Genomic DNA, 56,267 nt, shown 5'->3' with positions numbered 1-56,267 from the left:
TGCTGCCGACCAGGCCGCCGCCGAGCGCTGGGCCGCCGAGCAGGCTGCTGCCGACCAGGCCGCCGCCGAGCGCTGGGCCGCCGAGCAGGCTGCTGCCGAGCAGGCCGCCGCCGACAAGGCCGCTGCCCAGCGTGCCGCCGCCGCGGAGAAGGCTGCCGCTCAGAAGGCTGCCGCCGCGGAGAAGGCCGCCGCTCAGAAGGCTGCCGCCGCTGAGCAGGCCGCTGCCGCGGAGCAGGCCGTCGTCGCCGAGGCCGAGACCATCGTCGTCAAGTCCGGTGACTCCCTCTGGAAGCTCGCCAACGAGTACGAGGTGGAGGGTGGCTGGACCGCCCTCTACGAGGCCAACAAGGGCGCCGTCTCCGACGCCGCCGTGATCTACGTCGGCCAGGAGCTCGTCCTGCCGCAGGCCTGAGACGCCTGACCGGTCCCCCGGACCGGTACCACACGAGGAAGGCCCCCGCCGTCGGCGGGGGCCTTCCTCGTGCCTGGTGCCCGTCACCCGCGCGGGCGGGGCCGGACGGGTCGGTTAGCCCGCCAGACCCAGCAGGTGGGCCGCGACGGCCGGGGCGGACGTGGTCCCCGTGGTGATGAGGAGGATGGTGTCGTCGCCGGCGATCGTGCCCATCACGTGCTCCACGCGCGCCTGGTCGATCACGCTGGCCAGGAACTGCGCCGCGCCCGGGGGCGTGCGCAGGACCACGAGGTTCGCGGTGGGCTCGGCGGAGACGAGCAGCTCGCGGGCCATGCTCGCCAGGCGATTCAGCTGCGCGTCCGAGCCGCGGCCCGGCACGGCGGCGTCGTCGCCCTCCGCCGGAAGGGCGTAGACCATGCCGGCCGGCCCGCGCGTCCGCACCGCGCCGAGGTCCACCAGGTCCCGCGAGAGCGTGCCCTGGGTGACGGACAGCCCGCGATCGCCCAGGGCGTCCGAGAGTTCGGCCTGGGAGCGGATGCCCCGGGTGGCCAGGATCTCCCGGATCGCGGCCTGACGGGCGATCTTCGTCGTGGGGGCGGCCATCAGCGCGGCTCCTCGGCCAGGCCGGAGCGGTACAGCAGCCAGGCGATGAGCGCCTTCTGCGCGTGCAGCCGGTTCTCGGCCTCGTCGAACACCACGGACCGCGGCCCGTCGATCACCTCGGCCGTGACCTCGTAGCCCCGGTACGCGGGCAGGCAGTGCAGGAAGATCGCGTCGTCGGCCGCCCGCGCCATCGCGGCGGCGTCCACCTGGTAGTCCCGGAACAGCGCCAGGCGGGCCTCCTTCTCCTCCTCCTGGCCCATGGACACCCACGTGTCGGTCACGACGACGTCCGCGCCCGCCAGGGCCTCGGCCGCGTCCGTCGTGACGAGGACGGAACCGCCCGTCTCCGCCGCCCGCCGTCGGGCGGCGGCCACGACGTCCTCGGCAGGCAGGTGCCCCTCGGGGCCGGCGACCCGCACGTGCATGCCGGCCGTCGCGCAGCCGAGCAGATACGAGTGGGCCATGTTGTTCGCCGCGTCCCCCAGATACGTCAGAGTGCGGCCCGCCGTGCCGCCGAGGTGCTCGCGCACCGTCAGCAGGTCGGCGAGGATCTGACAGGGGTGGTAGTCGTCGCTGAGCGCATTGACCACGGGCACCGAGGAATGGGCGGCCATCTCCTCGAGACCGGCCTGCGCGAACGTGCGCCAGACGATGACGCCGACCATCCGCTCCAGCACGCGGGCCGTGTCCGCCACGGACTCCTTGTGGCCCAGCTGCGACTCCCCCGGGTTCACGATCAAGGGCGTCCCGCCGAGCTCGGCGATGCCGGCCGCGAACGAGACGCGGGTGCGCGTGGAGGTCTTGTCGAAGAACACGATGCCGGTCCGGGGCCCGGCCAGCGGGCGGTGCCGGAACCGGTCGGCCTTCATCTGCGCGGCGAGGTCGAGCACCTCGGCCTGCTCGGCCGGGGTGAGGTCCGTGTCCACCAGGAAGTGGCGGACGGCGGTGGCGGGGGTCATGGGCGGTCTCCTTCGGCGGGGGTCAGGGCGGCGGCCACGAGCCCGGGCAGGGCGGCGGCGAAGCGCTCGAGCTCGGCCACGGGCACGGTGAGCGGCGGGGCCAGGCGCAGGGTGGACGGGCCGGTGGCGTTGAGGATCCAGCCCGCCTCGAGGCCGGCGGCGACGACGGCGGGGGCCAGCCCGCCGGCCGGGACCGGTCCCGCGGGGTCGGCCAGGTCGACGCCGATCCACAGGCCGTGACCGCGCACCGCGGCCACCTCGGGCAGGTCCTCCAGCAGGGCGGCCACGGCCTCGCCCGCGGCGCGGACGTGGCCGAGCAGGCCCTCGTCCTCGACGGTCTGGAGCACGGCCAGGCCCGCGGCGGTGGCCAGGGGGTTGCCGCCGAACGTGGTGCCGTGCTGGCCGGCGGTGAGCAGCCCGGAGACGGCGGGGCCGACGCACACGAGCGCCCCGATCGGCACGCCGCCGCCCAGTCCCTTCGCCAGGGTGAAGGCGTCGGGCACCACCGGCTCTGCCGCACCGGTGACGGCCGGGTTCTGGAAGCCGAACCACGTGCCGGTGCGGCCCACGCCGGACTGCACCTCGTCGAGGATCATCAGGGCGCCGGCCTCGCGGGTCGCGGCCCGCACCTCGGCCAGGTAGCCGGCCGGCCAGCCGTGCACGCCGGCCTCGCCCTGGACCGGCTCGAGGATGACGGCGGCGACGGTGGCGCCGTCGTCGTCCGGGGCCAGGGCCGCCCGCAGGGCTGCGGCGTCCCCGCCCGGCACGTGCTCCACGCCGCCGGGCAGCGGCTCGAAGGGCGCCCGGTAGGCCTCCTTGTGCGTGAGCGCGAGGGCGCCCATCGTGCGGCCGTGGAAGGCCCGCTCGAGCGCGATCACCCGCGTCCGGCGGCCGGACGGGTCGTCCGCACCGTGGCGGCGGGCGAGCTTGAACGCGGCCTCGTTGGCCTCCGTGCCGGAGTTCGCGAAGAACACGGTGGAGCCCGCGGGCACGCCGGCCAGTTCCAGCAGGCGCTCGGCCAGGCGGATCTGCGGCTCGGACGTGAAGAGGTTGGACACGTGGCCGAGCGTGGCGATCTGCTCGGACACGGCCCGCACCAGCGCCGGGTGGCCGTGGCCGAGCGCATTCACGGCGATGCCGGCCAGCAGGTCCGTGTAGCGCCGGCCGTCGGCGTCCCACACGTGGACCCCCTCGCCGCGCACGAGCACGCGGGTGGGGCGGCCGAAGACGCCGGTCAGGGCGGCGTGGTAGCGCTCCAGCAGCGCGGACTGGTCGGTGCTCATGCGTCCTCCTCGGGGGTGGTCGGGGCGGTGGGTTCGGCGTCGGGCACCACCTGGGTGCCGACGCCCGCGGAGGTGAAGACCTCCAGCAGCATCGAGTGGGGGCGGCGGCCGTCCACGACGTGGGCGCGCTGCACGCCGGCGTCGACGGCCGCCAGGCACGCGGCCATCTTCGGGATCATCCCGGAGGCCAGGGAGGGCAGCAGCGCACGCAGCTGGGCGGCGGTGAGCGAGCTGATGAGGGAGTCCCGGTCCGGCCAGTCCGCGTAGAGGCCCTCGACGTCGGTGAGCAGCACGAGCTTCGCGGCGCCGAGGGCGGCGGCCAGGGCCGCGGCGGCGGTGTCCGCATTGACGTTGAGGACCTGCCCGGTGGGCTGGCCGTCGTCGTCGATCTCGGGGGCGACCGACGAGACCACGGGGATCCGCCCGGACTCGATCACGTCGAGGATCGCGGTCGGGTCGACGCCGGTGACCTCGCCCACGAGGCCGAGGTCCACCTCCTGCCCGTCCACGACGGCGCCCGTGCGGCGGGCGCGCAGCAGCCCCGCGTCCTCGCCGGAGAAGCCGACGGCGTACGGGCCGTGGGAGTTCACGAGGCCGACCAGCTCGCGGCCCACCTGTCCCGTGAGCACCATGCGGACCACGTCCATGGCCTCCTCGGTGGTCACGCGCAGGCCGCCGCGGAACTCGGACGCGATGCCGAGGCGGTCGAGCATCGCGTTGATCTGCGGGCCGCCGCCGTGCACCACCACGGGGTGGACCCCCACGTGGTGCAGGAACACGATGTCCTCGGCGAACGCCCGGCGCAGCTCCTCCGACACCATGGCGTTGCCGCCGTACTTGACGACCATGACGGTGCCGGCGAACCGCCGGATCCAGGGCAGGGCCTCGACGAGGACCTCCGCCTTGGACTCGGCGCGGTCGAGCCGGTCCGCGGTGGACAGGACGGGTGCGGCCGCCGTGGCCGGGTCGGTGTGCGGGCTCATGCTGGGGGTCCTCACGTGGAGTAGGCGGAGTTCTCGTGGACGTAGTCGTGCGTCAGGTCGTTGGTCCAGACCGTGGCCTCGGCGTCGCCGGCGTGCAGGTCGACCTCGACGAGCACCTCGCGGGCCGTCAGGTCCACGCGGGAGCGGTCCTCCCCCACACCGGAGGCGCGGCACACCTGGACGCCGTTGAAGCGCACGTCGAGGGCGTACGGGTCGAAGGCGGCGACCGACTCCGGGACCGTGCCGACGGCGGCGATCACGCGTCCCCAGTTCGGGTCCTGGCCGAAGATCGCGGTCTTGAACAGGTTGGAGCGGCCGACGGCGCGGGCGACGGCCTCGGCCGCTTCCTCGGTCTCGGCGTGGACCACGCGCACGGCGATGTCGTGCCGGGCGCCCTCGGCGTCGGCGACGAGCTGGCGGGACAGGTCCGCGCAGACCTCGTGGAGGGCCGCGGCGAACGCCTCGGGCTCGGGCGCGGTCCCGGACGCGCCCGAGGCCAGCAGGATCACGGTGTCGTTGGTGGACATGCACCCGTCCGAGTCGACCCGGTTGAAGGTGGCGCGCACGGCCTCGCGCAGGGCCGCGTCGAGGGCGGGGGCGGGGACGTCGGCGTCCGTGGTGATGACGCTGAGCATGGTGGCCATGCCGGGTGCCAGCATGCCCGCCCCCTTGGCCATGCCGCCCACGGTGAAGCCCGCGCCGCGGGCCACGGCGGTCTTGGCCACGGTGTCCGTGGTCTTGATCGCGACGGCGGCGTCCTCGCCGCCGTCCGGACTGAGGGCGGCGACCGCCTCGGACACGCCCGCGGTGAGGGTGTCCATCGGCAGGCGTTCGCCGATGAGGCCGGTCGAGCAGACGAGCACGTCGTCGGCGGCGGTCGCGAGGGCCGCGGCCGCGTGCTCGGCGGTGCGACGGGCGTCCGCGAGGCCCTCGGCGCCGGTGGCCGCGTTCGCCCCGCCGGAGTTCAGGACGACCGCGGTCGCGCGGCCGTCCCGCACGGCGCGGCGGGTCCAGACCACGGGGGCGGCCGCCACCCGGTTCTCGGTGAGGACGGCGGCCGCCGCGCGGCGCGGGCCCTCGTTGACGACGACGGCGACGTCGGGCGTGCCCGAGGCCTTCAGCCCCGCGGTGACGCCGGCCGCCCGGAACCCCTGTGCCGCGGTGACGCTCACGGTGCGACCCCCTGCTGTTCGAGCCCCGCCTGCTCCGGCAGGCCCAGGGCGATGTTCATGGACTGCACGGCGCCGCCGGCCGTGCCCTTGGTGAGGTTGTCGAGCGCCGCGCAGACGATCACGCGGCCGGCCCGCTCGTCCACGGCGAGCTGCAGCTGCACGTGGTTGGAGCCGAGGACCGCCTTCGTGGTGGGCCACTGGCCCTCGGGCAGCAGGTGCACGAAGCGTTCGCCGCCGTAGGCCTCGGCCCATGCGTCGCGCACGTCCGCGGCGGCGACGCCGGGGCGCAGCCGCGCCGTGGCCGTCGCGAGGATGCCGCGCGACATCGGCGCGAGCGTGGGCGTGAAGGAGACGCGGACCGGCTCGCCGGCCGCCTGGGCCAGGCCCTGCTCGATCTCCGGGGTGTGCCGGTGCCCGCCGCCGACGCCGTACGGGCTCATCCCTCCCATGACCTCGGCGCCGAGCAGGTGCGGCTTGAGCGCCTTGCCCGCCCCGGAGGTGCCCGAGGCGGCGACGATCACCACGTCCTGCGGCTCGAGCAGCCCCGCGGCGAAGCCGGGCGCGAGGGCGAGGATCGAGGTGGTCGGGTAGCACCCGGGGACGGCGATGCGGCGGGTGCCGGCGAGTCGCTCACGCTGACCGGGCAGCTCGGGCAGGCCGTAGGGCCAGGTCCCGGCGTGCGCGGTGCCGTAGAAGGCCTCCCAGTCTGCGGCGGACTCGAGGCGGTGGTCGGCGCCCGCGTCGATCACCAGGGTGTCCGGGGATCGCTCTGCGATCTCGGCCGCCAGCGCCCCGGAGGCCCCGTGGGGCAGCGCGAGGATCACGACGTCGTGGCCGGCGAGGACCTCCGCGGTGGTCTCGGCGAGGACGCGGTCCGCCAGGGCGTGCAGGTGCGGCTGGAGAGCGCCGAGGCGCTCCCCCGCGTTCGAGTGGGCCGTGATGGCTCCGACGGTGACGGACGGGTGGCCGGCGAGCAGGCGCAGGGCCTCTCCCCCGGCGTAGCCGCTGGCTCCGGAGACGGCGACGGTGTGGGTCATGGCTTCATCCTAGCGCAGATATGCGTTGCACCGAATATCTATGCGGCGCCTCGGGTCCCTCGGGCCGGGCCGGATGGCCCGGCCCGCTCCTAGAGTGGGGCCATGACCACTGCGAACACCCCCGCCGTCCCCCGCACCCACCACGCCGTCGTCGTGTCCGCCACGGGCGGCCCCGAGGTCCTGCAGTGGACCGAGACGGAGGTGCCCTCCCCCGCGCCGGGGCACGTGCTGGTGCGCACCGCCGCGGCGGGCCTGAACTTCATCGAGACGTACCAGCGCTCCGGGGTCTACACGATGGACCTGCCCTTCACCCCCGGTACGGAGGGCTCCGGCGAGGTCGTCGCGCTCGGCGAGGGCGTGGACGCCGGGCTCCTGGGGGCCCGTGTCGCCACCGCGACGGCCACCGGTGCGTACGCCGAGCACTTCACCGCCCCCGCGGATCGTCTCCTCACCGTCCCGGAGGGCATCGACCTGGCCGAGGCCGCCGCCCTTCCGCTGCAGGGCATGACGGCCCACTACCTCTGCCGGTCCACCTTCCCGGTGGAGGAGGGCCACACGGTGGTCGTGACGGCCGGTGCCGGCGGGGTGGGGCTCCTGCTCACCCAGCTCGCGACGGCCCGCGGCGCCCGCGTGGTCACCACGGCGTCCACGGAGGAGAAGCGGGAGCTGTCCCGGGGCGCGGGCGCCGTCGCCGCGGTGGACTATCCGGACCTCGCCGCCACGGTGGCGGAGCTGACCGACGGCGAGGGCGCGCACGCCGTGTACGACGGCGTGGGGAAGGACACCTTCGACACCTCGCTCGAGGTGCTGCGCGTGCGCGGCACACTCGTGCTCTTCGGCGGGGCCTCCGGGCAGGTGCCCCCCTTCGACCTGCAGCGGCTCAACGCGGCCGGCTCGCTGTACGTCACCCGGCCCTCGCTGGTGCACTACACGCGCACGGGCGAGGAGACCCGCTGGCGTGGTGGAGAGGTGTTCGGGGCGTGGGCCTCCGGCGAGCTCGACGTACGGATCGGCGAGCGCTTCCCGCTGGCGGACGCGGCCGCCGCGCACGCCGCACTCGAGTCCCGGTCGACGACGGGCAAGGTGCTGCTCACCCTGTCCTGAGCCGGACCCGCCCGGTGCCTTCCAGGCGCCCCGCGCGGCCGCGGGCGGGGCATAGAATGTCCCGCTGCGGCCTGGTCCGCGTCCGACCCTCGGTTTGCCGCTCACACCCCCGGAGGCCCCTGTGTCCCTTTCGTCCGCCGCGCCCACCCCGCCCTCCGTCCCCCTCGACCCCGCGGGCGCGCCGCATCGGCCGCAGCTGCCCGGCTCCGAGCGCACCCCGCCCGCCCGGACGCTCGTGGAGCTCTTCGACGCCACGGCGCGCGAGCACCCGGACGCGACCGCCCTGGACGACGGCGTCGAGCCGCTGACGTACGCGGAGCTGCGGGAGCGCGTCGACGAGACCGCCCGCCACCTGTGGGCCGCCGGCGTGCGGGCGGGAGACCGGGTCGGCGTGCGGATCGCCTCGGGCACGGCCGCGCTGTACGTCTCGATCCTCGGCGTGCTCGCCGCCGGCGCGGCCTACGTCCCCGTGGACGCGGACGATCCGGAGGAGCGCGCCCGCCTCGTGTTCGGCGAGGCGAAGGTGGCCGGCGTCCTCACCGACGAGCGGGTCTACGCCCCGCACCCCGAGCACACCGCGGACCCGGCCGCGGAGGCCCGCGCCCCCGGGCTCGAGGACGACGCGTGGATCATCTTCACCTCTGGCTCGACGGGCACCCCCAAGGGCGTGGCGGTGAGCCACCGCTCGGCCGCGGCCTTCGTGGACGCCGAGGCGCGGATCTTCCTGGCGGACGATCCGCTCGCCCCGGGCGACCGCGTGCTGGCGGGACTGTCCGTCGCGTTCGACGCCTCGTGCGAGGAGATGTGGCTCGCCTGGCGTCACGGTGCGTGCCTGGTCCCGGCCCCCCGCTCGCTCGTGCGCTCCGGCATGGACCTCGGCCCGTGGCTCGCCGAGCGGCGCATCACCGCCGTGTCCACCGTGCCGACCCTCGCCGCGATGTGGCCCACCGAGGCCATGGACAACGTCCGGCTGCTGATCTTCGGCGGCGAGGCCTGCCCGCCCGAGCTCGCCGCGCGCCTGGCGGAGGACGGCCGCGAGGTCTGGAACACCTACGGCCCCACGGAGGCCACCGTCGTCGCGTGCGCGGCCCCGCTCACGGGTCTCGGCCCGGTCCGCATCGGCCTGCCCCTGGACGGCTGGGACCTGGCCGTCGTCGACCCGCAGACCACGCTGCCCGTGGCCGAGGGCGAGACGGGCGAGCTGATCATCGGCGGCGTCGGCCTGGCCCGCTACCTCGACCCGGCCAAGGACGCCGAGAAGTACGCCCCCATGCCCTCCCTCGGCTGGGAGCGTGCCTACCGCTCCGGTGACCTCGTGGTCTTCGAGCCGGAGGGCCTGCTGTTCGTCGGCCGCGCCGACGACCAGGTGAAGCTCGGCGGCCGCCGCATCGAGCTCGGCGAGGTGGACGCGGCCCTCCAGGCCCTGCCCGGCGTCCACGGCGGCGCCGCGGCCGTGCAGACCACCCCGGCGGGCCACCAGATCCTCGTCGGCTACCTCGTCCCCGCGGACCCCGAGGCCGAGCTCGACCTGCACATGGCCCGCGAGCACCTCGCGGCGGAGCTGCCGGCCGCCCTCGTGCCCCGGCTGGCCGTCGTGGACTCCCTGCCCACGAAGACCTCCGGCAAGGTGGACCGCCACGCGCTGCCGTGGCCCCTGCCCGGCGCCGAGGTGGACGAGGACGCGCCCCAGCCGAACGAGGACACCGCCGACGGCTGGGTGCTGCGCCAGTGGGCGGACGTGCTCGGCGCGCCCCCCAAGGACGCCGACACCGACTTCTTCGAGGCCGGCGGCGGCTCGCTCGCCGCTGCCCAGCTCGTGGCCCGCCTGCGCCTGCGCCACCCGGCCGTGACCGTCCAGGACGTCTACCGCAACCCCACCGCCGGGGCCCTCGTGGCCGCCGTCGTGGGCGACGACGGCCCCCGCGGCATCGAGGTGCACGACCGGCACGTCGACCGCACCCGCCACCGCACCCAGTGGGTCCAGACCCTCGTGGGACTGCCCGTGTTCGTCCTGCCCGCCCTGCGCCTGGGCGTGTGGACCGGCCTGGCCCTGAACCTGCTGACGCTCTCCGGGCTCGCGCCCGGGCTGCCCACCGTGCCGTGGTGGGTGCTGATCGTGGCCGGTCTGCTGGTGGTGACCGTGCCCGGCCGCATGCTGCTCACCGCCGCGACGGCCCGGCTGCTGCTGCGCGGCGTGAGCCCCGGGTCCTACCCGCGCGGTGGCCGCGTCCACCTGCGCCTGTGGCTCGCCCAGCAGATCAGCGACCTCGTGGACCCCTACTCGCTGGCCGGCGCCACGTGGGTGCCCGCCTACGCGCGACTGCTGGGCAACCGGATCGGCAAGGACGTGGACATGCACACCGTGCCACCGGTCACCGGCATGCTCACGGTCGAGGAGGGCGCCGCGATCGAGCCTGAGGTGGACCTGTCCGGCTACTGGGTCGACGGCGACGTCGTCCGGCTCGGCGAGGTGCGCATCGGCGCGGACGCCGTCGTGGGCGCCCGCTCCACGCTCCTGCCGGGCGCCCAGGTCGGCGCCGGGGCGCACGTCGAGGCCGGGTCCACCGTCGCCGGGCGGGTGCGCGGCGGCCAGCGCCACGCCGGCTCCCCCGCCGTCAAGGTGGGCAAGGTGAAGTCCCGCGGCCCCGCCGAGGCGCCGCGGGAGACCCCGGGCTGGCGCCTGATGGCGACCGTCCTCTCGACCCTCATCTCCCTCCTTCCGCTCGTCTCCGCCGCCGCGGCGGCCGCGGTGGCCGCGTGGTCGCTGACCTGGTGGCCGCCGGCCCCGGAGGCGGGGCCGCTGGCCGCCGTCGGGACCACCGCGGCGCGCCTGCTGGCCGCAAGCCCCCTGGTGGCCGGCGTCTGGTTCCTGACCCAGATGCTGCTCGTGCTCGTCACCGTGCGCCTGCTCGCGCTCGGCATCACGGAGGGGCACCACCCCGTGCGCTCCCGGGTCGGCTGGCAGGTGTGGGCCACCGAGCGCGTCCTCGACGCCGCCCGCGACCAGCTGTTCCCGATCTACGCCTCCCGCTTCACGCCGACGTGGCTGCGCCTGCTGGGCGCCGAGGTGGGCCGCGGCGTCGAGGCCTCCACCGTGGTGCTCCTGCCCTGCATGACCCGCGTGGGCGACGGCGCGTTCCTCGCCGACGACACGATGGTCTCCTCCTACTCCCTCGACGGCGGGTGGATGCACGTGGCCCCCGCGAAGGTCGGCAAGCGCTCGTTCGTGGGCAACTCCGGCATGGTGCCCGGCGGCCGCACCCTGCGCCGCGACTCGCTCGTGGCGGTGCTGTCCACCACCCCGGCCAAGACCAAGGCGGGCACGTCCTGGATGGGCTCCCCGCCCGTGCGCCTGCGCCGCAACGAGGTCACCGCAGACGCCGCCCTCACCTACAACCCGCCGGCCCGACTCAAGGCCGCCCGCACCGCCTGGGAGCTGCTGCGCGCGATCCCGGTGTGGCTGCACGTGGCCCTGTCCCTCGCCGTCGGCGCGACGCTGGCCGCCCTCATCGCGGTCGGCACGTGGGCGCTGGCCTTCGTCCTGGGCGGCGTCGTCCTGCTCGCGGCCGGCGCGGTCGCGGCGAGCCTGACCGTGCTCGCCAAGCGGGTCTTCGTCGGCCGGATCCGCGCGGGCGAGCACCCGCTGTGGTCCTCGTTCATCTGGCGCAACGAGGTCGCGGACACCTTCACCGAGTTCCTCGCCGCCCCGTGGTTCAGCCGGGCCGCGGCCGGCACCCCCGCCCTGGTCTGGTTCCTGCGCGCGATGGGCGCCCGCATCGGCCACGGCGCCTGGGTCGAGTCCTACTGGCTGCCCGAGGCCGACCTCGTGGAGCTCGGCGACGGCGCCACCGTGAACCGCGGCTGCGTCGTCCAGACCCACCTGTTCCACGACCGCGTGATGTCCCTGGACGCCGTCGTCCTGGAGGACGGCGCCACCCTCGGCCCCCACTCCGTGGTGCTGCCCGCCGCCCGCCTGGGCCGCGGCACCACCGTCGGTGCCGGGTCCCTCGTGATGCGCGGCGAGGAGCTGCCCGCCGGCACGTGGTGGCTCGGCAACCCGGTCTCCCCGTGGCGTCGTCCCGACGGCGACCCCGCCGCCGCGGCCACCCCCTCCCGAGAGGAAGCATGAGCACCGATCCCTACGTCCCGGGCGTCGGCACCGACGCCGCCACCGTCGAGCACATCGCACTGGACCTCGACGTGCGCCTGGCCGCGAACCGGGTCTCCGGCACCGCCGTCCTGCGCGTGCGCCTGACGAAGCAGAGCCGCCGCATCGAGCTGGACCTGTACCGGCTGCGCGTGTCCCGGGTGGACGCCGTCGTCGACGGCCGCGCCGTCGCCTCCTCGTTCACCCAGCCGGGCCGCGCCCCGAGCCGCCTCGTCGTCGACCTGGACGAGAGCCGGCCGGAGGGCACGCTCGTGGAGCTGACCGTGGTCTACGCGGGCACGCCCACGCTGCGGCGCAGCCCGTGGGGCACGATCGGCTGGGAGGAGCTCACGGACGGCGTGCTCGTGGCCGGGCAGCCCCACGGCGCCTCCACGTGGCTGCCGTGCGTGGACTCCCCCACCTCCCGCTCGACGGCGGAGATCACCCTCACCTGCGACGCGGGCTACCTGCCCGTCGCCAACGGCGTGGGCGCGCCCGTGCGCACGCGCGGCTCGCGGGTCACGTGGCGGTGGCGGCTCGACCAGCCCGTGCCCGCCTACCTGCTCAGCGTGCAGATCGGCCGCTACCGGCTCGTGGACGCCGCCCCTCCCGCCGAGGGCCTGCCGCCGCTGCGCCTCGTGGTCTCCCCGCGGACCGAGCAGCGGGCCCTCCGGGCCCTTGCCCCCCAGCCGGCCATGATGGCCACGTTCATCGACGCCTACGGGCCATACCCATTCGAGGACTACACCGCGGTCGTGGCCGACGAGGAGCTCGAGATCCCGCTCGAGGCCGCGAGCATGTCGCTGTTCGGCACCAACCACCTGGACGGCTCGTGGGAGTCCGAGCGGCTGATCGCCCACGAGATGTCCCACCAGTGGTTCGGCAACGCCGTGACCCTGGGCCGCTGGTCCGACCTGTGGCTGCACGAGGGCTTCGCCTGCTGGTCCGAGTGGCTGTGGGCCGAGGCCTCGGGGCGGTCCAGCATCACCTCGATGGCGCGGCGGGCCTGGCAGAAGCTGGCCGCGCACCCGGTGGAGCAGGCGCTGGCCGAGCCCGGGCCGGAGGAGATGTTCGAGGACTGGGTGTACAAGCGCGGCGCGCTCACCGTGGAGGCGCTGCGGCACCTGCTGGGCACGGACCTCTTCGGCTCCATGCTGCGCGCCTGGGTGCGGGAGCACCGGTTCGGCACCGTCGACTCCCTGGGGCTGCGCACGCACGTGCACGCGTGGGCCCCGCACGCCGGGGTGAGCCGAGCGCAGGTGGACGAGCTCTTCGACGCGTGGACGCTGCGGCCCGAGCTGCCGCCGTTCCCGGGCTGAGGCGCCCGCGCGGTCGACTCAGCGGCCCCGCAGCGCCAGCGCCCCGAGGAGACCGCCCGGCAGCCGGTCGGTGAGGTCCACCAGCACGACGTCGGCCGGCACGGTCAGTGCGTCGACGGCGGCGGGGTCGCCCGTGAAGCCGGTGCCGGCGGCCTTCACGAGCGCCTCCTTCCGCGTCCACAGCCGGGCCCGCGCGGCGGGCCTCTCGGGGGCGGGAAGCTCCCGCACCCGGGCGCGCTCCGCCGTCGAGAAGCCCACCCCGCCCAGGCCGTCCTCGTCCGCGAAGGCCGCGGCGTCCGCCCGCTCGACGTCCACCCCGAGGCCGAGCCCGTCGGCGGGCCGTGCCGGCGCCCACCACGCCCCGATCCGAGCCCGGTCCTCAGTGCCGGGCATCCGGACGCGCGTGAACGAGACGAGGGCGACCCGGCCGGGGGGCAGGCCGGTCAGCGCGGGGACGCCGTGCGCGGCCGAGCCGCAGCGCGGGCAGGCGTGCCGGAGCCCGAGCGGCCCCACCGGCACGCCCCAGGCCGCCGTCAGGGCGGTGCGCACCTGACCGAGCAGCGCGGAGACGGCGTCGGCCGCCCCCGCCGAGGCGGGGACGGCCGAGGTCAGGCCCCACGGGCCGGTCGCGACGGACACGGTCAGCGCTGGACCGCCCCGTGCCGCTGCGCCGCGAGCGCGGTGGCCGCGGCGCGGGCCTCGGAGACCTCCTCCGCGGTGAGCGTGCGGTCAGGGGCGCGGAAGCGCAGGGAGAACGCGAGGGACTTCCGCCCCTCCGGCACGCCCGCGCCCCGGTAGACGTCGAACAGCTCGACGGCCTCGAGCAGCTCCCCGGCACCCTCGGCGAGGGTCGCGCGCACGTCCCCGGCCACGACGGCCTCGTCCACCACGAGCGCCACGTCCTGCGTGCTCACGGGGAACGTGGACAGCGGTGCGGCGACCACGATCTCGGGGGCCGCGGCGCACAGCGCGTCCAGGTCCAGCTCCCACACGCTCGTGCGGGCGGGCAGGTCCTCGGCCTCGAGCCACTGCGGGTGCAGCTCGCCGGCGACGCCCACCACCCGGTCCCCGTGCTCGGTCACGACGACGAGCTCGGCCACCCGGCCCGGGTGGAACGCGTGGTGCCGGCCCTGCCGGACGGTCAGCTCGACGCCGAGGACGTCGGCCACGTCGAGGGCCCCGGCGATCGCGTCCTGCCAGTCCACCGGGCGGGGGTCGTGGTCCGGCCCGGGCGCCGAGTCGTGCCCGGCGTACAGACCGGCCACGTGCCACGGCTGAGCGGGGATGCCGGCCTCGAGGTCGGCGAGGACCTCGGCGGAGGGGTGGACCGCGCGCGGGGGGATCGTCGCCGAGCCCAGCTGCGCGCCGGGCAGGAAGACCAGCCCCATCTCGTACAGCGCCAGATCGCGGAAGCCGCGTCCGAGGTTGCGGCGCGCGGTCTCGACGAGGCCCGGCAGCAGCGACAGGCGCAGGTACCGGTACTGGGAGGCGATCGGATTGGCCAGGGCCACCATCGCCAGGGCCTGGCCCTGCGCGTCCGAGTCCGCCCCGAAACGCCGGTTCTGCTCCTCGGAGACGAACGGGTAGGCGAGCACCTCGGTGAGTCCCGCGGCCGCGAGCGCGGCCGACACGCGGCGACGCTGGGCCTGGCGGCGGGTGAAGCCGCGGCCCGGCGGGGCCACGGGCACCACGGAGGGGATCGCGTCGTAGCCGCGCAGGCGCGCGACCTCCTCGGCGAGGTCCTCGGGGATGCGCAGGTCCGTGCGCCACGACGGCGCGGTCACGGTCAGCCGCGGGGCGACGTCGGCGGCGGCCTCGGCGACGGTCACCTCGGCCCCCAGGGCCCCCAGCGTCACCACGACCTCGTCGGTCGTGTACGCCACGCCCACCAGGGCGGAGGGGAAGTCGGCGGCCATCTCGACGACGGCCGGCTGCGGCCGCGTCCCGACGTCGGTGACCCCGGGCTCGGCGGTGCCGCCGGCGAGCTCGACGAGCATCTGGACGGCCCGCTCGGCCGCCTCGTCGGCGATCTCCCAGTCGACGCCGCGCTCGTTGCGCTTCGACGCCTCCGAGGGCAGGCGGTGCCGGCGCCGCGTACGCGCGATCGACACGGGGTCGAAGTTCGCGGACTCGACCACGATCGTGGTGGTGGCGTCCGTGACCTCGGTGGCGGCCCCGCCCATGACGCCCGCCAGGCCGATGGGGCCGGAGTCGTCCGTGATGAGCAGGTCCTCCGCGTCGAGCTCGCGCTCCTTGCCGTCGAGGGTGGTCAGAGTCTCTCCGGCCCGCGCGCGGCGCACCACGATCTCGCCGGAGAGCGTGTCCGCGTCGTAGAAGTGCAGGGGCTGGCCCAGCTCCCACATGACGTAGTTGGAGATGTCCACCGGCAGGGAGATGGTGCGGATGCCGGCCAGGCGCAGGCGCGCGGCCAGCCACGGCGGGGTCGGGCGGGTCGCGTCCACGCCGGAGACCGTGCGGGCCACGAAGCGGGTGGCCCCGGGCTCGCCGTGGATCGGCGCGTCGTCGTCGATGCGGACGGCCGGGCCGGCGTCGTCGGCCGCGGGCGGGTGGACGGCGGCGGCCGGGTCCGTGAAGGGCACGCCGGTGGCGTGCGCGTACTCGCGCGCGACGCCGCGCATCGAGAACGCGTAGCCGCGGTCGGGCGTCACGTTGATCTCGGCGGCCTCGCCGTGCAGGTCCAGGACGTCCCGGGCGTCGGTGCCCGGCTCGGGGTCGAGCCCGAGGTCGCCGAGCACGATGATCCCGTCCGTGCCGTCGTCGCCCATGCCCAGCTCCGTGCTGGAGGCGATCATGCCGGCCGAGACGTGGCCGTAGGTCTTGCGGGGGCTGATGCGGAAGTCGCCGGGCAGCACCGCGCCGGGCAGGGCCACGACGACCTTGTCCCCGACCTCGAAGTTGTGGGCGCCGCACACGATGCCCTGCACGCCGGAGGACTCGATCCCCTCGCCGGTGAGCGGCTGGGCGGCGCCCTCGGGAACCACCCGCACGGAGCACCAGTTGATGGTCTTGCCGTTCTTCTGCGGCTCGGGCTCCTTGGAGAGCACCTGCCCGACGACGATCGGGCCCTGCAGCTCGGCGGCCGGACGGTGGACGTCCTCCTCCTCGAGGCCGACGCGGACGAGGTCGGCCATCACGTCCTCGGCACGGTGCTCCGCGGGCACGGGGACGAACTCCCGCAGCCAGTCCAGGGGGATGCGCATGGATCAGACCTCCATTCCGAAGTGCTGGGAGAAGCGGACGTCGCCCTCGATCATGTCGTGCATGTCCGGGACCTCGTTGCGGAACATGAGCGTGCGCTCCACGCCCATGCCGAACGCGAACCCGGAGTACTCCTCCGGGTCCAGGCCCGCGGCGCGCAGCACATTCGGGTGCACCATGCCGCAGCCGCCCCACTCGATCCAGCGGGGCCCGCCCTTGGCGCCGGGGTGCCAGATGTCCAGCTCGGCGCTGGGCTCGGTGAACGGGAAGAAGTTCGGGCGCAGGCGGATGGCCGCCTCGGCCCCGAACATCTGGCGGGCGAAGTACTCGAGGGTGCCGCGCAGGTGGGCCATGGTCAGGCCCTTGTCCACGGCCAGGCCCTCGAACTGGTGGAACACCGGGGTGTGCGTGGCGTCCAGCTCGTCCGTGCGGAAGGTGCGACCCGGGCACAGCACGTAGGTGGGGGCGCCCCGCTCGAGCAGGGAGCGCATCTGCACCGGGGAGGTGTGGGTGCGCAGCAGCAGGTGGGCCTCGGCCGGGGCCACGAAGAAGGTGTCCTGCATCTCGCGGGCCGGATGGTCCGGCGCGAAGTTGAGGGAGTCGAAGTTGAACCACTCGGACTCGAGCTCGGGGCCCTCCGCGATCTCCCAGCCCATGCCGACGAAGATCTCCGAGACGCGGTCCATCGTCAGCGAGAGCGGGTGACGGGCGCCGACGCGGCGGCGACGGACCGCGGTGGTCACGTCCACCGTCTCCTCGCGCAGGATCCGCGCGGCCTGCTCCGCCTCGAGCACCTCGGTGCGGGCGGCCAGGGCCTTGCCCAGGCGGCCGCGTGCGGCGCCCATGAGCTTGCCGGCCTCCGCCTTGCGCTCCTTGGGCAGGGCGCCGATCGCCTTGTTCGCGAGAGTCAGGGGGGCCCGGTCGCCGGTGTGGGCCAGGCGGGCGGCCTTGAGCTCATCGAAGTCCGCCGCGGCCTCGTACGCGGCGAGCGCGGCCTGCACGGCGGCCTCCACCGCCTCCGCGTCCACGGGGGAGATCTCCGCCACGGGCGCGGTGGGCTCCGCGCCGGTCTCGGGGCTGGGTGTCATCAGGGCAACGACCTTCGCATGGGGGACGGTGGGACGCCCGTCAGTCTAGTGTCCGCCCCGGGCGCGCTCGGCCTAGGCTGAGGCGCATGACCGCCCCGGACTCCCTCGACGGCACCGACCCGCTGCTGCGGGGCGTGGGCCTGGACGCGCAGACCCGCTGCGCCCATTACGCCACGGCGCGGGACGTCGTCGCCCTGCGCTTCGCCTGCTGCCCCGCGTACTGGTCCTGCCACCGCTGCCACGCGGAGCTCACCGACCACCCGGCCGTGCCGGTGCCCGCCGACGACTTCGACCGGCCGCATGTGCTGTGCGGGGTGTGCCGCACCGAGCTGAGCGTGACCGCGTACCTCTCCCTCGAGGCCACCGCCGATCCCGCGTGCCCGGCCTGCGGGGCGCCGTTCAACCCGGGCTGCGCCGCCCATGCCCCGCTCTACTTCGACGTCCCCGCGTCTGGGTCCCCCGCCTGTGGCACCGGACCCACGGTGCGGCCATGACCGCGGCCCCCTCCCGGCCGTCGCCTCCGGCGCACGTGCGGGCGCGCGGGCTGTGGAACCTGGTGAACCTGGCGACGCCGCTGGGGCTGGTGGGCGCCGTCGTCGCCGGCTGCGCGCTGCAGCCCGGGCCGCACGGGCTGGTCGAGGCCCGCGGCTGGACGCACCGGTTCCCGGGCGGGGCCGCGTTCACGGTCGGCGACGTCGTGTTCACCCGCCCCGGCCTGCGCATGACGCCCGCGCTGTGGCGGCACGAGGCCGGCCATGCGGACCAGTACGCCCTCCTGCTGGGTCTGCCCTTCCTGCCGGCGTACGCGCTGGCGGCGGCGTGGTCGACGTGGCGGACCGGGGACCCGGCGTCGCGCAACGTCTTCGAACGACGCGCGGGCCTGGCCCTGGGCGGCTACGTCGAGCGGCCCGTGGTCCGCGGCCTGCGGCGCCGCCGCTGACGGGTCCGGGGGTCAGTGCAGGGTGCCGCCGGGGACGTCGAGGTCGGGGCCGCCGGCCAGCGCCGTCAGGGCGGCCTCGGCCACCGCGCGCGCCAGGTCGGCCGCGGGCAGGGCCGGGGTGTCCGGCGTCGGGCGGTGCTCGGCGTCCCACGGCACGTGGATGAAACCGGCGGCCCGGGCGGTGCCGGGGGCGTCGAGGAGCGAGTACATGACGTGGTTGCACACGAACGCGCCCGCGGACAGGGACGGCTCCGCGGCGACGCCGGCCGCCCGGATCGCGGCGACGGCACGCTTGGCGGGCAGGGTGGCGAACAGGGCCGCGGGCCCGTCGGCGCGCACGGGCCGGTCCACGGGCTGGTCCCCCGCGTTGTCCGGGATCCGGGCGTCCTGCAGGTTCACGGCCACCCGCTCGACCCGCACCGCCGCCGTGCCGCCTGCCAGCCCGACGGCGATCGCCACCTCCGGCCGGACCCGGTCGAGGGCCGCGGTCAGGGCAGGCCCGGCCGCGCCGAACGCGCACGGCAGCTCGACCGCCTCGGCCGTCACACCCCGGTCCGCCAGGATGCCCACGGCGTCCCGTGCGGCGGCGGTCGACGGGTTGTGGACATCCCCGCCGAAGGGCTCGAAGCCCGTGAGCAGGACGCGGGTTACCGGGGCGGGTGCAGGGGAGGTCATGGCGACCACGGTAGGCGCGTCTGGGCGCCCGCGCCACGCCCGGACTCGAACACGCTTGCGGGTCGATTCGAACATGTGTTCTACTTCTGGCCATGCGATGGGAAGCGCAGACCCTGCGGTCCGAGGGCGGAGCCCAGCGGGCGACGGCCGGCACACCGGCCGGCTCCGCCGCCCTGCTGCCGCTCTCGGACCTGCAGCGGAGTGTCACCACCCCGGAGTTCGCGGGCGTCACCTTCCATGAGGTGGTCGCCAAGACCGCACTGAACTCGGTGCCGTCCGCCTCGGCCATGCCGTTCCGCTGGACCGTGAACCCGTACCGCGGCTGCACCCACGCCTGCCGGTACTGCTACGCCCGCAGCACCCACACCTTCCTCGAGCTCGATGCCGGGGCCGACTTCGACCGGCAGATCGTCGTGAAGGTCAACGTCGCCGAGGTGCTGCGCGCCGAGCTCGCCCGGCCCACGTGGGGCCGCGAGGCGGTGGCGTTGGGGACCAACACGGACCCGTACCAGCGGGCCGAGGGCCGCTACGCGCTGATGCCCGGGATCATCCGCGCCCTGGCGGATTCCGGCACCCCGTTCTCCGTGCTGACCAAGGGGACCCTGCTCGCGCGGGATGTGCCCCTGCTGCAGGCGGCCTCGCGTCAGGTGCCCGTGCAGGTCTCGCTGTCCCTGGCGATGCTCGATCCCGCCATCGCCGCCGCGGTCGAGCCGGGCACGCCGTCGCCGACCGCACGCCTGCGCCTGATCGAGCGGCTCGCCGCCGCGGGTGCGGACGTCACCGTCATGGCCATGCCTCTGCTGCCGTGGCTCACGGACGGGGACCGCGAGATCGACGCCCTCATGCGCGCGCTGGCGGACGCCGGAGCCGCGCGCGTCATGCCGGGCGCCCTGCACCTGCGGCCGGGCGCGAAGGAGTGGTACCTGGACTGGATCCGCCGTGAGCACCCGGATCTGCTGGCCGGCTACGAGCAGATGTACGCCCGGTCCGCCTACGCGCCCGAGTCGTACCGTCGCATGCTCACCCGGGTGGCCGGGGAGGCCGCCGCACGGCACGGCCTGGCCCGCGGCGGCGCCCACGGCATCCGGCGCGAGGACGGTCCCACGGCCCGGCGCACCCCGGCACCCCGGCCCTCCGCTCCGGCGGCGCAGCCCGCGCTGTTCTGACCGGTCCGCGGGGCGCGGCCGGCCGCGTGTCGACTCAGCGCCCCGCGGAGAACGCCGTGGCGGCGCCACGGAGCACCTCGGCCACGATCGGCCGGTCCGCCGGGATCCAGTCCAGGTGCCGCACGCCCGGCCCGGCGAGCGGCAGCCACGCCAGCAGATCGTGGTCCTGCAGGGCTCGGGGCCTCGCCCCCTCCTCCGCCAGGACGCCCCAGAACACCCGCATCCGGGCGCCGTTGGCCAGCTCCCACCCGGCCGGCTCCGGCGCCGCCACCTCGGGGCCGAGCCGCACGGCGACCCCGAGCTCCTCCCGACACTCCCGCAGCAGCGCCTCCTGGGCACCCTCCCCCGGCTCGACCTTGCCCCCGGGGAACTCCCAGAGTCCCCGCAGCGCGGCGGGCGCGCTGCGGCGGGCCGCCAGCAGGCGGGTCGGCGCGGCCGCATCGTCGAGCAGCGCGAGCCCCACGACCAGCCGCGGTCGCGCACCGTCCCGGGGCGACGTCGTCGGGCTGGCAGGGAGCACGGGGCGAGCAGGTGTGGCGGAGGTCATGAGCCCAGGCTAGCGAGGCCCCCGCCCCCGCAGACCGGAGTCCGTAGGCTGGGTCGGTGCCCACCCCCACTCCCGCCGCCGACGGCGCCCACGACCGTTCCCCCCGCGCCCCGCGTCCGACGCGCCCGGACCCGTCCATCCCACCGACCGCGCCGACGGGCCCCGGCGCGCTGCTGGGCGGCCGCCGCGTGCGTCTGCTGCCGGCCATCCTCGCGCTGGCCCTGGGCAGCTTCGCGATCGGCACCACGGAGTTCGCGATCATGGGGCTGCTCCCCCAGGCCGTGGCGGACCTGGGCATCGGGCTGGAGGCCGGCGGCGTGCTCATCTCGATGTACGCCCTCGGCGTGGTCGTCGGCGCCCCGCTGCTGGCGGCCGCCTTCGCCCGGGTGGACCGACGACTCACCAGCATCGTGCTGATGCTGCTCTTCCTCGCGGGCCACGTGGCCGCCTTCCTCGCCCCGGACGCGGCCACCATGATGGCCGCCCGCTTCATCTGCGGCCTGCCCCACGGGGCCTACTTCTCGGCGGCCGCCCTGGCCGCCGCGGACCTGGCCGGGCCCGCCCGCCGTGGCCAGGCCGTCGCATGGGTGATGGCGGGCCTGTCGGTGGCCAACGTGCTCGGCGTCCCGGCCGCCACCGCCCTGGGCCAGAGCGCGGGCTGGCGCTGGATGTTCGTCATCGTGGCGACGTGCGCGGCCCTGTGCGTGGCCGCCACCGCATGGCTCGTGCCGCCGGTCCCGGCGCCCGAGGGGGCGTCCGTGCGCCGCGAGCTGCGCGGCCTGGCGTCCGGGCGCCTGTGGGCCACGGTGGCCGTCGGCGTCCTCGGCTTCGCCGGCATGTTCGCCCTCTACACCTACATCGCCCCCCTGCTGACCACGGTGTCCGGCCTCGATGAGCGGTGGGTGCCCGCCGTCCTGGCCCTCTACGGGGTGGGCATGGTCGTCGGCACGCTCGTCGGCGGCGCCCTCACGGACCGCGACCCGGTGCGCACGCTGCGTCTGAGCTTCGCACTCAGCGCCGTCTTCCTTCTGGGCGTCGGCCTGACCGCGCAGTGGGCGCCCGTGATGGTGGTCTTCCTCTTCCTGGTGGCCGTCAGCGGCTCCGGGATCGCCCCGTCCCTGCAGGTGCTGCTGGTGGACTCCGCCCCCACCGCGCCGCAGTTGGCGGGCTCCCTGAACCACTCCGCACTGAACATGGCCAACGCCATGGGGGCCTGGGTCGGCGCGGCCGCGATCGGCGCCGGAGCCTCCCTGAGGACCCCGCCGCTCATCGGTGCCGCCATTGCCCTCGGCGGCCTCGTCCTCGCGCTCCTGCTGGTCCGACGCACCCCCGCCGTCGGCGCCGTCCCGCACGACGGCCCCTCCGCCGCCACCGTGTGAATCGCGTGCGGCGCGCTCGGTCCACGGGCGGCTGACCTCGCGATCGAGGGGTAGCGGGCCGTCAGAGGTGGCACAGGTGGAATCGGCTTGGCTAAGCTCCTTTCCGTACGTCATCATCCGCAACTCGAAAGGAACATCAGCATGTTCACCATCATCGCTTGGATCATTATCGGCCTCATCGCCGGTGCCATCGCTCGCCTGATTCTTCCGGGGCGACAGGGCTCCGGCTGGCTGGGTGCCCTCATCACGGGCCTCCTGGGTGCCGTTCTCGGTGGCTGGATCTCCACCCTGCTCGGCGGGGAAGGGCTCGGCGACGCGTTCAGCTGGCAGACGCTCATCTGGTCTGTGATCGGCGGCGTCATCGTGGCCTTCATCTGGCAGGCCATCACCAGCCGCCGCGGCACCCGCGTCTGAGCTGACATCGGCTGACCCGGCACCCGCCGGGTCGACCCCAGAAGGGGCGGGGATCCTCACGGATCCCCGCCCCTTCTGGCGTGTGCGTTCAGTCCCGCGTGGTCGGCGAGGCCATCGCCGAGGCGTAGAGGCACACCGTGGCCGCCGTGCCCACGTTCAGGGACTCCGCGGCGCCGTAGAGGGGCACGGCCACCCGGCGCTCCGCCAGGGCCAGCTCCGCCTCGTCCAGGCCCTGGGCCTCATTGCCGAACAGCCAGGCGGTGCGCGCCCCCAGCGACGCCGGGGACAGGGCGTCCAGTCGATCGGACCCGTGGCCGTCGGCGGCCCACACCTGTAGACCCGCCGCCCGGGCAGCCACCGCCACGTCCTCCGCCTGCACCCCCGCGAGCACGGGCAGGTGGAACAGGGACCCGGCGGTGGAGCGGACCACCTTCGGATTGAACGGGTCCACCGATCCGGCGGTGAGCACCACCGCGTCCGCGCCCGCGGCGTCCGCCGCGCGCAGCACCGTCCCCGCGTTGCCCGGGTCCTGCACGCGGCACAGCACGGCCGCCAGCGCCGCACCGTCGAACGCGTCCTCCAGGGCGGGCTGATCCGGGACGCGGGCCACGGCCACGACGCCCTGGCCCGTCACCGCGTCCGCCATGGCCGTCAGGACCTCGTCCGAGGCCTCCCGCACGAACACCCGCTCGCCGCCGTCGGGCCCGTCGGCGGCCACCCGCTCCACGAGGGCCGCCAGCTCCGAGTCCCGGTCGGCGAGCCCGGCGGAGACGTAGACCTGGGTGAGGACGCGACCGGCCGGCCACTGCCGCGCCGCGCCCGCCGGCCCCTCCCCCAGGTGCGCGCGCAGCGCCTCGCGGCACGCCTGCGGGCCCTCCACCAGGAACGTGCCGGTCCGGCGTCGCGCGGGCCGCGGCCAGGGCGGCGACGGCGCGGACGCGCTCGGCGCGGGGGTGGGTCAGCGGCTCGGCGGGCGGGGTCATGGGCTCTCCTGGTCGGGTTCGGCGGGGCGCGGGTGCGCAGACGCCGACGGGGCGGGCCTCGGTGGAGGACCCGCCCCGTCGGCGGTGGTGCTCACGCCTGGGGCGTGGTGGTGGGGCTCTCAGGGCCCCGGAGCCGGCGCAGCGGGAGACGGCGGGGGCGTTCACGTCCGCGGGCAGCGCCTCGCGGGCGGTCTTCACCAGCACGGCGAAGGTCGCGGCGTCGGAGACGGCGATCTCGGCCAGCATGCGGCGGTCCACCTCGACGCCGGCCAGCTTGAGGCCCTGCATGAAGCGGTTGTAGGTCATGCCGTTGGCGCGGGCGGCCGCGTTGATGCGGGTGATCCACAGGCGACGGAAGTCACCCTTGCGCTTGTGGCGGTGCTGGTAGTTGTAGGTGAACGAGTGGAGCATCTGCTCCTTCGCCTTGCGGTACAGGCGAGACCGCTGGCCGCGGTAGCCGGAGGCGCGCTCCAGCATGGTCCGACGCTTCTTGTGGGCGTTCACTGCCCGCTTCACACGTGCCACGTGCGTACTCCAATCTGTGTGGTCCCCGGGGCGCGCACTGGCGCGTCACGGCCGAGGAGGAAGGGGTTCCGGCGAGGCCGGAGGGGGTGTCAGATGCCGAGCATCCGCTTGATCTGCTTGATGCTGCCCTTGGAGACGAGCTGGTCGCCCTTGAGACGGCGGGTCAGGCGCGAGGACTTGTGCTCCAGGTAGTGGCGGCGGTTCGCCTGCTGGCGCATGATCTTGCCGGAGCCGGTCACGCGGAAGCGCTTCTTGGCACCGCTGTGGGTCTTCATCTTCGGCATGGCTGCCGTTCTCCTTCACTCATCGCTGCCGTGCGCGGCGCGCGCGGCAGTGCTGGTCACCCCGGTCCGTGCGGACCGGGCTGGTCTGTGGCGACCCCGGGGGGTCAGGCCCGAGGACCGGGCTTGGGGGCACCGCCGCGGGGGGCGGCGGGCTTGGGCGGGGCCGGCATCGGCTTGGCCGCCGGCTTCGGAGCCGACGACGGCGCGGCCGGCTTGGCGGCGGACCGCGGCTTCGGCGTGGCAGCCGGCGCAGCCGAGGACTGCGGCTTCGGCGTCGCGGCCGGCTTCGGGGACGATGCGGGCGTGGCGCTGGAGGCCGGCTTCGTGGCCGGGCGGGGAGCCGCCGGGGCCGGGGTCTTCGGCGCCTGCTTCGTCTCGGCCGGGGCCGCGGAGGCGTTCTCCTGCGTCCGGGCGGCCATGGCCTTCAGCTGCTCGGGGAACGCGTCCCCGACCGAATTCCGCACCGGGGCGGAGTCGGACGCCGCCTTCTGCGCGGCGCGCTCCTTGGCCTCGCGGGCGGCCTGGTCGCGACGCGAACCGCCGCCCTGACGCTCGCGGTGGCTCTCGGCCGAGTTCTTGCGCTGGTCCGCGCGCGCATCGGCCTTGGTGCGCAGCGGGCCGACCACCATCACCATGTTGCGGCCGTCCTGGCGCGGCTGCGATTCGACGGTGCCCAGCTCGGCGACGTCCTCGGCGAACTGCTGCAGCAGCTTGATGCCGAGCTCGGGACGCTGCTGCTCACGGCCGCGGAACTGGATGATGGCCTTGACCTTGTCGCCCTGGCTCAGGAACTTCTTGGCGTGGCCGGTCTTGGTCTCGTAGTCGTGCTTGTCGATCTTCAGGCGGAAGCGGACCTCCTTGAGGACCGTGTTCACCTGGTTCTTGCGCGACTCACGGGCCTTCACCGCGGCCTCGTACTTGTACTTGCCGAAATCCATCAGCTTGCACACCGGAGGCTTGGCCGTGGGGGCCACCTCCACGAGATCCAGGTCCGCCTCGGCGGCGAGCCGGAGGGCGTCCTCGACGCGGACGATGCCGACCTGTTCGCCGTTCGGGCCGACCAGGCGGACTTCCGGAACGCGGATACGCTCGTTGATGCGGGGATCGCTGATGGTGGTACTCCTCTGTGCGAGACGACGGGTGATCCCGCGCCCACCGGAGGGACCCTCGGAAACGAGGAAGGCCTCCCCTGCGCGGACGCAGACGGAGGCCTCGACACGGTCCCGTCGGACGGGACCCTCGGTGCGGGGTGCGCGCCACGACGCGGCGGTCCCGACCGGCGACCCGGCAACTCGGCCCGGGGCGAACCGGACATCCTGCTGACGCGGGTGGGAGAGAGGCCTCCACTTTGCTGCTCCTGGCCCGTGCACGCCTGCTCCGGGGTCACCGGATGACGAGGACGTGCGCGGACCACGAGTGGTCTATGGGAAGCTTACCACCATGACAGACGAACGTCAGGCCCAGGACGCCACCCCCATGGACGCCCCCGCCGAGATCCGCGACATCCACGAGGTCCCCGCCGTCGAGGTCATCACGACCACCGCCGTGCACCTGATGACCGCCGCCGCCGTCAAGTGCGGCCTGGCCGACTCCCCCGACGCCCGCGAGCTCATCGATCTCGACGAGGCCCGCAAGCTCATCACGGCCCTCGCCGGGCTGGTCACGGCCGCGGCCCCCGAGATCGGCAGCCAGCACGCCGGCCCGCTGCGCGACGGCCTGCGCTCGCTGCAGCTGGCGTTCCGTGAGGCCTCCCCGTTCCCGGACGCCCCGGGCAAGGGCCCCGGCGAGAAGTTCACCGGCCCGGTGAACTGACCACGCCCCCCGATGACGACGACGGCGCGCCCCCGACCGGGGGCGCGCCGTCGTCGTCGGGGCGGGGCTCAGGCGTCCGTCGAGGCCTCCGGGGCGGGGGTGAGATGCCGGGTGACCGGCGTCGTGAAGAGTGTGAGCAGCGCGACGCCGGAGACCGCGAGCAGCGGCCCACCCAGAGCGGCGGCGTCCACGCTGAAGAGCCATGACGACAGGAGCACACCGAAGAGCTGGATCGCGACGGCGGCGCCGCGGCTCCACGCCCGACCGCGCAGCAGGGCGACGGCGGTCGCGAGGATCCACAGGGCGAGCAGCGCGTAGATGACGATCAGCATCACGCGGGCGCCGGCCGGGAGCACCCCGTCCGCCGCATGCACCACCGCGTCCACGGCGAGCCAGAGGAGCGCGCCCGCCTCGGCCAGGAGCGCCGCGGCGACCACGAGGACGGCCACCGGCAGGCCCCGGCCGGGGCGGGGCGGGACCGTCGTCGCGTCGGCGCCCGACGACTCGGACGGAGCGACGGGGTCGGGGCGGCGGGACTGTGCCATGGGGCCTCTCCTGCGGGACGGCTGCGGGGACGGACGTGTCCCCCACCGTACGCCGGGCGGTGCGCGGGCCAGGTCCGCGGCGACGCGCCGCCCCGGGCACAGGTGTGACCAAGGACTCACTGGGAGGTGCGGTGATGCACCTCATTCACCTCTTGTTCACTCGTGAGGGCCGTGCGAGGATGGCACGCGAAAGATTTCCGGGGGCCGCGTTCGTACGAAAGCGGTCCCCGTTGCAATGACCAGGGTCGCCCTCCGTATCGGTCGTGCCGCGCGTCGTCCGCGCAGGCCCCCGCGCCCGCCGCCGGCGGAGGCCGTGACCACCGGCGCCCGCGGGCTCCGGCTCTTCCGACAGAAAGTGAGCGGACCGATGGATTGGCGCAGTAAAGCAGCGTGCCTGGACAAGGACCCGGAGCTGTTCTTCCCCGTGGGCAACACCGGCCCCGCCCTCCTGCAGATCGAGGAGGCCAAGGCGGTGTGCCGCTCGTGTGAGGTCGTGGACACGTGCCTGAAGTGGGCCATGGAGTCCGGCCAGGACTCGGGCGTCTGGGGCGGCATGAGCGAGGACGAGCGGCGCGCCATGAAGCGCCGTGCGGCACGCGCCCGCCGCGCCTCCTGACCCACCCGGACCACCGGCCCCGTCGACCTCGTCGACGGGGCCGTCGTCATGCCCGGCCGGGTTCACGTCAGGGGCAGTCGCAGCACGACGCGCGTGCCGCCGTCGTCGGACCGCTCCCAGCGCAGGGTGCCGCGCAGGTCCCCCTCCACGAGCGAGTGCACGATGCGCAGGCCGAGCCCCGATCCCTCGCCCGCGCGGGGAGACTCCCCCGGCACCCATCCGTCGGGGGCGGCGGGGCCGCCGTCCGTCACGGACACGACCAGCACCGTTCCCGCGGGGGTCGACTCGCGGTCGGCGTGCAGGCCCACGCAGCCACCGCCCGGCGCCGTGCCGTGCTCGACGGCGTTGGCCGCCAGCTCATTGAGCACCAGCGCCAGCGGCGTGGTCACGTGGGAGGGCAGTTCACCGAACTCACCCGTGACCGCGACCTGCAGCGGCCGCCCGTCCCCGGCCACCTCGACGGCCAGGCGGAACTGCCGCTGCAGCAGACCGTCCACGGGGACCTGGTCCTCGATCTCCTCGCTCAGCGTCTGGTGGACGAGGGCGATCGTGTCCACCCGCTGCATCGCCTGACGCAGCGCACGCTCCGCCTCGGGCGAGGACGTGCGCCGCGCCTGCATGCGCAGCAGCGATCCCACGGTCTGCAGGTTGTTCTTGACGCGGTGGTGGATCTCGCGGATGGTCGCGTCCTTGGTGAGCAGACGCTGCTCCTGGCGGCGCAGCTCGGTCACGTCGCGCAGCAGCAGCAGCGCCCCCTGCCAGCCGTCCGGACCGAGCAGGGGGACGGAGCGCACCGTGAGGGACGCCCCGCCGGACTGCACCTCCCGCCGTCCGGCACGCAGGCCGGTGAGCACCGCCCACGTCCCCTCGTCGGTGGGAACGCGGGCGGCCTCGGTGCTGGCCAGCACGTCGGTGAGCCGGTGCCCCTCGAGGGTCGAGGCGATGCCCAGCCGGCGCAGGGCGGAGACCGCGTTGGGACTGGTGAACTCGGCGACCGAGTCCGGCCCGAGCACGACGAGGCCGTCCCCCACCCGCGGCGTGCCGCCCGCCCAGAGGCCGGAGGGCTCCTCGGGCGCCGGCCAGCGGCCGTGCTGCATCATGTCCAGCAGGGTGCTGGCCGTCCGGCTGTAGTTCTCCTCGATCACCGAGCGCGCCGGCCGGCCGTTCGGGTCCGCGTGCGCGGAGACGACCGCGATGACCCTCCCGGCGCGGACCACCGGCCACAGACGCACCTGCAGCGTGCCTCCCGGGGCCTCGACGGGGCCGGCCCCCTCGGCCCGCTCCCCGCCATGCCACGTCTGCCCGACGACGGCCCGCAGGTCCGCGCGGGCGCGCGAGCCCACGATGTCGCGGTGGAAGAGGGTGGGAGCGGTGAAGGGCCGGACCTGGGCGAGCGCGACGAACCCTCCGGCCTCGTCGCGGCGGGGCACGGGGCACCAGAGCACGAGGTCCGCGAGCGCCAGGTCTGCCACGAGCTGCCAGTCCCCCACGAGCCGCTGCAGCCAGGCGCGGTCCTCGTCTCCGATGTCCGGGTGCGACGTCAGGGGGTCCTGCGCGAGCGAACTGACCATGGGATCAGGGTACGGCGACGTGCCGGGCGGCCCGGGTCCGTGGCGTCGCGGACGTCGTCGGAGGACGCGGCGGCGATGGTCTGCGAGGGCCGTGCGCGGTGCCGTCCGCGGCGGGCGGGGCGGGCGGGGACACCGGCCAGCGTGGCGAGGGCGCGACGCAGCGGGCTGTTCGGAGCGGCCTCGGCGAGCACCTGGCCGGCGAGCAGCGCGGGGTCCGCGGCGGCCGGGTCCCACGGCAGGAACGCCTCCAGCGGCGTGGCCGGCGAGGCGTAGCGGTTCCAGACGGCCTCGACCTGCCCGCGCGGGGCGACGCCGGCGGCGGCGGGCCGGAGCCGGTTGACCACGACGCGCAGCCGTGCCGCCGGGGCCGCCTCCGCCAGCTCCTCGACCCCGCGGACCAGGCGGGGCAGCGCGACGGCGTCCGGCCCGCCGACCGCGATGACCTCGTCGGCCGCGGCGAGCGCCGCCAGGGTCGCACCGTTGCGCTGGGGGGCGGGCACGTCGAAGGACAACTCCTCGTCCTGCTCGAGACCGAACCCGACGTCGACAACCACGCGGTCCCACCGTTCCCTGGCGGCCGCGATCAGCGCGGTGACGGCGGCGGGGCGCAGCTCCGGCCACCGGTCCACGCGGGTGAGCCCCGTCAGAACCGTCAGGTCCGCGCCGGCGACGCGGACGCGGACGCCCGCGGCCGCCAGGTCGGCGGCGCCCAGCCGGCCGTGGTCGGCCCGCCGCACGGCCCGCGCCACGCCGGCCGACTCCTCCGTCAGCCCCAGGTGCACACCGACGGCGGGGCCGTACGTGTCCAGGTCGACCAGCAGCGTGTTCCGGCCGGCCACGGCGTGCTCGGCGGCGAGGTTCACGGCGACGGTGGTGCGTCCCGGGGCGCCGGTGGGACCCCACACCACGGTCACCAGGGACTCCCGCGCGGGTGCGGTCGGTTCGCCCTCCTCCGGAGAGGGTGCGGGGTCGGCTCCCTCGTCCGCCGTGGCGGGGCCGCCGTCGGGGGTGGCCGCGGCGGGGGCGGCGCCCGGCCCGGCGTCGTCGGGCTCGTCGGCGTCGCGCCAGGGGTCCGTGAGGCCGGGCACCTCGTCCGCGCCGAGCGTCTCCAGGGTGATCGGCAGGTCGTCGAGGTCCTCGGCGTGATCCCGGGCGTGGTCGGCGTCCTCCCCGTGCGAGGTCTCCGGCCGGCGGCCCTCCGCGGCGGCGCTCGCGGACTCCACGACGACGGCCGCGATCTGCTCGGGGTCGGCGTCGGCGCGCACGCAGGGCACCCCCATGCTGCGGAGACGACGCCGCTCGGCACGGACCTCGCTGAGCGCCGCCACGCCCACGGGTCGGGGCAGCCGGGCCGTCTCCTCCAGGAAGGCGGCGGTGAGGGACTCGGTGTCCCCGGCCACGAGGACCGCGTCCACGAGACCGGAGCGGGCGATGGCGAGCAGCTCGGCGATGTCCTCGGCCCGGCGGAGGACCGTGATGTCCGTCTGGTGCCGCTCGAGCGGGCCGATGTGGTCCAGGCCCGGCTGGACGGTGGTGGCCAGGGCGATGCGCACGGTCAGCGCACCCCGTGGGCCGGCACGAGGGTGACCCGCGCGTCCTTCACCTTCGCGTCCACGATGCGCGGCAGGGTCTCCTTTGGTGCCAGCAGCTGCACCCGGGTGGTGCCCGAGCCGCCGAAGCCGTTCTGCTCCGCCGTGACCTCGGAGATCTCGAGCGCCTCGGCCAGCCGGGCCGGGTCTGCATGGCCGCGGCCTCCCTCCGCCGGCATGGCCACCCAGACGTCCACGCGGTCTCCCACGCCCACGCCGGACGGCAGCGGCTCGTCCAGGGCCACCCCGACGGGACGACGGCCGTCCGGGTCCGCGTCCACCAGTGCCGCCGCCGGCAGCAGCTCACCGGCCCGGACCGTCCCGGAGACCATCCGCCCCTCGGGAGCCGGAGCATCGGCGCTGAGGTACCGCTCGCCGGCCTCGCTGAGGTTCACCTCCACGGGGCGCAGGTCCCCGGACGCGATGGGTGTGCCCGGGGGCAGGTCCTCCGCAGCCGTCCAGTACGCTGCGGTCCGCTGGGCGGAGGCGACCAGCGCCACGACGCCGGCGATCGAGGCGAGGACGAGCACGAGACCGACGAGGAGCCGGGGATCCCGCCAGCGGGGCCGGCGCAGACGGCCGCCCTCGGCGGACGCGGACATGGTCGTGGACACCGGATGTTCCCCCCTTCGGACCGGCCCCTCGGGCCGCCGCGGCCCCGGCACCCCGTCGGTGTCGGCCCCTCCGCGCTGCGCCCAGAGTAACCACAGGGGCCGTGGATCGCCGGATCCGCCGCGTACGCTGTGGAAAAGTGTCGCCTCCGGGTGTTCCCGGGGTTGAATGGGTCGACGTCGTGGGCCGCCCGCGACCGTCCTGGACGCCTCGACCGAAGGAGCACCGTGCAGCGCTTTCTCACCCTGACCGACGTCGCGGAGACCCTGAACATCTCCGGTCAGGCCGCCCGTGCCCTGGTCCGCTCGGGTGAGCTGCAGGCCATCCAGGTCGGGGGCCGCGGTCAGTGGCGCATCGAGCTGTCCTGGCTCGAGGACTACGTGGAACGTCAGAAGGAAGTGACGCGCGCCCGCGTCCGGGAGTGGACCGAGGCGGACGCGCAGGCCCGCTGAGCCCACACGGTCTGCTCAGGCGGGGCGCAGCGCGGTCCGGACCGTCCCCAGCGCCCCGAACGGGATGACGAGCCGCCCGCGGACGGCCGCGGCCCGCCGGGCCTCGTCCCGCGGGTGGCGGGCGATGTCGAGGTGGTCGCCGCCGACCCGGTCCACGGTGCCCTCCGCCAGCGCCGCGCCGAGGCGTCCCGTCACCGCCACCGGCTGGCGCGTCCGCGCGATGCCGCGCAGCACCGTCCCCCAGCCGGCCGCGGCGAGCTCGGGCGCGGCCACGGCCCGGGTCAGGTCGGCCTCCACGGCCGCCACGCAGTCCACCGCGACGATCGCCGATCCCGAGCCGTCGACGTGCACGCCGACCCAGCCCTGGCCCACCGTGTGCACCACGCCGTCCACGACCTCGCCCCAGGCCAGGTGGAGCCGGACCTGCCGCCCTCGGGCTCCGCGCAGGCGGTCGGCCAGGGACAGCGCCATCCACTCCGCTCGGGTCAGCTCCGCGGCCTCGGCCACCGTCTCCTGCCAGCCGAGGTCGGCCCAGTGCGCCTCCAGGTCGTCGAAGAGTCCGTTCCACCGCATGCGCTCAGCATAGGAGGCTCAGCGCCGGACATCGGTCGTCATCAAACATCATCAAACATCACTCTTGACACCTATCGGCCCGTGCAGTTCACTGTGATCATCATCACCGGCCTGATCGCGGGATCCCGGCCGGACGGACGCACAGGAGGGGAATCCATGGAGCGCTCGACATCACCGGCCGGCCCGGCCCCGACCCGTCCGGTCGACGCGGCGGACGCCGTCGGCCTCACCGTCCTGCTTCTGGCCGGTCCCGGTCTGCTCGCCTGTGCCGCGGCGCTGCTGCAGACGGGCACCAGCGCGCCCGGGGCGGAACTGACCCGCGTGCTGGGCCTCGGTGCCGGTCTCGCCGGGCTCGGACTGCTCGCATGGTGGGCGGTGGGCCTGATCGGGCTGGCGCTCGTCGCGCTGGGGCGCCGCGCGGGTCGGCCGGCCTGGGCCCGCCTGGGCCGGAGCCTCACTCCCGCCCTGCTCGGACGCGTGGCAGGCGCCGTCGTCGGTGCCCAGCTGCTCGCGGCACCGGCCGCGTGGGCGGACGCGGCTCATCCCGTGCCGGACGCCTCCTGGACCGTGGCTGCGGTGCCTGCGCACGCCACCGGCGTCGAGGCCCCGGCGCCGGACGCCGCGTGGACGCCCCGGCCCCCGGCGCCGGCCCCACCGGGCGCCGGCACCGGCCGTGCGGATCCGGACCACCCGACCGTCACCGTCCGGCGCGGCGACTGCCTGTGGCACCTCGCCGCCGCCGAGCTCGGCCCGGACGCGACCCCCCGAGAGATCGACGCCCGCTGGCGCCGCTGGTACGAGGCCAACCGACGGGTGATCGGCGACGACCCGCACCTGCTGCTGCCCGGCACCGTGCTGACCTCCCCCGTGTTCACCCCGCACGCCGGCGTGGACGGACCACGGCCATGACATCCACAACCCTGCACTCCCCCGCTTCGCCTCGTCCTCAGGAGACCGCCATGACCACCCTCGCCACCCGCCCCCGCGCCGCTTCCGACCGGCGCACCGCCGACACCCTCCTCCACGGGCCCGCCCACAGCCCCGCAGTCCTGCCCCGCGGTGAGGAGATCGCCCGGCGGGCCCGCACCGAACAGGGGCGCGAGGAGCTGCGCCGCGTCCGCTCGCTCGCCGCCGTGATCGCCGTCGCCTGCGTCGAGGTCGAGACGGGCCGCCGTGCCCTGCGGGACCTCTCCGGCTGGCTCTCGCCCGAGGTCCTGGACAAGTTGACCCGTCGCATGGAGCTGCTGGGCGCCGTCGCGCCGACCGGGCCCGGTCGACGGCCCTCCGCGGCCGTCCCGCCCCGGACGCCCAAGTCCGCACCCCGCCCGGTGGGTGCCCGCGTGTGCGAGGTCGCGCCCGGCCGGGTGGAGGCCAGCGCGACGGTGCTGTGGGAGGGCCGGGCCCGGGCCTTCGCGCTCCGACTCGAGCGGCGGCTCAGCCGGTGGAAGGTGACGTCGGTCGAGATCGGCTGAGCCGGATCGTCCCGTCGGACTGACGATCGAGGGCCCGGAGACCTGGAGGTCTGCGGGCCCTCGTCCTGCGTCGTGACGGGGCGCCGGTCAGCCGCGGCGGCCGCGGCGCTCCGCCTGACGGCGGGAGCGGCGGTTCGTGCCCGCCGCGACCGTGGCGCCGGAGTCCGTGCCGCTGCGGGTGACCGCGCTCTGCCCGTCCTCGGACGGACCGGTGAAACGCAGCTGCGCCGGCTGCTGCGGGGCGTCGATACCCTCCACGGAGATCTGCGGTGCCATCGTCACAGCGCGGGCGTCCTGGACGCCGGGCAGCGACGTCGACGCGGGGGCCGCACTGATCTGCGCCTGGAACAGCGTGCGCACGGCGTCCTCGCGGATGGCGGCGAGCATGTTCTGGAACATCGTGTAGCCCTCGCGCTGGTACTCCACGAGGGGCTCGCGCTGGGCCATCGCGCGCAGCCCGATGCCCTCCTTGAGGTAGTCCATCTCGTAGAGATGCTCCTGCCAGCGGCGCCCGATGGTGGCGAGCACCACGCGACGCTCCGCCTCCCGCAGCGCCTCGGACCCCACCTGCGCCTCCCGGTCCTCGTACGCCAGGAGCGCATCGGAGACGAGTTCGCGCTTGAGGACCTCGGCCGTGAGCCGGCCCCGGCCGCCGACCTCGTCGAGGACGTCCTCCTGCGAGATGCCCACGGGGTAGAGCTCTGCCAGGTCCCGCCACAGCTGGTCGAGGTCCCAGTCGGTGGCGTGGCCCTCCTCGGTGGCCGCGTCCACGATGTTCCCGACGGCGTCCTCCACGAAGCGGCGCACCCGGTCCTGCAGGTCCTCCCCCTCGAGGATGGAACGGCGGTCCGTGTAGATGGCCTCGCGCTGGCGGTTCATCACGTCGTCGTACTTGAGCACGTTCTTGCGCTGCTCGGCGTTGCGCCCCTCGACCTGCGCCTGCGCGTTCTGGATCGCCTTCGAGACGAAGCCGAACTCGAGCGCCATGTCGTCCGGGATCGACGGGCTGTTCATGATCCGCTGGGCCACGCCCGGGTTGAAGTTGCGCATGAGCTCGTCCGTGAGGGAGAGGTAGAACCGGGACTCGCCCGGGTCGCCCTGACGGCCGGAACAACCGCGCAGCTGGTTGTCGATGCGGCGCGAGTCGTGGCGCTCGGTGCCCACCACGTACAGGCCGCCGGCCTCGATGACCGCGCGGTGCGCGTCCTCCACGGCGGCCTCGGCCTGCGCCAGCACCTCGGGCCAGCGGGCCTCGTACGCCTCCGGGTCCTCGGCGGCGTCGAGGCCCAGCTCCTGCATGCGGGCCACCGCCGTGAACTCGGCGTTGCCGCCGAGCATGATGTCGGTGCCGCGGCCGGCCATGTTGGTGGCCACGGTGACGGCGCCCGGGCGGCCGGCCTGCGCCACGATGGCGGCCTCGCGGGCGTGGTTCTTCGCGTTCAGGACCTCGTGGCGGACGCCGCGCTTGGCCAGCAGCGTGGAGAGGTACTCGGACTTCTCCACCGAGGTGGTGCCCACCAGGACCGGTTGGCCCTTCGCGTGCCGCTCGGCGATGTCGTCGACGACGGCGTCGAACTTGACCTTCTCGTTCTTGTACACCACGTCGTTGCGGTCCACACGCTGTGGCTCCCGGTTCGGCGGGATCACGACGACGCCGAGGCCGTAGGTCGACGTGAACTCGGCGGCCTCCGTCTCGGCGGTGCCCGTCATGCCGGCGAGCTTCTCGTAGCCGCGGAAGTAGTTCTGCAGGGTCACCGTGGCCAGCGTCTGGTTCTCGGGCTTGACCTCGACGCCCTCCTTGGCCTCGATGGCCTGGTGGAGCCCCTCGTTGTAGCGGCGTCCCTTGAGCACGCGGCCCGTGTGCTCGTCGACGATCTGCACCTCGCCGTCGAGGACCACGTAGTCCTTGTCCCGCTTGAACAGCTCCTTGGCCTTGACCGCGTTGTTCAGGAACTGGATGAGCGTGGTGTTCTGCGTCTCGTACAGGTTCGTGATGCCGAGGTGGTCCTCGACCTTCTCGATGCCGGGGCCGAGGATGCCGACGGTGCGCTTCTTGTGGTCCACCTCGTAGTCCGTGTCCGCCTCGAGGCGGCGCACCAGCCGGGCGAACTCGCCGTACCACCGGTTGGCCTCTCCCTGGGCGGGGCCGGAGATGATCAGCGGGGTGCGGGCCTCGTCGATGAGGATCGAGTCCACCTCGTCGACGATCGCGTAGTGGTGCTCACGCTGCACGAGCTCGTCGAGGGACCAGGCCATGTTGTCCCGGAGGAAGTCGAAGCCGAACTCGTTGTTCGTGCCGTAGGTGATGTCCGCGGCGTACTGCTCGCGGCGTACGGCCGGGGTCTGGCCCGCCACGATGACGCCCGTCTGCATGCCGAGGAAGCGGAACACGCGGCCCATGAGGTCGGCCTGGTAGGAGGCGAGGAAGTCGTTGACCGTCACCACGTGCACGCCCCTGCCGGACAGCGCGTTGAGGTAGGCCGGGGCGGTGGCCACGAGGGTCTTGCCCTCGCCGGTCTTCATCTCCGCGATGTTGCCCTGGTGCAGCGCGATGCCGCCGAGCAGCTGGACGTCGTAGTGCCGCTGGCCGAGCGTGCGTCCCGCGGCCTCCCGGACCGCGGCGAACGCCTCCGGCAGGAGCAGGTCCAACAACTCGCCGTCCGCATGCCGGGCCCGGAGCGTGTCCGTCTCGGCACGCAGCTCCGCATCGCTGAGCGCCCGGAAGTCATCCTCGAGGAGGTTCACGGCGTCCACCGTGGCCTGCATGCGCTTGAGGACGCGGTTGTCCGAGATCTTCAGGACGCGGTCGATGATCGAAGGCACTGGTTCTCTGCTCCCTTGCGGTGTGGCCGGGGCGGGACGGGATGCCCCTCGCGCTCGGCCGTGGCGCGGTCTCCGGGACAGTGTACGGGCCGAGTCCGGACGGGCCGCGGCGCCCGTCCCGGAGGGGACGGGCGCCGCGGCGTCAGCAGGTCGTGGTCGACGTCGGCGGGGCGGTCAGTCCTCGCGCGCCTGGTAGGCCCGCTCCCCCTCGGAGGCGGAGACGTGATCCTGCGGGAGGGACTCGTCCAGGCGGATCACGCCGTAGCTCCAGCCCCGGCGGCGGTAGACCACGGAGGGCACGCCGGTCTCGGCGTTCTGGAAGAGGAAGAAGTCATGGCCCACCAGCTCCATCGCGTCCACGGCCTCGTCCACGCTCATGGGGGTCGCGGGGAACGCCTTCTGGCGGATGCGCACCGGGGTGCCCACCTCGGGGGCGTCCTGCTCGGCGGCCTCCTCCGCGGCCAGCGCGGCACCCGACGGCGGCAGCGGCGGCACGAATCCGACCTCGCCCGCGCCGCGGGAGGCGCCGAGCTTGCCGTGACGGCGGTCCTTGCGGCGGTCGCGCATGCGCCGCAGGCGCTCGGCCAGTCGGGTGGCGGCCTGGTCGAAGGCGACCAGCTTGTCGTCCGCGTCGGCCTCGGCCCGCACGACGTCCCGCGGGCCACGGACCGTCAGTTCCACGCGGACCGTCTCGTCCGAGTGCTTGTGGTGGGAGGACTTCGTCACGCGGACCTCGAGCGTGTCGGCGCCCTCGGCGAGCGGCTGGAGGCGCTCGGTGCGCTCGACGACGTGGTCGCGGAAGCTCTCCGGGAGCCTGAGGTTGCGGGCGATGTAGCTGACATCCATGGTCATGGCGTCCTCCTGGTCCGACTCTCACGGGTCCGGCCTCGGGAGGGGAGGTGCGCCTCGGTGTCGCGTCCGCAGGGCGGCGGCGGGTCCGAGGGTGCGACCTCCTTCCAGCCGTCGGCAGGACGGGAACCGTAGGGGCGATTCCGTGCCGTTCACCCTACCCGGGGGCGTGGCCGGGGGCCAGGCTCGGCGGGGTCCCGCGGCGGGGCCACGGCCGCGAGCACGACGGCCCCGACGGGGTGCCCGCCGGCGCGGCGCACCGCCTCCGCGAGCGCGGCGAGGGTGGCGCCGGTGGTGAGGACGTCGTCCACGAGCAGGACGGGCGCGCCGGCCGGCAGCCGCCCGGCGACGACGCGCCAGTCCCGGGCCCCGCCGGCGGCGCTGGCCCGCCCCGGCGCCCGCGTGGGACGGGCCGCCGCCCCGGAGCGTGCTCGCGCGGGGCAGCAGGCGCGCACGGACGGCGTCGGAGACCAGCCACGGCGCCGGCAGCGCCCGGGTGAGCTCGGCGAGCGGGTCGTAGCCACGCCGTCGGAATCCGGCCGCGCCGCCCGGGACCGGGACGAGCAGGGCGTGCGGCGCCCCGGGCAGGTCCGGCTCGAGGCGCGCCGCGGCGACGGCCCGGCACAGGGCCTCGCCCAGCACGCCGCGCAGGTGCAGCGCGTGATGGTCCTTGAACGCGAGCACGGCGGCCGCCAGCGGGTCTGCGTAGCGCCCGGCCGCCATCACCGGCAGGGGAGCGCCGCCGGGGCCCAAGGGCAAAGCCGGGGCGTCCTGCTCCGCCCGGAAGGGCCGGGACAGGACGGCGGTCAGTCCCTCCGCGCAGGCCGGGCAGAGCCGGTGACCCGGCGCGGCGCACACCGCGCACTCGGCGGGCAGGACCAGGTCGGCCAGGGCCCGACCGAGGGTGCCGAACACCGACGGCGGGGACGGGGAGGACGGCGGGGAACGCATGCAACGAGTCCACCGCACGCCGCCGCCGTCCGGGCGCCGGGGCGAGCCGCTGTGCGGGCCGGGGCGGCTGTGCAGGAGTGGACGACGGGGCGGCGGGCGCGGGCTCGGCTCAGTCGGGGAACGAGAGGTCGCGCACCCCGCGGTCGAGCTCCTGCGCCCGCCACGAGGAGCCCACCAGCAGGAACACGAGCTCCTCCGTCTCCGCGTAGTAGGCGCCGTCGTCACCGGCGGAGATCCCCCGCAGACCGCCCAGCGGGTTGAGCTCCCGGACGGTGCCGTCGATCGAGACGATCCGCGGCACCACGCGCTCGTCGGGCTTCTCGGCGTACGCCGAGACGAGCAGGTTCGTGTCTCCGGCCCACTCCACCGAGTCCTCGGAGCCGGAGGAGGGCAGCAGGATCGGCTCGGTCAGGGCGTTCGGCACCCCGTCCGAGCCGCGCACGACGCCGGACACGCGCAGGGTGGTCCGCTGGCCGTCGTCGACGAGCATCGCGGCCTGGGCCCCACTCCGCGACAACCGCAGGTCGACGATCCGCTCGCCGGGCCGCAGCCAGGTGGCCGTCACGATGCGCTCCTGCCCGCCGGGCTGGGCCGGGACGGCGCGGATCCGCGAGGTCGTCTCCCTGTCGGCCGCCCACACCCAGCCCAGGAGGTCCAGTGACGGGACGGTGAGCCCGGTGCCGCGCAGCACCTCCCGCAGGGTGCCGTCCGTGCCGGCGACGTGGACCGCCGTCCGGTCACGGGTGACGAACGCGAATCGGCTGCGGTCGCCGGACATCGTCGGGCGGACCGGATCGAGCGCGGTGACGTCCGGAGCGCCGCCCACCGGCGTGACGCTGCTCCCCTGCACGTACACGAGTCCGCCCGTCGCCGCGTCGATGCCCACCTGGACCGATCTGACGGCGGGGTCGGTCTGGACCGGGGCGGGGCCGTCGTCTCCCGACGTGGACAGCTGGGCACCGGCGACGGTCACCTCGACCTCCTTGACCGACTGGAGGCCCCTCAGGGTCAGCTCCAGCTGCTCCCGCATGCGGTGCCGCCGCTCGGCGTCGGCCCCCTCGGCGGCCGCCTGGGTGAGGTCGACGTGGGCCACGCCGTCGTCGTCGACGGGCACCGTGGGCGCGGCCAGGTCGGTGCCGGTGCGCAGCGGGAAGGCCGTCTCCACCGCCCCGGCCAGATACGGTGCCGGCCCGCGCAGCAGCGCTCGCGTCACCGCGGTCACGGTGGTGCCCCGATTGACGAACCACCGCACGTCCGGCACGATATAGCGCTTCGCGGTGTCGTAGAAGGCGAGCTCGTGCGGCGCGAACAGCTGTCCGAACTGCGCCTGGGAGAGCAGCGTGCCGTTCTCCGTGGACGTGATCCGCATGCCCTGGGGCCGTTCCTGCACGGTGACCGCCCAGGCCCGTGTGGTCCCCGGCGGCGCGACGGTCCGCAGGCCGTACTCGTCGATCTCCGAGTCGACCTCGACCTGGATCTGGTAGTCCCCGTCGCCGTCGCCCCGGGTGATGCGCGGCTCCGCCGAGTACACGAGGGTGCGCTGCCCGGGCGTCCACTGGGTGGCCGCGGGGCCGTCGAGGAACTCGCGCGCCACCGCGTAGTCGTCCTGCGGGCTCGTGCCCGCGAGCAGGAAGCCCCGGATGGCCTCCTCCGCCGTGTCCGACTCGGCGGGTCCCGGCGGATGGAACTGCGGCGCGTCGGCGGCCGCGCTGGCCCCGTCGACCGGGTCGGCGCTGCGCACTTCGGAGCTCTGGGGGATCTGGGTGCAGCCGCTGAGGGCGAGCACCAGGGCGACGATCACCGCGACGACGGCGACACGCGGCGGGCGGGGCGGCTGCGGATCCACGGTGGTCATCGGGCCTCCTCTGCCGCGTCCTCGCCGGTCCGGTCCCCGGCGGCCGGCCCGTCGGCGGGATCCCCCGGAGGGGCCACGCACACCGGCCGGGTCGGTGCGGTCAGGGCCTGCTCGGCCTGGCGCGCGGACGGTGAGGCGTCCGCGGCCGTGGCGGCGACGTCCGCGACCCTGCCGACGGCGTCGGCGTCGGCGTCCGCCTCCTGCGGGACGGGTCGGGACAGGTCATCGGCGTACCGGCGGTCCGCCGTGCTGTAGCGGGGCGGGATGGGCAGCACGGAGCGGCCGATCGGTTCCGGGGCCTCCGCGCCCTGCGCGGCCGGGCGCGGCGCCCGCGGCAGGGTCACCATGAACGTGGACCCCTCCCCCAGCTCGCCCCACGCCTCGAGCCGGCCGCCGTGCAGCCGGGTGTCCTCGGTGGCGATCGCCAGACCCAGTCCGGACCCGCCGGTGGTGCGCTTGCGTGAGGGGTCGGCCCGCCAGAACCGGTCGAACACGCGCTGCACCTGCTCGGGGCTCATGCCGATGCCGTGGTCCACGACGGCGAACGTGACGGCCTCCTCGTCGGCCGCCACGAGCACGTCCACCGGCCGGCCCTCGGCGTGCTCGATCGCGTTGTTCACCAGGTTGCGCAGGATCCGTTCGATCCGCCGCGGGTCGACCCAGGCGACGTGGCCGTCGGCGCGGTCCCGGTCCATGGGCACCACGTACACGGGCACGCCGCTCTGATCGGCCAACGGCTGAGAGGTGAGCACGACGTCGCGGGCCAGCTCGAGCATGTCCGTGGCCTCGAGGGCTGGGGTGGCGGCGCCGGCGTCGAACCGGGTGATCTCCAGCAGGTCCGCGAGCATGGCCTGGAAGCGATCGACCTGGTGGTAGAGCAGCTCGGTCGAGCGTCGGTTGACCGGGTCGAAGTCCTCGCGCGAGCCGTACAGCACGTCGGCCGCCATCCGCACGGTCGTCAGCGGCGTGCGCAGCTCATGGGAGACGTCCGAGACGAACCGCTGCTGCATCTGGGACAGCTGGGCGAGCTGGCCGATCTGGTCCTGGATGCTGTCCGCCATCCGGTTGAAGGACATGCCCAGGCGGGCCATCTCGTCCTCACCGTCGACCGGCATCCGCACGGCCAGGTTGCCGCTCGAGAGGGACTCGGCCGCCCGGGCCGCCTGCTGCACGGGCAGGGTCACACGCCGCGAGACCCACCACGAGACCAGCACGTTGATCACCAGGAATCCGACGCCGAACACCAGCAGCACCCCGAGCACCGAGTCCAGCGAGCTCTGGACGTCCGCGAGGTCGTAGACGAGGTAGAGCCCGTAGGTGGCACCCGGGGGCAGCACCACCTGGGCGCCGAACACGAGGCCGGGCCGGGTGCCGCCGCCGGGGTCCGGCAGCGCCACGCTCGCGTCGTACACGCCCGGCCCGGAGGCGACCGCGTCCTGCAGCTCCTGGGGGATCACCGCGGGATCGAGACCGGCGGAGGAGATCGTCCCCACGTACGCGGACTCGGAGCCCGGCAGCGGGGCGAGGTGGTAGCGGCGGCGGATCGTCGTGCCCGAGTCCCCCTCGAGGGCACGCAGGGTCTGGGTCACCAGCACGTCCGTGCTCTGCGCGTCCGTGGCGGTGGTCTGCGCGAACGTCTCGCGCACCTGACTCAGGCCACGGCGGGCCTCGGCCTGGACCTGCTCGTAGCGGGCCTCGAAGAGGGCCTGGGTGATCTGCTGCGTCAGGAACGCGGCGACCACGAGGCCCGCGAGGATCGAGAGCAGGGCCGCGAGCACCGCCGTGCGCAGCCGCAGGGACCGACGCCACCGGCGGCGCAGCGCACGCCACGCGGGGCCGGGGACCCACGACCGTGGGCGGCCGGCGGCGGGCTCGACCGGCTCGGCGCCGGGCTCGGCCGCCGGGGCCGCGCTCAGACCCGGGCCGGACACCGTCATGCCCTCAGCCCTGGCCGGCCTTGTACCCGACGCCGCGGACGGTCAGCACGACGCACGGGTTCTCGGGATCCGGCTCGACCTTGGAGCGCAGGCGCTGGACGTGGACGTTCACGAGCCGGGTGTCGGCCTGGTGCCGGTACCCCCAGACCTCCTCCAGCAGCATCTCGCGGGTGAAGACGTGGCGCGGCCGCCGGGCGAGGGCCACGAGGAGGTCGAACTCCAGCGGGGTGAGGGCGATGCCGACGCCGCCGCGGGTGACCTCGTGGCCCGCCACGTCGATCTCGAGGTCCCCGATGTGCAGGACCTCCGCCGGCTTGGCCTCCCCCTCACGCAGGCGGGCCCGGACGCGGGCCACGAGCTCGGCCGGCTTGAACGGCTTGGGCACGTAGTCGTCCGCACCCGACTCGAGGCCGCGCACGACGTCCGCCGTGTCCGACTTGGCCGTGAGCATCACGATCGGCACGTCCGACTCGTCTCGGATGAGCCTGCAGACCTCGATGCCGTCGATGCCGGGGAGCATGAGGTCCAGCAGCACGAGATCGGGACGCTCGCGGTGGAACGCGGGCAGTGCGGAGGTGCCGTCCGCGGCGAACGCCGGCTCGAAGCCGTCGTTGCGCAGGACGATGCCGATCATCTCGGCCAGCGCCTCGTCGTCGTCCACCACCAGGATCTTGGCCTTGCCCATCCTGACCTCCTCGTCAGCGCTCCCCCCGGCGCCGCGGGCGGGACCGGCCCCGGGCACAGGAAATTTTCAGGATCAGCCCGATGATACCCGCCGGGCGGGCCCGTCCCCGGCGGACGACGCCGGAGGTCGCCCCGGTCCGTCGGGGCGCCGGCTCAGCCGCGCAGCTCGGCGAGCCGCGCGGCCAGCTCCTCCGCGTCCCGCCGCAGAGTGCGGAGCACGGCGGGGTCGTGCGGCCCCGCCGCCGTGAGGCCGACGTCGCCCACCCGTCCGGGGTCCACCCCCAGCCGTTCCCACGTGCGGACGACGTCGACCGGGCGCACGCCCGGCTCGGGGGCCAGGGTCAGCCCGCGCCCGACGTCGGCCCAGCCGGCCGCCGCCTCCCACGCCTCGCGGGTGCCGGGCGAACCGTCCGCGCCGTCGTCGAGGGGGCCCACGCCCACCACGAGCGAGACCGGGGCCCGGGCGGGCGCGTCCGCGGCTGCGTCGGGCCTGGGCAGGGACTCTCCCGTCAGCGTCGCCAGCGCGGCGGGCCCGGGCAGCTCGGCCCCCGGGGAGGCGGCGCGGCGGCCCGGCGCGAGCCACACTCGGGCGACGTCGGGCAGGGCGGTGAGCCTGGCGAGGGCGGCGCGCCACAGTCCGCGGGCCTCCTCGCGCGGCAGCGACCGGACGGTGCGGTACCCGCTCGCGGTGGGCAGGGTCCCGGCGAGGACGGCCCCCGCCCACGGCTCGTCGACGACGACGCCGAGGCGGGCCGCCCCGGTGGCCCTCCGGAGGCGGGGCAGGGCGTCCTGCAGTCCCTCGAGATAGGACTCGGCGACGTCGCGGCGGGCGCCGTGGTCGCCGAGGACGCGCTCTCCCCCGGGCAGCCAGAGGCCGGCGAGCAGGCTGAGCGGGCCGCGCACCCGCACGGCCAGACGGTCGACGACGGCGCCCTCGGCCCCCGCGGTGTCCGCCCAGCGGTGCGCGTCCTCGCGCCAGAGGGAGACGGCGCGGCGTCGGTCGCGGCCGGAGCCGGCGGCCCCGGGCGGGCTGACCCGCCAGCCGTGCGGCTGCAGGTCGACGGCCAGCTCCTGCAGGAGGGCGGCCGAGCGGCCGGTGGCGTCGGCGCCGGGTCCGCGCTCGGGCAGCTCGGGGAGCACCGGCCAGTGGTCCGCGCCGAGCTCGCCGAGCGTGACGCGCTGCGCCTCTGCGACGTCGGTGCCGCGCCACGGCGTGCCGCCGAGGGCGACGGGGCCGGTGGCGCCGTCGTCGTGGGCGGCCTCAGTCATCCGCGTCCCCGGAGCCCGCCCCCGGCTCCGCCTCGGCGTCCGGCCGGCCCTCGGCCGCCAGCGCGCGGTGGTGGCGGATGACCTCGGCGATGATGAAGTTCAGGAACTTCTCGGCGAACGCGGGCTCGAGGTCGGCCTCGAGCGCGAGCCGGTGCAGCCGCGCGATCTGGGCGGCCTCACGCCCGGGGTCCGAGGGCGGCAGGTCGTGGCGGGCCTTCAGCGCACCGACCCGCTGCGTGAACTTGAACCGCTCGGCCAGGAGGTAGACGAGCGAGGCGTCGATGTTGTCGATGCTGCCGCGGATCGCGAAGAGCTCGTCGAGGACCGCCGGGTCCGCGGTGCCGGGCAGCGAGCTGGCGTGGGGGTCGTAGTCCGGGCTCATGGCCGAAGCCTACGCATCCGCGGGGGCGGACAGCCGGGCATTGCGGGCGGTGTCGATGGTGGCCTGGCCGAGCACGCGGGTGCCCCGGTACAGGACGGCCGTCTGACCGGGAGCCACGCCGCGCAGGGGGCGCCCCGGCTCGATCTCCCACCCCGGATGCCCCGCCGCGTCCGCGCGCTGGCGGGCGCGGGCCTCGACGATCTCGCCGTGGGCCCGGAACTGCAGCGCACAGTCGAACCAGGCGCCCGTGCGGGCTTCGGGCACCGGGGCGCCGGCCCAGGACGGGCGGATGCCGGTGATGCGGTCGACGTCGAGCAGCTCGCGCCCGCCGACGACCACGGTGTTCTCCTTCGGCCGCACCTCGAGCACGAACCGGGGCTTGCCGTCGGGCGCGGGACGGCCGATGGCCAGGCCCTTGCGCTGGCCGACCGTGAACGCCTGGGCGCCCGCGTGGGTGCCGAGCTCCTGCCCCTCCGGGTCGACGATGGGGCCGGGGGCCAGGTCGATGCGCTCGGCGAGCCAGCCGCGGGTGTCGCCGTCGGGGATGAAGCAGATGTCGTGGGAGTCCGGCTTCGCCGCCACGGACAGGCCGCGCTCGGCCGCCTCGGCGCGCACGAGCTCCTTGGACGGCGTGTCCGCGAGCGGGAAGAGGCAGTGGGCGAGCTGATCCGCGGTCAGCACGCCGAGCACGTAGGACTGGTCCTTCGCGTCGTCCGCGGCGCGGTGCAGCTCCAGCGAGCCGTCCGGACCGGGCCGCACGGCGGCGTAGTGGCCGGTGCAGACGGCGTCGAAGCCCAGCTCGAGGGCGCGCTCGAGCAGCGCCGCGAACTTGATGCGCTCGTTGCAGCGCATGCACGGGTTGGGCGTGCGGCCGGCCTTGTACTCGGCCACGAAGTTGTCCACGACGTCCTCCGCGAACCGCTCGGAGAAGTCCCACGTGTAGAAGGGGATGCCGAGCCGCTCGCACGCGCGCCACGCGTCCGAGGCGTCCTCGATGGTGCAGCAGCCACGCGAGCCGGTGCGCAGGGTGCCGGGCATGCGGGACAGGGCCAGGTGGACGCCGACGACGTCGTGCCCGGCGTCCACGGCACGCGCCGCGGCGACGGCGGAGTCGACTCCCCCGGACATGGCGGCCAGGACCTTCACGGGCGGACTCCTCTCTCGACGACGGACGGGCGCTCCAGTCTAGACGCCCGGCCCCAGCAGCGTCCGCAGCGCGTCGATGAGCGCGGCCGTCTCGGCCAGCGTCGTCGTCCGGCCGAGGGTGAACCGCTGGGTGGCCCGCGCGTCGGCCTCCGTCCGCCCCGGCAGGGCCGCGACCACGTGCGACGGCTCGGCCACCCCGGCGGTGCACGCCGACCCGGACGAGGTGTCCAGTCCGGCCATGTCGAAGGAGAACAGCAGCGCGTCCGCCGTCCGGCCCGGCACGGTGATGTGGACGTTGCCGGGCAGTCGGCGCGTCCCCGGCGACAGCGGCTCCCCCGTCGCCGGGTCGCGGTCCCGCGGCCCGGTCAGGCGCACCCCGTCCAGGGCGTCGACGGCGGCGATCACCTCGTCCCGCAGCCCGCCCAGGCGGGCGGCCTCGGCGGGCTGCTCCGCGACGGCCTCCGCCACGGCGGCCGCCAGCGCGGCGGCCAGGGCCACCGACACCGTGCCCGAGCGCAGGCGGCGTTCCTGGCCGCCGCCGTGCACGACGGCCTCCAGCGTGACGTCCCGGCGCACGAGCAGGGCGCCGACCCCCACGGGGGCGCCGACCTTGTGCCCCGAGACGGCCAGGGTCGCGGCCCCGGACGCGGCGAAGTCCACGGGCACCGCCCCGAGGGCCTGGACGGCGTCGGTGTGCAACGGGACCCCGTGGTCGGCCGCAAGCCGGGCGGCCTCGGCCACGGGCTGGACCGTGCCGATCTCGTTGTTGGCCCACATCAGCGTGGCCAGGGCGGTCCGCTCGGGCGCGGTCGCCAGCGCGGCCCCCCATGCGGCGAGGTCGACCCGCCCGTCGTCGTCGACCGGGACGAGCACCGGCTCGGCGCCCTCGTGCGCGGCGAGCCAGTCCACCACGTCGAGGACCGCGTGGTGCTCGATGCCGGTCAGCACGATCCGGGTGCGCTCCGGAGCGGCCGCGCGGCGGGCCCGGTACAGCCCCTGGATGGCGAGGTTGTCCGCCTCGGTGCCCCCGGACGTGAGGATCACCTCGGTGGGGTGCGCCCCGAGCGCCGCGGCGATGCGCTCCCGCGCCTCCTCGAGGCGCAGCTTGGCCCGGCGGCCGGAGGCGTGGAGGGAGGCCGGGTTGCCGGGCAGCGCGGCCGCCTCGGCCAGGGCCGCGAGCGCGGTGGGGCGCACCGTCGTGGTGGCGGCGTGGTCCAGGTGCACGCGGTCCGGGGTGGTCACCCGGCCAGTCTAGGAGCCGCGCCGGATGTGCCCCGGCTCAGTCCCGGGCGAGGAACCGCTCGACGTCGCGGGTCGGGCCCACCAGGAGGATCGTGTCCTCGGGCTCGAGCACGTAGTGACTCGGCGGGTAGAGCCACGTGCCGCGGCTGCGGACGGCGACCACGCGCATGCCCCGCTCCCCCGCGAGCCCGGTGGCTCGCAGGTCCCTGCCCAGCAGGCGCGACGGCGGCGTGGCCCGGACCATGGCCAGGCCCGGCTCGACCTCGACGAAGTCCTGGAAGGACGTGCTGACCAGGTGCGCCACGCGGCGGCCCATGTCCCGCTCCGGGTGGACCACGTGCTCCACGCCGAGCTGACGCAGGATCTCGCCGTGGCGGTCGTCATTGGCCTTGGCCCAGAGCTGGTGCGTCCCGAACCGCCGCATCAGCGAGACGGTGAGGATCGAGTCCGCGAGGTCGCCGCCGATGGCGACGACGACGTGGTCCATCTCGTGGACCGAGAGCTGGCGCATCGCCTCCTCGTCCGTGCTGTCCGCGCGGACGACGTGGGTCAGCCGGCCGTTGAGCGCCTGGACGGCCTCGGCATCGGCGTCGACCCCCAGCACGTGGCAGTCGGACTCCATGAGCTCGCGGGCGACCCCGGAGCCGAACCGGCCGAGCCCGAGGACGGCCACGGTGGGGCGGTCGCCCCGGCGGGGGGCGAACAGGGAACGGGTGAGATCAGCCAATGAGGGGTCTCTCCTTCGGGTACTCGAAGTGGCGGGTGCGGTCGGTCAGGGCCAGGCTGCCGGCGACGGTGGCGGGGCCGATGCGGCCGACGAACATGAGGAGCATCAGGATGCCCTGCGCGGCCGGCGGCAGCTGGGCGGTGATGCCGGTGGACAGGCCCACCGTGCTGAACGCGGACACGCACTCGAACAGGATCTGGTCGGTCGTGAACGAGGACAGGCCCATGAGCGCCATCGTGGCGACGGCGATCGCGGTCGCGGAGAGCATGATCACGGTGATCGCCTCGCGGTGCGTGGTCCGGGAGAGCCGGCGGCCGAACGCATGGACGGCGCCCTCCCCCCGGATCTCCGCGAGCACGATGAACAGCAGGACGCTCGCCGTCGTGATCTTCACGCCCGAGGCGGTGCCGGCGGGGCCGCCGCCGATGAACATGAGCACGTCGGTGGCGAAGAGCGTCACGGGGTGCATCTGCCCGTAGTCCAGGGTGTTGAAGCCGGCGGTGCGGGTCGTGACGGACTGGAAGAACGCCGCGAGCACGCGCGAGGCCGGGTCCAGACCGCCCAGGGTCCGCGGGTTGGACCACTCGAGGACGAGGTACATGAGCGTGCCGCCCACCAGCAGCACCGCGGTGCCCACGAGCACGAGCCGGACCGTGAGGTTCCACCGCTCGGGTCGGCGCAGGTCTCGCCGCAGGGTCAGCACGACCGGCAGGCCCAGGCCGCCCAAGATGATCGCCGCCGCGATCGGCAGGCAGATGAACGGGTCCGAGACGAAGCCCATGAGGTTGTCGCTGAACAGCGCGAACCCGGCGTTGTTGAATGCGGAGACCGCGTGGAAGACCCCCTGCCACAGTGCCTGGCCCGGGGACATTCCCGCGCCCAGCCAGAAGCGCAGGCTCAGCAGCAGCGCCACCGAGGCCTCGACGGCCGTGGAGTACAGGATCAGGGCCCGCAGCACCCGGGGCAGGTCCCCGATCCCCTCGGCCCGGGTGGAGGCCGCGGCGTCGAGGCGCTGGGTGAGGCCGAGCCGCCGGAGGATCACCAGCCCCAGCAGCGACGTGAACGTCATGACGCCCAGGCCACCGAGCTTGATGAGCGTGAGGATCACGAGCTGACCCAGGGGTGTCCAGAACGTCTGGGTGTCCACGACGCCGAGGCCCGTCACCGTGGTGGCGCTGGTCGCCGTGAACGCGGCCTCCAGCGGGGTGGGCGCGCGGCCCTGATACGAGGCGGGCAGCAGCAGTGCGCCGGTGCCCGTCACGATGGCGACGAGGAAGGACCCGACCACGAGCTGGGTCGGACGGATGCGGGGCCGACGCGGGCCGACCCGCGGCGACGAGGTAAATGTCACGGGAGGGAAACATAGTCCTTCCGGGGCGCACTGTCACCGTGCGGCGCCGGTGGTTGAATGGCCGGGTGCCGACCCCCTCCGTCCCGCTCGTCCACCCGGTGCACCGGTTCGCCCACCACGAGATCGACTTCCGCCGCCGGATCGTCACGATGGCCGTGGTCAACCGCACCCCGGACTCCTTCTACGACGACGGCGCCGGCGCCGTCCTGGAGGACGCCCTCGCCCAGGCCCACGCCGCGGCGGACGCCGGAGCCGAGTGGGTCGACGTCGGCGGCGTGCCGTTCGCGCCCGGGGCGGAGCTCGACCCGACCGAGGAGGCGGCGCGGGTGGTCCCCCTGATCGCGGCCCTGCGGAGCGGGGACGGGGCCGGGTCGTCCGAGGCATCGCGCCGGCTGATCCTCTCGGCGGACACGTTCCAGCCGGCCGTGGCCGAGGCGGCCCTGGCGGCGGGGGCGGACGTCGTCAACGACACCACGGGACTGTTCCACGCGGACCTGGGCCGGGTGGTGGCCGCCGCGGGCGCGCACCTCGTGGTCACCCACTCCCTCGCCCACGTGCGCGGACCCCGGGCCGTGGTCCCCCGGCCGACCTACGGCGACGTCGTCAGGGAGGTCCGCGACCACCTGCGGCGCACCGTCGACCGGGCCGTGGCGCTCGGCGTCCCCGAGGAGAGGATCATCGTGGACCCCGGCCACGATCTGAACAAGAACACCCGGCACACCCTCGAGATCACGCGGCGGCTGGACGAGATCGCCACCCTGGGGCTGCCCGTGCTGGCCGCGGTCTCGAACAAGGACTTCATCGGCGAGAGCCTGGACCGGCACCGGCACGAGCGCCTGCCCGGCTCGCTGGCCGCGGCCGCGGCCTGCGTGTACGGCGGCGCCCGGATCCTGCGCATGCACGACGCCGACGCCTCCGTCTCGGCGGCCCGCATGCTCGAGTGCGTGTTCGGGTGGCGTCAGCCGGCGCGCCTGGTCCACAACATGGGCGCGGAGAACCCGCCGCCGGACCGCAGCACCCTGGCCGGACACCGCGCCCACCGCGGGGGGCGGGCATGAGACGGCTGACCGAGACCGGCCCCGGCCTGGACGACGACGCCCTCCGCACCGCCCTCGCGGCCCCGGCGGCTGAGGACACCGGCCCCGGACCCTGGGTCCGCGTCGTGTTCATCGCCTCCGCCGACGGCGCGGCCACCCTGGACGGCCGTGCGGGCGGGCTCGGTTCCCCCGCGGACCAGCGGCTGCTCTCGCTGTCCCGGCACGACGCCGACGTCGTGCTCGTGGGGGCCGGGACCATCCGGGCCGAGGGCTACGAGGGTGCGCTGCTGTCCGAGGAGGACCGGCGTCGACGCGCGGAGGCCGGCGGGCCCGCGGACCCGCCCGTGGCCGTGGTCAGCGGCAGCCTGGACCTGGACCCGGCGTCCGCGTTCTTCACGGCCGCCCCGGTGCGCCCCTGGATCCTGACGTCCCGGGCCGCCCTCGCGGCCGAGCCGGAGCGGGCGGCGGCGCTGGCCGCGCGCGCGGACGTGCTGGCGGTCGGCGAGGAGCACGTGGACCCCCAGACCGTGGTGGCGACCCTGCACGCGCGCGGCGCCCGCGTCGTCCACTGCGAGGGCGGACCGCGCCTGTTCGGCAGCCTCGCGGCGGCCGGCCTCGTGGACGAGGTGCACCTCACCGTGGCGCCGCTGCTGGCCGGACCCGCCGCCGGCCGCGTCCTGACCGGCGAGGACGGCCCCGGCCTCCCCGCCCGGCTGCAGCTGGTCCAGGTGCTCCACGACGACGGCATGCTGTTCCTGCGCCTGCACCACGAGCGGCACGCCTCCCCCGGCCCGGACCCCACGCCGTGAGCGCGGCCGAGGAGCACCGCACCGCCTACGAGGTCCTGGGCGTGCCCCGCGACGCGACCGCCGAGGAGGTCCGGCGGGCCTACCGCCGCGCGGCCCGGGCCGCGCACCCCGACGTCGGCGGCGACCCCGCCGCCTTCCGGGCCGTGACGCGGGCGTGGGACCTCCTCGGCGACGCCGAGGCCCGGCGCCGATACGACCTCTCGCTGCCCGGCCCGGACGTCGGTCCCCGCGGCCCCCGCGCGACGGCCGGATCAGGGCGGGCGAGACCGTCGGGACGGTCCGGACCCGGCGGACGTGCCGCCCGCCCCGTGCGCTACGAGCCCCCGCCCGGCGAGGCGGAGGCGGACCCGACCGTGCTGGACCTGCCGCGATCGAGCCAACGCGTCCACGGGGCGCCGCGGCCGCGCGGGATCCTGCCGGACGAGCACCGGGTGCTGCGGCAGGCCCGCACCCTCGACGTGCTGCTGCGCCACGTGGCGGACGCGCTCCCGGCCGCCCGGGTCCTGACCGGGCTGCGGCTGGGCGGGCGCTGGGGACGGCACCTCGACGTGGACCACGCGGTGCTGTGCGGCCACCGCCTGGCGCTGATCGGCTCCGTCATGGTCCCGGAGGGGACCTACACCTGGGACGGGGCGGACCTGCGCTCCCGGGGCCGCCCCGTGGCCCCGCCGCTGCTCGGCCCCGCGATGATGGCGTGGCAGCAGGCCCTGCCCCAGGTCACCGTCGGCGGATTCGTGCACGTGATGACGGACCGCGACGCGCGGCACGCCCCCGTGATCCGCCACACGCGCGGCGCCGACGCGCCGGAGGCGCAGGCCGACCTGCTCACCGCCCCGCCCGCGCCCGGGATCGCGTTCGCGCGCGAGGTCGCGCTCTTCCTGGGCACCGGCACGGACCCGGATCTCGTGGACCGGCGCGCGCTCGGCGCGCTGGTCGGCCGGCTCCACTGAGGCACGTCCCCGCCCGGCGGCGCCCCACTAGGCTGGGCGCGTGCCCGACTCCCCCACCCCACCCCGACCGAACCCGCACGAGGGCGCCGACCGCGCCCCGGCGCCCGGCACCCCCGGCTTCCGGATCCTGCTGCTCACCCCGGAGATCCCCGGCAACACCGGCAACGCGATCCGGCTCGCCGCCCTCACGGGGGCCGAGCTGCACCTCGTGGAGCCGCTGGGCTTCGGGTTCGAGGACGCCCACCTGCGCCGCGCCGGCCTGGACTACCACGACCTCGCGGTGGTGACGGTGCACCCGGACCTCGACGCTGCGCTCGCGGCCCTCGCCCCCGCCCGTGTGCTGGCCTTCACCGCGCGCGGGTCCGTGCGGCACGACCGGGTCGCCTACCGGCCCGGCGACGTGCTGCTCTTCGGCCGCGAGTCCACCGGCCTGCCCGAGGAGGTGCTGACCGATCCGCGGGTCACCGAGACCGTCTGCCTGCCCATGCAGCCGGCCCGTCGGTCCCTGAACCTGGCGAACGCCGTCTCCATCGCCGTGTACGAGGCCTGGCGCCAGCACGACTTCGCCGGGTCCGCTGCCCGCCCCGATTCCCTAGACTGAGGCCACCATGCAGACTCCTGACGCGTCCGAGCCCCACGCCGACCGCCCCGATGACGCCGGCCAGCCCGCCCTGGACACCCTCCTGCGCCGCAGCGCCGAGGGTGACCGGGCCGCGTTCTCCGCGTTCTACGACGCCACGGTCCCGTGGGTGCACGGCCTGGCCGAAGCGATGTTCGGCCCCGGCGACGACGCCGCCGCGGCCACGGTCCGCACCTACCTGACGGCATGGGAGGAGGCGTCCGAGGCCGGCCTCGACCTGAGCGAGCAGGACGACGCGACCCACCGCGAACGCCAGGTGTTCACGTGGCTCGAGGTCCTCGCCCACCGCGTGATGACCTCGCTGCGCCGCGCCGGCGGCTCCGCGGCGGAACGTGGGCGTCGTCCCGGCCCGGCCGGCCCCGCCGCGCTGCCGGAGGACCTCATGGACCGGGTGGACCCGGACGCGTTCGAGGCCGTGCGGCTGGCCTGGCTGGGCGGCTGCACGGACCGGGAGGTCGCCGATCGGCTGGATCTGCCGGCCGACCGGGCCCGCACCCTCCTGCGCGACGGCGTCCGGCAGGTCGTCGCGGCCCGCCGCGACATCACCCAGGACGCCGCCCGGCCGTCCGCGCCGGCCCCGGCGACCGGCCCGGCCCTCGGCGCGGACGTGCGCGAGGACGTGGACGCCGGCCGCGCACTCGAGCTGGCCGACCTCTCGGCTGTGCACGCCCTCGACACGGCCGGGCACACCGCGGCCTTCTCCGCCGTGCAGCGGCGGGGCGGCGAGCTGGCCCGGTGGCGCTCCCGGGTGGACGGGGCGCGCCAGGCGGTGGCCTGGGCGTTCCGGTCCGTGACGGCCGAGCCGCCGTCGGCCCTGCTCGACGAGGTCCTGCGTCGCCTGCCCGCCCAGGACGTGGGCATGGACCTGATCGGCGACGAGTCCACCCCGCCGGCCCGCCGCGGGACCGCCTGCGCTGGCTCAAGGTGACCGCCCTCCTGCTGCTCGCGGCCCTCGTGCTCGGCATCGGCGGGTGGACGGTGTGGAGCCAGTTCACGCGACCGGGCATCGTGCACCGCATCGACCAGTCGAAGGACCTGTTCACGACCTCGGAGTACCCGGCCCAGGACGGCGGCACGGTCCAGGCGTTCCTGTCCCGGGAGCAGAACAGCGGCTACCTGACGATCAGCGGGATGCCCCAGCTGCCGGAGGGTCAGTCCTACCAGCTGTGGCTCTACCCCTCGGACGGCACGGCCCCGGCCTCGCTCGGCACGTTCGACGCCAACGGCTTCGGTGAGCCCGTCACCTTCCGGGGGCTGGACCGCTTCGCGGCGATGGGCATCTCCGTGGAGCCCAGCTCGGGCTCAGAGGTGCCGACGTCGGAGCCCGTCGTCGGCGTGGACCTCGACCGCACCGCGCAGACCGGCCCGCGCTACGGCGGGCGACCGAGCACCAACTGAGAGGTCCCGCAGGGGGAGGGTTCAGAACCCGGCGATGGTGCCCGGGCCGTTGACCGTGACCAGGTGGAACGCCTCGGCGTGGCCCGGACCGGCGGCCGGGCCGGCGGCGTGCCGGTGGTGCTCGGCCATCTGGTCGAGCACGTGCCGCCGCATCGCGTCGACGTCCGGGTGCTGGGAGAGGTGGGCGTCGAGGGCGCGCAACTTCTGCTCCGCCAGGCCCGTGACGTCCACGACCGTGTTCCGGCGCGCGGCGGGGGCGGCGTACAGCAGCAGGTTCCGGATCTTGAACGCCTCCAGCCCCTCCCCCGCGAGCTCCGGGTACGCGTACGGGTTCTCGACCGCCGGGTACGCGGCGCGCACCACGGCCTCGCCGCAGGCGAGGTGGTCCGGGTGGGCGGCCTGCATCCGCTCCCAGTCCCGCTCCGGGTGGGTGCTGAGGACGACGTCCGGGCGGACGCGGCGCATCAGGGCCACGAGCTTGCGGCGCACGCCGTGGTCCGGCTCGAGGTGTCCGTCGCGCTCGCCGAGGAAGTGGACCTCGGCGGCACCGACGACGGCGGCGGCCGCGCGCTGTTCGGCGTGCCGGCGGGCGGTCATCGCCTCGGCACCCTCCGAGTCGAAGCCGCCGGCGTCCCCGTCCGTCACGATGCACAGCTCGATGTGCAGCCCGGCCGCGCTGAAGCCGGCCAGGGTGGCGGCGGCCCCGAAGTCGAGGTCGTCCGGATGGGCGCCGACGGCCAAGACCCGGCGCCAGCCGTGGTGGGCGGCGAGCTCAGCGGGGGTGGTGAGCGTGGTGGTCACGATTGGGTGTCCTCCGTGAACGTCACCTCGGTCTTCTGCTCCGCGCCGTCGCGGAGGTAGGTGACGTCCACCGAGTCTCCCACGCGGTGCTCGCGGACGACGGCGGTGAGGGACTCGGAGTCGATCACCGCGCGGTCGCCGACGGCGGTGATCACATCGCCCTCCTTCAACCCGGCCGCGTCGGCCGCCGACCCTCCCACGACCTGCTGGACGCGGGCGCCGTCGCTGAACACGGTCCGGGCGTTCTCGCCGCCGCCCTGCACCTCGGCGGGCTCCGGGGTGACGCTGACGCCGAGCATGGCGTGCGTGGCCTCGCCGTGGTCGATCAGGTCCTGCGCGACCCGCTGGGCGTAGTCCACGGGGATGGCGAAGCCGACCCCGATGTTGCCCGCCTCGCTCTGGTCCTGGCCGGCCGAGGCGATCGCGACGTTCACGCCCACCAGGCGACCCTCGGCGTCGACGAGCGCGCCTCCGGAGTTGCCGGGGTTGATGGCCGCGTCGGTCTGCAGCACGTTGATGTACACCTCGCCCCGGGTGCCCTGCGGGGTGCCCGGCAGCTGGAAACGGTACTGGTCGGAGCCGGAGGACGAGCCGGAGCTCTCGCCCTGCGGCTCGGGCGCCTCGGAGGACGCCACCGCGATGGTCCGGTCCAGGGTGGAGATGATCCCGTCGGTCACGGTGTTCGGCAGGCCCAGGGGGGCGCCGATGGCGACGGCCTCGTCCCCGACCTTCAAATCCCCGGACCGGCCGATCTGGATGGGGGTGAGGTCCGGGGCGTCGATCTTGATGACGGCCAGGTCGGACAGCGGGTCGGTGCCCACGACGGTGGCAGCGTAGACCTCCCCGTCCGAGGTGCGCACCGTCAGCTCGGCGTCGTTGGCCTGGCCGCCGAGGGTGACCACGTGGGTGTTCGTGAGGATGTGCCCCTCCGTGTCCAGGATCGACCCGGACCCGGAGCCGGAGGCGGAGCTCGACGTCGCGGAGATGGTCACCACGGAGGGCAGCGCCGTCTTCGCGGCGTTCCCGACGGCGGTGTCCGCCACGGGCTGTCCCCCGGCCTCGGCCGAGGTGTCCGTCGCCTGCGAGGAGGAGGAGCTCGCGGCCTCGCCGCCGTCCTCCGCGACCGCGCAGCCGGAGAGCCCCACCATGAGCACGGCCGCGGCGAGCAGGCCCGCCCCGGCACGGGCGCGGGCCTGGGGCCGGGGACGCGCGACGGGGCGGGCCGTCGGCACGGGGGGCTGGGTGGGGGCGGCGGTCTGGTCCACGGGGTCCTCGCTTCGGGTCGGGCCCCGGGCGGTCGACACGGACGCCCGTCGTCTTGCGGACGTGCGCCCCGGGGCGCGTCCATGCTGACGTGGATGGCTGAACGCCGCCTGGACGTCGGCCTGACATCCGCTCCGCCGACGGTCCCGGCCGCGCCGGATCCCTGGTGCCTGCTTCCCACGCCGCCCTACACTCAACCCCAGGATCCGGCGGGTCCGCCCGGTGCGGCGGCTCGCCTCAGCCGTCGAAGGAGACCCCGCATGACCGTGTCCGCCCGTCCCGCCGACGTCGGCCGTCTGGCGCGAGCCGTGACCGCCGCGGGTCTGGGAGGCCTGGGCCTCCTGGTGGCGGCGCCCGCCGCGCACGCCGTGACGGTGCCGCCGGGCGTGTACGTGGTGGACGAGGCAGGTGTGCTCTCGACCTCCGATGAGCAGCGGCTGACCCAGGAGATCCAGGACCTGCGCCGGGACACCGGGCAGGGGCTGTACGTCGTCTACGTGGATGAGTTCAGCACGGACGCCCAGACGCTGGCCCAGGACGTGGCGCGCCAGCGCGGGCTCGGGACGAACGACTCGGTCCTGGCGATCGCGGTCGAGGACCGCGCCTATGGGCTGGACAGCGGCGGGGACGCGAACCTGCAGAACCAGGTGACGCGCACCTACGTGGGCCCGG

The 56,267-nt window shown here is 75.3% G+C and carries 53 protein-coding genes and 2 pseudogenes (2 of these 55 running past the window's edge); 21 read left to right on the top strand and 34 right to left on the bottom strand.

What is annotated here, in order from left to right; all coding sequences use genetic code 11:
* Positions 1-412, top strand: the end of a protein-coding gene (gene rpf / locus SOY78_RS05290; RefSeq protein ID WP_225348551.1) for a resuscitation-promoting factor Rpf. It extends 554 nt beyond the left edge of the window; 412 of the gene's 966 nt are visible here — the last part of the coding sequence; its start codon lies off the left edge, out of view; its stop codon occupies positions 410-412.
* Between the two features lie 114 nt (positions 413-526).
* Here rpf and argR read toward each other — a convergent pair whose 3' ends face one another.
* The 6 genes from argR to argC are packed head-to-tail and all read right to left on the bottom strand — an operon-like array spanning position 527 to position 6,449.
* Positions 527-1,015 carry an arginine repressor gene (gene argR / locus SOY78_RS05285; protein ID WP_036337506.1) on the bottom strand — a complete coding sequence of 163 codons (489 nt, stop codon included), beginning with the start codon at positions 1,013-1,015 and terminating at the stop codon, positions 527-529.
* Entirely contained in the window at positions 1,015-1,974 is a 960-nt protein-coding gene (gene argF / locus SOY78_RS05280; RefSeq protein ID WP_041104176.1) for an ornithine carbamoyltransferase, read from the bottom strand. Before argF ends, argR begins: the two co-directional genes overlap by 1 nt.
* A complete protein-coding gene (locus tag SOY78_RS05275) occupies positions 1,971-3,257 on the bottom strand; it encodes an acetylornithine transaminase (RefSeq protein ID WP_061866988.1) in 1,287 nt (428 codons plus the stop codon). The genes argF and SOY78_RS05275 overlap by 4 nt, the downstream gene beginning before the upstream one ends.
* Positions 3,254-4,240, bottom strand: a complete 987-nt coding sequence (gene argB, locus SOY78_RS05270; protein WP_196296765.1) for an acetylglutamate kinase — start codon at positions 4,238-4,240, stop codon at positions 3,254-3,256. The genes SOY78_RS05275 and argB overlap by 4 nt, the downstream gene beginning before the upstream one ends.
* 11 nt (positions 4,241-4,251) lie before the next feature.
* Positions 4,252-5,412, bottom strand: coding sequence for a bifunctional glutamate N-acetyltransferase/amino-acid acetyltransferase ArgJ (gene argJ / locus SOY78_RS05265; protein ID WP_041104181.1), 1,161 nt, complete (start codon positions 5,410-5,412; stop codon positions 4,252-4,254).
* On the bottom strand, positions 5,409-6,449 hold the full coding sequence (argC, locus tag SOY78_RS05260) for an N-acetyl-gamma-glutamyl-phosphate reductase (RefSeq protein WP_061866989.1): 1,041 nt from the start codon (positions 6,447-6,449) through the stop codon (positions 5,409-5,411). Before argC ends, argJ begins: the two co-directional genes overlap by 4 nt.
* A 102-nt stretch (positions 6,450-6,551) precedes the next feature.
* On the opposite strand from argC, the gene SOY78_RS05255 reads away from it, so the two are divergent.
* The 3 genes from SOY78_RS05255 to SOY78_RS05245 all read left to right on the top strand — a co-directional run bounded on the left by SOY78_RS05255 (position 6,552) and on the right by SOY78_RS05245 (position 13,019).
* Complete coding sequence (locus SOY78_RS05255; protein WP_041104185.1) at positions 6,552-7,553, top strand: quinone oxidoreductase family protein; 1,002 nt, start codon at positions 6,552-6,554, stop codon at positions 7,551-7,553.
* A 121-nt stretch (positions 7,554-7,674) separates the two neighbouring features.
* The gene (locus SOY78_RS05250; RefSeq protein ID WP_324701892.1) at positions 7,675-11,682 is read left to right on the top strand and encodes a Pls/PosA family non-ribosomal peptide synthetase; all 4,008 of its coding nucleotides are present in this window, start codon (positions 7,675-7,677) and stop codon (positions 11,680-11,682) included.
* On the top strand, positions 11,679-13,019 hold the full coding sequence (locus SOY78_RS05245) for a M1 family metallopeptidase (RefSeq protein ID WP_036337490.1): 1,341 nt from the start codon (positions 11,679-11,681) through the stop codon (positions 13,017-13,019). Before SOY78_RS05250 ends, SOY78_RS05245 begins: the two co-directional genes overlap by 4 nt.
* 18 nt (positions 13,020-13,037) lie before the next feature.
* On the opposite strand, the gene SOY78_RS05240 is transcribed toward SOY78_RS05245, so the two are convergent.
* From SOY78_RS05240 to pheS, 3 genes are read right to left on the bottom strand one after another with little or no spacing between them, the layout of a single operon-like run.
* Complete coding sequence (locus tag SOY78_RS05240) at positions 13,038-13,658, bottom strand: 4'-phosphopantetheinyl transferase family protein (protein ID WP_036337488.1); 621 nt, start codon at positions 13,656-13,658, stop codon at positions 13,038-13,040.
* A gap of 2 nt (positions 13,659-13,660) precedes the next feature.
* A complete protein-coding gene (pheT, locus tag SOY78_RS05235) occupies positions 13,661-16,240 on the bottom strand; it encodes a phenylalanine--tRNA ligase subunit beta (protein WP_170721207.1) in 2,580 nt (859 codons plus the stop codon).
* Positions 16,241-16,243: 3 nt separating this feature from the next.
* On the bottom strand, positions 16,244-17,326 hold the full coding sequence (gene pheS, locus SOY78_RS05230) for a phenylalanine--tRNA ligase subunit alpha (RefSeq protein WP_324701891.1): 1,083 nt from the start codon (positions 17,324-17,326) through the stop codon (positions 16,244-16,246).
* A gap of 86 nt (positions 17,327-17,412) precedes the next feature.
* Here pheS and SOY78_RS05225 point away from each other — a divergent pair, with 86 nt between their 5' ends.
* Positions 17,413-17,820, top strand: a complete 408-nt coding sequence (locus SOY78_RS05225; protein WP_324701890.1) for a CHY zinc finger protein — start codon at positions 17,413-17,415, stop codon at positions 17,818-17,820.
* Complete coding sequence (locus SOY78_RS05220) at positions 17,817-18,266, top strand: hypothetical protein (RefSeq protein ID WP_073117125.1); 450 nt, start codon at positions 17,817-17,819, stop codon at positions 18,264-18,266. The genes SOY78_RS05225 and SOY78_RS05220 overlap by 4 nt, the downstream gene beginning before the upstream one ends.
* A 12-nt stretch (positions 18,267-18,278) precedes the next feature.
* On the opposite strand, the gene SOY78_RS05215 is transcribed toward SOY78_RS05220, so the two are convergent.
* Complete coding sequence (locus tag SOY78_RS05215) at positions 18,279-18,941, bottom strand: pyroglutamyl-peptidase I (protein ID WP_228062965.1); 663 nt, start codon at positions 18,939-18,941, stop codon at positions 18,279-18,281.
* Between the two features lie 92 nt (positions 18,942-19,033).
* On the opposite strand from SOY78_RS05215, the gene SOY78_RS05210 reads away from it, so the two are divergent.
* On the top strand, positions 19,034-20,107 hold the full coding sequence (locus SOY78_RS05210) for an Rv2578c family radical SAM protein (RefSeq protein WP_041104195.1): 1,074 nt from the start codon (positions 19,034-19,036) through the stop codon (positions 20,105-20,107).
* A gap of 34 nt (positions 20,108-20,141) precedes the next feature.
* Here SOY78_RS05210 and SOY78_RS05205 read toward each other — a convergent pair whose 3' ends face one another.
* A complete protein-coding gene (locus SOY78_RS05205; RefSeq protein WP_041104197.1) occupies positions 20,142-20,654 on the bottom strand; it encodes a (deoxy)nucleoside triphosphate pyrophosphohydrolase in 513 nt (170 codons plus the stop codon).
* Positions 20,655-20,710: 56 nt separating this feature from the next.
* On the opposite strand from SOY78_RS05205, the gene SOY78_RS05200 reads away from it, so the two are divergent.
* Both SOY78_RS05200 and SOY78_RS05195 read left to right on the top strand, forming a co-directional pair.
* The gene (locus SOY78_RS05200; protein ID WP_044659789.1) at positions 20,711-22,033 is read left to right on the top strand and encodes an MFS transporter; all 1,323 of its coding nucleotides are present in this window, start codon (positions 20,711-20,713) and stop codon (positions 22,031-22,033) included.
* Positions 22,034-22,174: 141 nt separating this feature from the next.
* On the top strand, positions 22,175-22,447 hold the full coding sequence (locus SOY78_RS05195) for a GlsB/YeaQ/YmgE family stress response membrane protein (protein ID WP_036315639.1): 273 nt from the start codon (positions 22,175-22,177) through the stop codon (positions 22,445-22,447).
* An 88-nt stretch (positions 22,448-22,535) separates the two neighbouring features.
* On the opposite strand, the pseudogene SOY78_RS05190 reads toward SOY78_RS05195, so the two are convergent.
* From SOY78_RS05190 to infC, 4 genes and pseudogenes are all read right to left on the bottom strand, one after another.
* Positions 22,536-23,430 (bottom strand): annotated as a pseudogene (locus SOY78_RS05190) (TrmH family RNA methyltransferase).
* 141 nt (positions 23,431-23,571) lie between these two features.
* Positions 23,572-23,955: pseudogene (rplT, locus tag SOY78_RS05185) on the bottom strand (50S ribosomal protein L20); the annotation flags it as partial.
* 89 nt (positions 23,956-24,044) lie between these two features.
* Complete coding sequence (gene rpmI, locus SOY78_RS05180; RefSeq protein ID WP_002853699.1) at positions 24,045-24,239, bottom strand: 50S ribosomal protein L35; 195 nt, start codon at positions 24,237-24,239, stop codon at positions 24,045-24,047.
* A gap of 104 nt (positions 24,240-24,343) precedes the next feature.
* Positions 24,344-25,303, bottom strand: a complete 960-nt coding sequence (gene infC / locus SOY78_RS05175; protein ID WP_205805428.1) for a translation initiation factor IF-3 — start codon at positions 25,301-25,303, stop codon at positions 24,344-24,346.
* Between the two features lie 376 nt (positions 25,304-25,679).
* Between infC and SOY78_RS05170 the strand changes: the two genes are divergently transcribed.
* Positions 25,680-26,051, top strand: coding sequence for a DUF1844 domain-containing protein (locus SOY78_RS05170; RefSeq protein ID WP_036313345.1), 372 nt, complete (start codon positions 25,680-25,682; stop codon positions 26,049-26,051).
* Between the two features lie 68 nt (positions 26,052-26,119).
* Here the strand turns inward: SOY78_RS05170 and SOY78_RS05165 are convergent, their stop codons facing one another.
* Positions 26,120-26,596, bottom strand: coding sequence for a hypothetical protein (locus tag SOY78_RS05165; RefSeq protein ID WP_036383505.1), 477 nt, complete (start codon positions 26,594-26,596; stop codon positions 26,120-26,122).
* 367 nt (positions 26,597-26,963) lie between these two features.
* Between SOY78_RS05165 and SOY78_RS05160 the strand changes: the two genes are divergently transcribed.
* Positions 26,964-27,212 carry a WhiB family transcriptional regulator gene (locus SOY78_RS05160; RefSeq protein ID WP_002854852.1) on the top strand — a complete coding sequence of 83 codons (249 nt, stop codon included), beginning with the start codon at positions 26,964-26,966 and terminating at the stop codon, positions 27,210-27,212.
* Positions 27,213-27,274: 62 nt separating this feature from the next.
* On the opposite strand, the gene SOY78_RS05155 is transcribed toward SOY78_RS05160, so the two are convergent.
* From SOY78_RS05155 to SOY78_RS05145, 3 genes are read right to left on the bottom strand one after another with little or no spacing between them, the layout of a single operon-like run.
* Positions 27,275-28,783 (bottom strand): sensor histidine kinase, encoded by a 1,509-nt coding sequence (locus SOY78_RS05155; RefSeq protein ID WP_036316015.1) that lies wholly within the window; start codon positions 28,781-28,783, stop codon positions 27,275-27,277.
* Positions 28,753-30,336 (bottom strand): ATPase, encoded by a 1,584-nt coding sequence (locus SOY78_RS05150; protein WP_324701889.1) that lies wholly within the window; start codon positions 30,334-30,336, stop codon positions 28,753-28,755. Before SOY78_RS05150 ends, SOY78_RS05155 begins: the two co-directional genes overlap by 31 nt.
* 2 nt (positions 30,337-30,338) lie before the next feature.
* The gene (locus SOY78_RS05145; RefSeq protein ID WP_123244131.1) at positions 30,339-30,986 is read right to left on the bottom strand and encodes an SAF domain-containing protein; all 648 of its coding nucleotides are present in this window, start codon (positions 30,984-30,986) and stop codon (positions 30,339-30,341) included.
* 225 nt (positions 30,987-31,211) lie between these two features.
* On the opposite strand from SOY78_RS05145, the gene SOY78_RS05140 reads away from it, so the two are divergent.
* Complete coding sequence (locus tag SOY78_RS05140) at positions 31,212-31,436, top strand: helix-turn-helix domain-containing protein (protein WP_123244132.1); 225 nt, start codon at positions 31,212-31,214, stop codon at positions 31,434-31,436.
* 15 nt (positions 31,437-31,451) lie between these two features.
* On the opposite strand, the gene SOY78_RS05135 is transcribed toward SOY78_RS05140, so the two are convergent.
* A complete protein-coding gene (locus SOY78_RS05135; protein ID WP_036383497.1) occupies positions 31,452-32,009 on the bottom strand; it encodes a hypothetical protein in 558 nt (185 codons plus the stop codon).
* A gap of 156 nt (positions 32,010-32,165) precedes the next feature.
* Here SOY78_RS05135 and SOY78_RS05130 point away from each other — a divergent pair, with 156 nt between their 5' ends.
* Entirely contained in the window at positions 32,166-32,918 is a 753-nt protein-coding gene (locus tag SOY78_RS05130) for a LysM peptidoglycan-binding domain-containing protein (RefSeq protein WP_044659782.1), read from the top strand.
* Between the two features lie 50 nt (positions 32,919-32,968).
* Positions 32,969-33,481: an Rv3235 family protein gene (locus SOY78_RS05125; protein WP_052833459.1), complete on the top strand. Its 513-nt coding sequence runs from the start codon at positions 32,969-32,971 to the stop codon at positions 33,479-33,481.
* A gap of 87 nt (positions 33,482-33,568) precedes the next feature.
* On the opposite strand, the gene secA is transcribed toward SOY78_RS05125, so the two are convergent.
* From secA to SOY78_RS05065, 12 genes are all read right to left on the bottom strand, one after another.
* A complete protein-coding gene (gene secA / locus SOY78_RS05120; RefSeq protein WP_324701888.1) occupies positions 33,569-36,304 on the bottom strand; it encodes a preprotein translocase subunit SecA in 2,736 nt (911 codons plus the stop codon).
* Between the two features lie 174 nt (positions 36,305-36,478).
* A complete protein-coding gene (gene hpf / locus SOY78_RS05115; protein WP_060973936.1) occupies positions 36,479-37,156 on the bottom strand; it encodes a ribosome hibernation-promoting factor, HPF/YfiA family in 678 nt (225 codons plus the stop codon).
* 149 nt (positions 37,157-37,305) lie between these two features.
* Positions 37,306-37,608 (bottom strand): phosphoribosyltransferase family protein, encoded by a 303-nt coding sequence (locus tag SOY78_RS05110; RefSeq protein WP_324701887.1) that lies wholly within the window; start codon positions 37,606-37,608, stop codon positions 37,306-37,308.
* A gap of 605 nt (positions 37,609-38,213) precedes the next feature.
* Positions 38,214-39,959 (bottom strand): LpqB family beta-propeller domain-containing protein, encoded by a 1,746-nt coding sequence (locus SOY78_RS05105; RefSeq protein WP_182488666.1) that lies wholly within the window; start codon positions 39,957-39,959, stop codon positions 38,214-38,216.
* Positions 39,956-41,896 carry an MtrAB system histidine kinase MtrB gene (gene mtrB / locus SOY78_RS05100; RefSeq protein ID WP_324701886.1) on the bottom strand — a complete coding sequence of 647 codons (1,941 nt, stop codon included), beginning with the start codon at positions 41,894-41,896 and terminating at the stop codon, positions 39,956-39,958. Before mtrB ends, SOY78_RS05105 begins: the two co-directional genes overlap by 4 nt.
* A 4-nt stretch (positions 41,897-41,900) precedes the next feature.
* Complete coding sequence (gene mtrA / locus SOY78_RS05095) at positions 41,901-42,581, bottom strand: MtrAB system response regulator MtrA (protein WP_061867002.1); 681 nt, start codon at positions 42,579-42,581, stop codon at positions 41,901-41,903.
* Positions 42,582-42,733: 152 nt separating this feature from the next.
* Positions 42,734-43,849, bottom strand: a complete 1,116-nt coding sequence (locus SOY78_RS05090; RefSeq protein WP_182488664.1) for a hypothetical protein — start codon at positions 43,847-43,849, stop codon at positions 42,734-42,736.
* The gene (locus SOY78_RS05085; protein ID WP_002854878.1) at positions 43,842-44,231 is read right to left on the bottom strand and encodes a chorismate mutase; all 390 of its coding nucleotides are present in this window, start codon (positions 44,229-44,231) and stop codon (positions 43,842-43,844) included. Before SOY78_RS05085 ends, SOY78_RS05090 begins: the two co-directional genes overlap by 8 nt.
* Before the next feature lie 9 nt (positions 44,232-44,240).
* Entirely contained in the window at positions 44,241-45,377 is a 1,137-nt protein-coding gene (mnmA, locus tag SOY78_RS05080; protein WP_324701885.1) for a tRNA 2-thiouridine(34) synthase MnmA, read from the bottom strand.
* 39 nt (positions 45,378-45,416) lie between these two features.
* A complete protein-coding gene (locus tag SOY78_RS05075) occupies positions 45,417-46,619 on the bottom strand; it encodes a cysteine desulfurase family protein (RefSeq protein WP_182488663.1) in 1,203 nt (400 codons plus the stop codon).
* Positions 46,620-46,656: 37 nt separating this feature from the next.
* A complete protein-coding gene (locus tag SOY78_RS05070) occupies positions 46,657-47,346 on the bottom strand; it encodes a potassium channel family protein (RefSeq protein WP_036315984.1) in 690 nt (229 codons plus the stop codon).
* Positions 47,339-48,634 (bottom strand): TrkH family potassium uptake protein, encoded by a 1,296-nt coding sequence (locus tag SOY78_RS05065; RefSeq protein WP_036315982.1) that lies wholly within the window; start codon positions 48,632-48,634, stop codon positions 47,339-47,341. The genes SOY78_RS05070 and SOY78_RS05065 overlap by 8 nt, the downstream gene beginning before the upstream one ends.
* Before the next feature lie 128 nt (positions 48,635-48,762).
* Between SOY78_RS05065 and folP the strand changes: the two genes are divergently transcribed.
* From folP to SOY78_RS11765, 6 genes are read left to right on the top strand one after another with little or no spacing between them, the layout of a single operon-like run.
* Entirely contained in the window at positions 48,763-49,755 is a 993-nt protein-coding gene (gene folP / locus SOY78_RS05060; protein ID WP_036315981.1) for a dihydropteroate synthase, read from the top strand.
* Entirely contained in the window at positions 49,752-50,543 is a 792-nt protein-coding gene (locus SOY78_RS05055) for a pyrimidine reductase family protein (RefSeq protein WP_036315978.1), read from the top strand. Before folP ends, SOY78_RS05055 begins: the two co-directional genes overlap by 4 nt.
* Positions 50,540-51,493: a J domain-containing protein gene (locus SOY78_RS05050; protein WP_063189526.1), complete on the top strand. Its 954-nt coding sequence runs from the start codon at positions 50,540-50,542 to the stop codon at positions 51,491-51,493. Before SOY78_RS05055 ends, SOY78_RS05050 begins: the two co-directional genes overlap by 4 nt.
* A gap of 40 nt (positions 51,494-51,533) precedes the next feature.
* A complete protein-coding gene (locus SOY78_RS05045; RefSeq protein ID WP_044659766.1) occupies positions 51,534-52,094 on the top strand; it encodes a tRNA (cytidine(34)-2'-O)-methyltransferase in 561 nt (186 codons plus the stop codon).
* 7 nt (positions 52,095-52,101) lie between these two features.
* Positions 52,102-53,061 carry a hypothetical protein gene (locus SOY78_RS11770; protein ID WP_416383417.1) on the top strand — a complete coding sequence of 320 codons (960 nt, stop codon included), beginning with the start codon at positions 52,102-52,104 and terminating at the stop codon, positions 53,059-53,061.
* The gene (locus SOY78_RS11765; RefSeq protein WP_416383416.1) at positions 53,058-53,531 is read left to right on the top strand and encodes an anti-sigma factor; all 474 of its coding nucleotides are present in this window, start codon (positions 53,058-53,060) and stop codon (positions 53,529-53,531) included. The genes SOY78_RS11770 and SOY78_RS11765 overlap by 4 nt, the downstream gene beginning before the upstream one ends.
* A 21-nt stretch (positions 53,532-53,552) precedes the next feature.
* On the opposite strand, the gene SOY78_RS05035 is transcribed toward SOY78_RS11765, so the two are convergent.
* Together SOY78_RS05035 and SOY78_RS05030 are read right to left on the bottom strand one after the other, a co-directional pair.
* Positions 53,553-54,332, bottom strand: a complete 780-nt coding sequence (locus tag SOY78_RS05035) for a PIG-L deacetylase family protein (RefSeq protein WP_036383465.1) — start codon at positions 54,330-54,332, stop codon at positions 53,553-53,555.
* The gene (locus tag SOY78_RS05030) at positions 54,329-55,597 is read right to left on the bottom strand and encodes a S1C family serine protease (RefSeq protein WP_245245378.1); all 1,269 of its coding nucleotides are present in this window, start codon (positions 55,595-55,597) and stop codon (positions 54,329-54,331) included. The genes SOY78_RS05035 and SOY78_RS05030 overlap by 4 nt, the downstream gene beginning before the upstream one ends.
* A gap of 258 nt (positions 55,598-55,855) precedes the next feature.
* On the opposite strand from SOY78_RS05030, the gene SOY78_RS05025 reads away from it, so the two are divergent.
* On the top strand, positions 55,856-56,267 hold the start of the coding sequence (locus tag SOY78_RS05025; protein ID WP_036384621.1) for a TPM domain-containing protein. 1,712 nt of this gene lie beyond the right edge of the window; only the first 412 of its 2,124 coding nucleotides appear in the window; the start codon lies at positions 55,856-55,858; the stop codon falls past the right edge of the window.

The organism is Micrococcus sp. HOU01, assembly GCF_035609305.1.
In the GTDB taxonomy this organism is placed as follows: Bacteria; Actinomycetota; Actinomycetes; order Actinomycetales; family Micrococcaceae; genus Micrococcus; species Micrococcus luteus.
Note: the sequence above shows the minus strand (reverse complement) of the source record. Positions and strands in the feature narration are given on the sequence as shown.

Coding starts and splice junctions, on each gene's coding strand:
- argR (WP_036337506.1), bottom strand. CDS start 1,015: ATGGCCGCCCCCACGACGAAGATCGCCCGTCAGGCCGCGATCCGGGAG.
- argF (WP_041104176.1), bottom strand. CDS start 1,974: ATGACCCCCGCCACCGCCGTCCGCCACTTCCTGGTGGACACGGACCTC.
- SOY78_RS05275 (WP_061866988.1), bottom strand. CDS start 3,257: ATGAGCACCGACCAGTCCGCGCTGCTGGAGCGCTACCACGCCGCCCTG.
- argB (WP_196296765.1), bottom strand. CDS start 4,240: ATGAGCCCGCACACCGACCCGGCCACGGCGGCCGCACCCGTCCTGTCC.
- argC (WP_061866989.1), bottom strand. CDS start 6,449: ATGACCCACACCGTCGCCGTCTCCGGAGCCAGCGGCTACGCCGGGGGA.
- SOY78_RS05255 (WP_041104185.1), top strand. CDS start 6,552: ATGACCACTGCGAACACCCCCGCCGTCCCCCGCACCCACCACGCCGTC.
- SOY78_RS05245 (WP_036337490.1), top strand. CDS start 11,679: ATGAGCACCGATCCCTACGTCCCGGGCGTCGGCACCGACGCCGCCACC.
- pheT (WP_170721207.1), bottom strand. CDS start 16,240: ATGCGCATCCCCCTGGACTGGCTGCGGGAGTTCGTCCCCGTGCCCGCG.
- pheS (WP_324701891.1), bottom strand. CDS start 17,326: ATGACACCCAGCCCCGAGACCGGCGCGGAGCCCACCGCGCCCGTGGCG.
- SOY78_RS05225 (WP_324701890.1), top strand. CDS start 17,413: ATGACCGCCCCGGACTCCCTCGACGGCACCGACCCGCTGCTGCGGGGC.
- SOY78_RS05220 (WP_073117125.1), top strand. CDS start 17,817: ATGACCGCGGCCCCCTCCCGGCCGTCGCCTCCGGCGCACGTGCGGGCG.
- SOY78_RS05215 (WP_228062965.1), bottom strand. CDS start 18,941: ATGACCTCCCCTGCACCCGCCCCGGTAACCCGCGTCCTGCTCACGGGC.
- SOY78_RS05210 (WP_041104195.1), top strand. CDS start 19,034: ATGCGATGGGAAGCGCAGACCCTGCGGTCCGAGGGCGGAGCCCAGCGG.
- SOY78_RS05205 (WP_041104197.1), bottom strand. CDS start 20,654: ATGACCTCCGCCACACCTGCTCGCCCCGTGCTCCCTGCCAGCCCGACG.
- SOY78_RS05195 (WP_036315639.1), top strand. CDS start 22,175: ATGTTCACCATCATCGCTTGGATCATTATCGGCCTCATCGCCGGTGCC.
- rpmI (WP_002853699.1), bottom strand. CDS start 24,239: ATGCCGAAGATGAAGACCCACAGCGGTGCCAAGAAGCGCTTCCGCGTG.
- SOY78_RS05170 (WP_036313345.1), top strand. CDS start 25,680: ATGACAGACGAACGTCAGGCCCAGGACGCCACCCCCATGGACGCCCCC.
- SOY78_RS05165 (WP_036383505.1), bottom strand. CDS start 26,596: ATGGCACAGTCCCGCCGCCCCGACCCCGTCGCTCCGTCCGAGTCGTCG.
- SOY78_RS05160 (WP_002854852.1), top strand. CDS start 26,964: ATGGATTGGCGCAGTAAAGCAGCGTGCCTGGACAAGGACCCGGAGCTG.
- SOY78_RS05155 (WP_036316015.1), bottom strand. CDS start 28,783: ATGGTCAGTTCGCTCGCGCAGGACCCCCTGACGTCGCACCCGGACATC.
- SOY78_RS05135 (WP_036383497.1), bottom strand. CDS start 32,009: ATGCGGTGGAACGGACTCTTCGACGACCTGGAGGCGCACTGGGCCGAC.
- SOY78_RS05130 (WP_044659782.1), top strand. CDS start 32,166: ATGGAGCGCTCGACATCACCGGCCGGCCCGGCCCCGACCCGTCCGGTC.
- SOY78_RS05125 (WP_052833459.1), top strand. CDS start 32,969: ATGACCACCCTCGCCACCCGCCCCCGCGCCGCTTCCGACCGGCGCACC.
- hpf (WP_060973936.1), bottom strand. CDS start 37,156: ATGACCATGGATGTCAGCTACATCGCCCGCAACCTCAGGCTCCCGGAG.
- SOY78_RS05105 (WP_182488666.1), bottom strand. CDS start 39,959: ATGACCACCGTGGATCCGCAGCCGCCCCGCCCGCCGCGTGTCGCCGTC.
- mtrB (WP_324701886.1), bottom strand. CDS start 41,896: ATGACGGTGTCCGGCCCGGGTCTGAGCGCGGCCCCGGCGGCCGAGCCC.
- mtrA (WP_061867002.1), bottom strand. CDS start 42,581: ATGGGCAAGGCCAAGATCCTGGTGGTGGACGACGACGAGGCGCTGGCC.
- SOY78_RS05090 (WP_182488664.1), bottom strand. CDS start 43,849: ATGACTGAGGCCGCCCACGACGACGGCGCCACCGGCCCCGTCGCCCTC.
- SOY78_RS05085 (WP_002854878.1), bottom strand. CDS start 44,231: ATGAGCCCGGACTACGACCCCCACGCCAGCTCGCTGCCCGGCACCGCG.
- SOY78_RS05055 (WP_036315978.1), top strand. CDS start 49,752: ATGAGACGGCTGACCGAGACCGGCCCCGGCCTGGACGACGACGCCCTC.
- SOY78_RS11770 (WP_416383417.1), top strand. CDS start 52,102: ATGCAGACTCCTGACGCGTCCGAGCCCCACGCCGACCGCCCCGATGAC.